General features: G+C 34.3%; 60 protein-coding genes, 1 tRNA gene and 1 riboswitch (1 of these 62 running past the window's edge). Of the genes, 56 read left to right on the forward strand and 5 right to left on the reverse strand.

Annotated features, from left to right (window positions below; genetic code table 11):
- Positions 1-177, reverse strand: a 177-nt coding sequence (locus BHF71_RS12540) for a helix-turn-helix domain-containing protein (RefSeq protein ID WP_141705384.1), incomplete at its 3' end; no start/stop codon positions are given.
- A 153-nt stretch (positions 178-330) separates the two neighbouring features.
- Between BHF71_RS12540 and BHF71_RS09710 the strand changes: the two genes are divergently transcribed.
- The 29 genes from BHF71_RS09710 (at position 331) to BHF71_RS09850 (ending at position 26,473) form a co-directional block, all read left to right on the forward strand.
- Entirely contained in the window at positions 331-570 is a 240-nt protein-coding gene (locus BHF71_RS09710; protein ID WP_069657443.1) for a DUF4227 family protein, read from the forward strand.
- A gap of 77 nt (positions 571-647) precedes the next feature.
- The gene (xerD, locus tag BHF71_RS09715) at positions 648-1,535 is read left to right on the forward strand and encodes a site-specific tyrosine recombinase XerD (RefSeq protein WP_069657444.1); all 888 of its coding nucleotides are present in this window, start codon (positions 648-650) and stop codon (positions 1,533-1,535) included.
- Between the two features lie 185 nt (positions 1,536-1,720).
- Positions 1,721-2,896 carry a phosphopentomutase gene (deoB, locus tag BHF71_RS09720; protein ID WP_069657445.1) on the forward strand — a complete coding sequence of 392 codons (1,176 nt, stop codon included), beginning with the start codon at positions 1,721-1,723 and terminating at the stop codon, positions 2,894-2,896.
- 12 nt (positions 2,897-2,908) lie between these two features.
- Positions 2,909-3,724 carry a purine-nucleoside phosphorylase gene (locus tag BHF71_RS09725; protein WP_069657446.1) on the forward strand — a complete coding sequence of 272 codons (816 nt, stop codon included), beginning with the start codon at positions 2,909-2,911 and terminating at the stop codon, positions 3,722-3,724.
- A 13-nt stretch (positions 3,725-3,737) separates the two neighbouring features.
- Positions 3,738-4,565 carry a purine-nucleoside phosphorylase gene (locus BHF71_RS09730; RefSeq protein ID WP_069657447.1) on the forward strand — a complete coding sequence of 276 codons (828 nt, stop codon included), beginning with the start codon at positions 3,738-3,740 and terminating at the stop codon, positions 4,563-4,565.
- Positions 4,565-5,890 (forward strand): pyrimidine-nucleoside phosphorylase, encoded by a 1,326-nt coding sequence (locus tag BHF71_RS09735; RefSeq protein ID WP_069657448.1) that lies wholly within the window; start codon positions 4,565-4,567, stop codon positions 5,888-5,890. Before BHF71_RS09730 ends, BHF71_RS09735 begins: the two co-directional genes overlap by 1 nt.
- 124 nt (positions 5,891-6,014) lie before the next feature.
- The gene (locus BHF71_RS09740) at positions 6,015-7,190 is read left to right on the forward strand and encodes a D-alanyl-D-alanine carboxypeptidase family protein (protein WP_069657449.1); all 1,176 of its coding nucleotides are present in this window, start codon (positions 6,015-6,017) and stop codon (positions 7,188-7,190) included.
- Positions 7,191-7,364: 174 nt separating this feature from the next.
- Positions 7,365-7,715, forward strand: coding sequence for an anti-sigma F factor antagonist (spoIIAA, locus tag BHF71_RS09745; RefSeq protein WP_069657450.1), 351 nt, complete (start codon positions 7,365-7,367; stop codon positions 7,713-7,715).
- Between the two features lie 15 nt (positions 7,716-7,730).
- A complete protein-coding gene (gene spoIIAB / locus BHF71_RS09750) occupies positions 7,731-8,156 on the forward strand; it encodes an anti-sigma F factor (RefSeq protein ID WP_069657514.1) in 426 nt (141 codons plus the stop codon).
- Positions 8,157-8,166: 10 nt separating this feature from the next.
- Positions 8,167-8,919, forward strand: coding sequence for an RNA polymerase sporulation sigma factor SigF (gene sigF / locus BHF71_RS09755; RefSeq protein ID WP_069657451.1), 753 nt, complete (start codon positions 8,167-8,169; stop codon positions 8,917-8,919).
- An 89-nt stretch (positions 8,920-9,008) separates the two neighbouring features.
- Entirely contained in the window at positions 9,009-9,626 is a 618-nt protein-coding gene (locus BHF71_RS09760) for a stage V sporulation protein AA (RefSeq protein WP_069657452.1), read from the forward strand.
- Positions 9,626-10,051 (forward strand): stage V sporulation protein AB, encoded by a 426-nt coding sequence (locus BHF71_RS09765; RefSeq protein ID WP_069657453.1) that lies wholly within the window; start codon positions 9,626-9,628, stop codon positions 10,049-10,051. The genes BHF71_RS09760 and BHF71_RS09765 overlap by 1 nt, the downstream gene beginning before the upstream one ends.
- Positions 10,052-10,065: 14 nt before the next feature.
- On the forward strand, positions 10,066-10,542 hold the full coding sequence (spoVAC, locus tag BHF71_RS09770) for a stage V sporulation protein AC (RefSeq protein WP_069657454.1): 477 nt from the start codon (positions 10,066-10,068) through the stop codon (positions 10,540-10,542).
- Positions 10,543-10,590: 48 nt separating this feature from the next.
- Positions 10,591-11,601, forward strand: a complete 1,011-nt coding sequence (gene spoVAD, locus BHF71_RS09775) for a stage V sporulation protein AD (RefSeq protein WP_245683855.1) — start codon at positions 10,591-10,593, stop codon at positions 11,599-11,601.
- 2 nt (positions 11,602-11,603) lie between these two features.
- Entirely contained in the window at positions 11,604-11,957 is a 354-nt protein-coding gene (gene spoVAE, locus BHF71_RS09780; RefSeq protein ID WP_069657456.1) for a stage V sporulation protein AE, read from the forward strand.
- Positions 11,958-11,971: 14 nt separating this feature from the next.
- Positions 11,972-12,568 carry a stage V sporulation protein SpoVABEA gene (gene spoVAEA / locus BHF71_RS09785; RefSeq protein WP_069657457.1) on the forward strand — a complete coding sequence of 199 codons (597 nt, stop codon included), beginning with the start codon at positions 11,972-11,974 and terminating at the stop codon, positions 12,566-12,568.
- Complete coding sequence (locus BHF71_RS09790; protein WP_245683857.1) at positions 12,534-14,060, forward strand: spore germination protein; 1,527 nt, start codon at positions 12,534-12,536, stop codon at positions 14,058-14,060. Before spoVAEA ends, BHF71_RS09790 begins: the two co-directional genes overlap by 35 nt.
- 94 nt (positions 14,061-14,154) lie before the next feature.
- Positions 14,155-14,330, forward strand: a riboswitch (Lysine riboswitch).
- A gap of 44 nt (positions 14,331-14,374) precedes the next feature.
- Positions 14,375-15,709, forward strand: coding sequence for a diaminopimelate decarboxylase (gene lysA / locus BHF71_RS09795; protein WP_069657458.1), 1,335 nt, complete (start codon positions 14,375-14,377; stop codon positions 15,707-15,709).
- A 45-nt stretch (positions 15,710-15,754) separates the two neighbouring features.
- Positions 15,755-16,525 carry a segregation and condensation protein A gene (locus tag BHF71_RS09800; protein ID WP_069657459.1) on the forward strand — a complete coding sequence of 257 codons (771 nt, stop codon included), beginning with the start codon at positions 15,755-15,757 and terminating at the stop codon, positions 16,523-16,525.
- The gene (gene scpB, locus BHF71_RS09805) at positions 16,515-17,072 is read left to right on the forward strand and encodes an SMC-Scp complex subunit ScpB (protein ID WP_069657460.1); all 558 of its coding nucleotides are present in this window, start codon (positions 16,515-16,517) and stop codon (positions 17,070-17,072) included. The genes BHF71_RS09800 and scpB overlap by 11 nt, the downstream gene beginning before the upstream one ends.
- A gap of 80 nt (positions 17,073-17,152) precedes the next feature.
- Positions 17,153-17,824 (forward strand): DUF2953 domain-containing protein, encoded by a 672-nt coding sequence (locus BHF71_RS09810; protein ID WP_069657461.1) that lies wholly within the window; start codon positions 17,153-17,155, stop codon positions 17,822-17,824.
- Complete coding sequence (gene ytfJ / locus BHF71_RS09815; protein WP_069657462.1) at positions 17,794-18,234, forward strand: GerW family sporulation protein; 441 nt, start codon at positions 17,794-17,796, stop codon at positions 18,232-18,234. The genes BHF71_RS09810 and ytfJ overlap by 31 nt, the downstream gene beginning before the upstream one ends.
- A gap of 131 nt (positions 18,235-18,365) precedes the next feature.
- Complete coding sequence (locus tag BHF71_RS09820; protein WP_069657463.1) at positions 18,366-19,466, forward strand: D-alanyl-D-alanine carboxypeptidase family protein; 1,101 nt, start codon at positions 18,366-18,368, stop codon at positions 19,464-19,466.
- Positions 19,467-19,509: 43 nt separating this feature from the next.
- Positions 19,510-20,097, forward strand: coding sequence for a nucleoside recognition domain-containing protein (locus BHF71_RS09825; protein ID WP_069657464.1), 588 nt, complete (start codon positions 19,510-19,512; stop codon positions 20,095-20,097).
- Between the two features lie 79 nt (positions 20,098-20,176).
- Positions 20,177-20,719, forward strand: a complete 543-nt coding sequence (locus tag BHF71_RS09830; RefSeq protein WP_069657465.1) for a spore maturation protein — start codon at positions 20,177-20,179, stop codon at positions 20,717-20,719.
- A gap of 90 nt (positions 20,720-20,809) precedes the next feature.
- Positions 20,810-21,532 carry a pseudouridine synthase gene (locus BHF71_RS09835; protein WP_069657466.1) on the forward strand — a complete coding sequence of 241 codons (723 nt, stop codon included), beginning with the start codon at positions 20,810-20,812 and terminating at the stop codon, positions 21,530-21,532.
- Positions 21,533-21,616: 84 nt separating this feature from the next.
- Positions 21,617-22,339 carry a response regulator transcription factor gene (locus BHF71_RS09840; protein ID WP_069657467.1) on the forward strand — a complete coding sequence of 241 codons (723 nt, stop codon included), beginning with the start codon at positions 21,617-21,619 and terminating at the stop codon, positions 22,337-22,339.
- Complete coding sequence (locus tag BHF71_RS09845; RefSeq protein ID WP_084024492.1) at positions 22,340-24,079, forward strand: ATP-binding protein; 1,740 nt, start codon at positions 22,340-22,342, stop codon at positions 24,077-24,079. It abuts the gene before it with no gap.
- A gap of 345 nt (positions 24,080-24,424) precedes the next feature.
- Positions 24,425-26,473 carry a sodium-translocating pyrophosphatase gene (locus BHF71_RS09850; RefSeq protein ID WP_069657468.1) on the forward strand — a complete coding sequence of 683 codons (2,049 nt, stop codon included), beginning with the start codon at positions 24,425-24,427 and terminating at the stop codon, positions 26,471-26,473.
- A gap of 137 nt (positions 26,474-26,610) precedes the next feature.
- Here BHF71_RS09850 and BHF71_RS09855 read toward each other — a convergent pair whose 3' ends face one another.
- Positions 26,611-26,820 (reverse strand): ferredoxin, encoded by a 210-nt coding sequence (locus tag BHF71_RS09855; RefSeq protein ID WP_069657469.1) that lies wholly within the window; start codon positions 26,818-26,820, stop codon positions 26,611-26,613.
- Positions 26,821-26,979: 159 nt separating this feature from the next.
- On the reverse strand, positions 26,980-27,798 hold the full coding sequence (locus tag BHF71_RS09860) for a hypothetical protein (RefSeq protein WP_069657470.1): 819 nt from the start codon (positions 27,796-27,798) through the stop codon (positions 26,980-26,982).
- 120 nt (positions 27,799-27,918) lie between these two features.
- On the opposite strand from BHF71_RS09860, the gene BHF71_RS09865 reads away from it, so the two are divergent.
- The 13 genes from BHF71_RS09865 (at position 27,919) to BHF71_RS09925 (ending at position 43,293) form a co-directional block, all read left to right on the forward strand.
- Entirely contained in the window at positions 27,919-28,509 is a 591-nt protein-coding gene (locus BHF71_RS09865) for a CPBP family intramembrane glutamic endopeptidase (protein ID WP_069657471.1), read from the forward strand.
- 83 nt (positions 28,510-28,592) lie between these two features.
- Entirely contained in the window at positions 28,593-29,201 is a 609-nt protein-coding gene (locus BHF71_RS09870; RefSeq protein WP_069657472.1) for a LysM peptidoglycan-binding domain-containing protein, read from the forward strand.
- A gap of 180 nt (positions 29,202-29,381) precedes the next feature.
- Positions 29,382-30,761, forward strand: a complete 1,380-nt coding sequence (locus BHF71_RS09875; protein WP_069657517.1) for a sigma-54 interaction domain-containing protein — start codon at positions 29,382-29,384, stop codon at positions 30,759-30,761.
- 210 nt (positions 30,762-30,971) lie between these two features.
- Entirely contained in the window at positions 30,972-32,015 is a 1,044-nt protein-coding gene (gene kdd / locus BHF71_RS09880) for an L-erythro-3,5-diaminohexanoate dehydrogenase (protein ID WP_069657473.1), read from the forward strand.
- Positions 32,016-32,070: 55 nt separating this feature from the next.
- A complete protein-coding gene (gene kamA, locus BHF71_RS09885; RefSeq protein ID WP_084024494.1) occupies positions 32,071-33,351 on the forward strand; it encodes a lysine 2,3-aminomutase in 1,281 nt (426 codons plus the stop codon).
- 13 nt (positions 33,352-33,364) lie between these two features.
- Positions 33,365-34,369, forward strand: coding sequence for a lysine 5,6-aminomutase reactivase subunit KamB (gene kamB / locus BHF71_RS09890; protein WP_069657475.1), 1,005 nt, complete (start codon positions 33,365-33,367; stop codon positions 34,367-34,369).
- A 28-nt stretch (positions 34,370-34,397) separates the two neighbouring features.
- Entirely contained in the window at positions 34,398-34,793 is a 396-nt protein-coding gene (gene kal, locus BHF71_RS09895) for a 3-aminobutyryl-CoA ammonia lyase (RefSeq protein ID WP_069657476.1), read from the forward strand.
- Between the two features lie 32 nt (positions 34,794-34,825).
- Positions 34,826-35,644 (forward strand): 3-keto-5-aminohexanoate cleavage enzyme, encoded by an 819-nt coding sequence (kce, locus tag BHF71_RS09900; RefSeq protein ID WP_069657477.1) that lies wholly within the window; start codon positions 34,826-34,828, stop codon positions 35,642-35,644.
- A gap of 35 nt (positions 35,645-35,679) precedes the next feature.
- Positions 35,680-37,302 (forward strand): lysine 5,6-aminomutase reactivase ATPase KamC, encoded by a 1,623-nt coding sequence (gene kamC / locus BHF71_RS09905; protein WP_069657478.1) that lies wholly within the window; start codon positions 35,680-35,682, stop codon positions 37,300-37,302.
- A gap of 1 nt (position 37,303) precedes the next feature.
- Positions 37,304-38,881 carry a lysine 5,6-aminomutase subunit alpha gene (kamD, locus tag BHF71_RS09910; protein ID WP_069657479.1) on the forward strand — a complete coding sequence of 526 codons (1,578 nt, stop codon included), beginning with the start codon at positions 37,304-37,306 and terminating at the stop codon, positions 38,879-38,881.
- Entirely contained in the window at positions 38,871-39,617 is a 747-nt protein-coding gene (kamE, locus tag BHF71_RS09915) for a lysine 5,6-aminomutase subunit beta (protein WP_069657480.1), read from the forward strand. The genes kamD and kamE overlap by 11 nt, the downstream gene beginning before the upstream one ends.
- A 393-nt stretch (positions 39,618-40,010) precedes the next feature.
- Positions 40,011-41,006 carry a 2-oxoacid:acceptor oxidoreductase family protein gene (locus tag BHF71_RS09920; protein WP_069657481.1) on the forward strand — a complete coding sequence of 332 codons (996 nt, stop codon included), beginning with the start codon at positions 40,011-40,013 and terminating at the stop codon, positions 41,004-41,006.
- A 13-nt stretch (positions 41,007-41,019) separates the two neighbouring features.
- A complete protein-coding gene (locus BHF71_RS09925; protein WP_069657482.1) occupies positions 41,020-43,293 on the forward strand; it encodes a thiamine pyrophosphate-dependent enzyme in 2,274 nt (757 codons plus the stop codon).
- A 116-nt stretch (positions 43,294-43,409) separates the two neighbouring features.
- On the opposite strand, the gene BHF71_RS09930 is transcribed toward BHF71_RS09925, so the two are convergent.
- A complete protein-coding gene (locus BHF71_RS09930; protein WP_069657483.1) occupies positions 43,410-44,294 on the reverse strand; it encodes a polysaccharide deacetylase family protein in 885 nt (294 codons plus the stop codon).
- Positions 44,295-44,406: 112 nt separating this feature from the next.
- On the opposite strand from BHF71_RS09930, the gene BHF71_RS09935 reads away from it, so the two are divergent.
- The 5 genes from BHF71_RS09935 to BHF71_RS09955 all read left to right on the forward strand — a co-directional run bounded on the left by BHF71_RS09935 (position 44,407) and on the right by BHF71_RS09955 (position 48,027).
- Positions 44,407-44,482: transfer RNA gene (locus BHF71_RS09935), tRNA-Asn, on the forward strand.
- A gap of 113 nt (positions 44,483-44,595) precedes the next feature.
- A complete protein-coding gene (locus BHF71_RS09940; RefSeq protein ID WP_069657484.1) occupies positions 44,596-44,823 on the forward strand; it encodes a hypothetical protein in 228 nt (75 codons plus the stop codon).
- Between the two features lie 168 nt (positions 44,824-44,991).
- Entirely contained in the window at positions 44,992-45,582 is a 591-nt protein-coding gene (locus BHF71_RS09945; RefSeq protein ID WP_069657485.1) for a genetic competence negative regulator, read from the forward strand.
- Positions 45,583-45,632: 50 nt separating this feature from the next.
- Complete coding sequence (locus BHF71_RS09950; protein ID WP_342668093.1) at positions 45,633-46,577, forward strand: D-alanine--D-alanine ligase family protein; 945 nt, start codon at positions 45,633-45,635, stop codon at positions 46,575-46,577.
- A gap of 166 nt (positions 46,578-46,743) precedes the next feature.
- Positions 46,744-48,027 carry a Glu/Leu/Phe/Val family dehydrogenase gene (locus BHF71_RS09955; protein ID WP_069657486.1) on the forward strand — a complete coding sequence of 428 codons (1,284 nt, stop codon included), beginning with the start codon at positions 46,744-46,746 and terminating at the stop codon, positions 48,025-48,027.
- A 119-nt stretch (positions 48,028-48,146) separates the two neighbouring features.
- Here the strand turns inward: BHF71_RS09955 and BHF71_RS09960 are convergent, their stop codons facing one another.
- Entirely contained in the window at positions 48,147-49,118 is a 972-nt protein-coding gene (locus tag BHF71_RS09960) for an asparaginase (protein ID WP_069657487.1), read from the reverse strand.
- 77 nt (positions 49,119-49,195) lie between these two features.
- Between BHF71_RS09960 and prsW the strand changes: the two genes are divergently transcribed.
- The 9 genes from prsW to fni form a co-directional block, all read left to right on the forward strand.
- Positions 49,196-49,870 carry a glutamic-type intramembrane protease PrsW gene (prsW, locus tag BHF71_RS09965; RefSeq protein WP_069657488.1) on the forward strand — a complete coding sequence of 225 codons (675 nt, stop codon included), beginning with the start codon at positions 49,196-49,198 and terminating at the stop codon, positions 49,868-49,870.
- 113 nt (positions 49,871-49,983) lie between these two features.
- Positions 49,984-51,306 (forward strand): germination protein YpeB, encoded by a 1,323-nt coding sequence (gene ypeB / locus BHF71_RS09970; protein WP_176717353.1) that lies wholly within the window; start codon positions 49,984-49,986, stop codon positions 51,304-51,306.
- A gap of 92 nt (positions 51,307-51,398) precedes the next feature.
- Positions 51,399-52,667: a BaiN/RdsA family NAD(P)/FAD-dependent oxidoreductase gene (locus BHF71_RS09975; RefSeq protein ID WP_069657490.1), complete on the forward strand. Its 1,269-nt coding sequence runs from the start codon at positions 51,399-51,401 to the stop codon at positions 52,665-52,667.
- Positions 52,668-52,699: 32 nt separating this feature from the next.
- Complete coding sequence (locus BHF71_RS09980; protein ID WP_069657491.1) at positions 52,700-53,365, forward strand: flagellar brake protein; 666 nt, start codon at positions 52,700-52,702, stop codon at positions 53,363-53,365.
- 47 nt (positions 53,366-53,412) lie between these two features.
- A complete protein-coding gene (locus BHF71_RS09985) occupies positions 53,413-53,622 on the forward strand; it encodes a DUF5359 family protein (protein WP_069657492.1) in 210 nt (69 codons plus the stop codon).
- Positions 53,623-53,825: 203 nt separating this feature from the next.
- Entirely contained in the window at positions 53,826-54,506 is a 681-nt protein-coding gene (gene cmk, locus BHF71_RS09990) for a (d)CMP kinase (RefSeq protein ID WP_069657493.1), read from the forward strand.
- Between the two features lies 1 nt (position 54,507).
- On the forward strand, positions 54,508-55,110 hold the full coding sequence (locus BHF71_RS09995) for a lysophospholipid acyltransferase family protein (RefSeq protein ID WP_069657494.1): 603 nt from the start codon (positions 54,508-54,510) through the stop codon (positions 55,108-55,110).
- A gap of 388 nt (positions 55,111-55,498) precedes the next feature.
- Positions 55,499-56,650: a 30S ribosomal protein S1 gene (gene rpsA, locus BHF71_RS10005; RefSeq protein ID WP_069657496.1), complete on the forward strand. Its 1,152-nt coding sequence runs from the start codon at positions 55,499-55,501 to the stop codon at positions 56,648-56,650.
- A gap of 21 nt (positions 56,651-56,671) precedes the next feature.
- A protein-coding gene (gene fni / locus BHF71_RS10010; RefSeq protein ID WP_069657497.1) for a type 2 isopentenyl-diphosphate Delta-isomerase crosses the window boundary here: on the forward strand, positions 56,672-57,671 show its 5' portion. The gene runs 50 nt beyond the window's last position; only the first 1,000 of its 1,050 coding nucleotides appear in the window; its start codon is at positions 56,672-56,674; its stop codon lies beyond the right edge, outside the window.

Here is a 57,671-nt window from a genome sequence, read left to right on the forward strand (position 1 = left end):
TTTTTCTTCAAGTCCCTTCATTCCTTCGTTTTCATAATGATGAACCCATCGACGAACCATAGAATGATCAATACCCAACTTTTTAGCCACAGTTTTGTATCCCATTCCTTCATTCTTATACATATCCACTGCTTTCTTTTTGAATGCTACATCATATGTGTTTCGAATTTTACCCATAGAAAAATCCCCTCCATAATAGACAGACTAATGGTTTTTCTTTTTTCTGTCTACTATAAGGGGATCATATCACAAAGGGTAGCCTTTTTGTATATTTACTAAATATATTTCATAGAAATAGTAGGAAAAAAGGAGTGTGGTAGGTGGTCTATAATGATAATTACTTTAAAAAGGTTGCTTGAATGGATTATATTGTTTATCTTTTTTTTTCTTTTAGTTGTGCTCTTTTATAAAATGATATTTTTCTTTAATAATTGGCTAACTCCGTTTGATAAATATAAAGAACCAAAAGGAAGGGCAATTAAAGTAATTGATATGAGTAATGAATATGGGATGGTAAGTAGTCAAGATTTTATTCAACGTTTAAAAATTTACTACCTATTGGGTGAATAATTTTTGTTTTTAGAAGGAATTGTAAAACTCAATGTTGAAGTATAAAAAAACCTATAATCTTTTAAGGAGTCTTTAGGATGGAAAAATTAATCGACCAATTTATCCATTACCTAATGGTAGAAAAAGGGTTAGCTCAAAACACGATAGAATCTTATCGTCGTGACTTAATTTCTTACCGTTTATTCTTGAAGAAAATTGGTAATATTCCTATCCAAGAAACAAATCGTTCCCATATCATTGCCTATTTATTAGAATTAAAGAATAAGGGTAGAGCAACCTCAACCGTATCAAGAAACCTAGCAGCTATTAGGGCATTTTATCAATATTTATTAAGGGATCGTTATATTATAAAGGATCCATCACAAAATTTAGAATCACCTAAGATTGATAAACGCTTACCAAAAGTTTTGTCGATCGAACAGGTTGACAACTTGTTAAAGATGCCTGATACTAACACCATTGCGGGATTAAGGGATAAGGCAATGTTAGAATTGTTATATGCCACTGGAATTCGAGTTTCAGAATTAGTATCATTAAATATTGAAGATGTGAATTTAAATATGGGCTTCATTAAGTGTATAGGTAAAGGGTCAAAAGAAAGAATCGTCCCTTTAGGCGAATTGGCGATAAGTAGTATCGGCAGATATCTAGATTATGGAAGGGTTAAATTGGTGTCGAATCGAACCGACAGTGCTCTTTTCTTAAATCAGCATGGGAAACGCTTGACTAGGCAAGGTTTTTGGAAGATACTGAAGAAGTACGTTAAAATGGCATCTATAGATGTGGATATTACACCTCATACATTGCGGCATTCATTTGCAACACATCTTTTAGAAAATGGAGCAGATCTAAGATCCGTACAGGAAATGTTAGGCCATGCCGATATATCCACTACACAAATATATACTCACCTAACTAAAGCAAGATTAAAAGAAGTATACTCTAAAACCCATCCTAGAGCATAAAATTTTATATGATAGAAAAATTAAATACATAGACAAAAAAATTTCTTTTTTTTTCAAAAAGATGTCTGACATCAGTCAACAGATAAGTTATAATACTATTATGATGATTGTCCAACATAATATAAAATAGATATCTAATATTTAAGGAATAATAAAAAAATAAAATATCCTAGGAGGTACATATTATGAAATTCAACAAAATAGCGTTAATCGTATTAGATAGTCTAGGGATAGGCGCTTTACCTGACGCTAATGAATATGGCGACCAGGGTACAAATACTTTCGCTCATATAGCAGAGAAAATGAATGGGCTTAACATCCCTAATATGGGAAAATTAGGTGTTGGGAATATTCATCCAATAGCTGGGGTTACAAAGCAAGAAACTCCGATTGGTGCTTTTGGAAAAATGGGCGAGTTATCTGTTGGTAAAGATACAATGACAGGACATTGGGAAATGATGGGCTTAAAAATTGATACTCCATTTAAAACGTATCCAGATGGTTTTCCTGAGTCATTGATTAAAAATTTTGAAGAAAGAATTGGCAGAAAAGTTATTGGGAACAAACCTGCTTCAGGTACTGAAATAATAAATGAATTAGGAGAAGAACATGTGAAAACAGGTGCTGTTATTGTTTACACATCTGCTGATAGTGTGTTTCAAATTGCAGCACATGAGGAAATTGTACCTTTAGAAGAACTATATAAAATTTGTGAAGTTGCTAGAGAATTAACATTGAGTGATGAATATTTAGTTGGACGCGTTATTGCAAGACCATTTATTGGTGAACCAGGTTCTTTCCAAAGAACACCAAATAGAAAAGACTATTCCGTAAAACCTCCTTCAAGAACCGTAATGAACAATTTAGTAGATAAGGGATTCGATTCTATCTCAGTTGGTAAAATAGCAGATATCTATGCTAATGAAGGAATTACTAAGGCGGTAAAATCAAAATCCAATATGGATGGAGTAGATAAGCTAATTGCGGAATTAAAGACGGATTTTAAAGGTTTAATTTTTACCAATTTAGTTGATTTTGATATGTTGTATGGACACCGTCGTGATCCAATTGGCTATGGTAAGGCAATTGAAGAGTTTGACACTCGTCTTCCTGAGATCATGGATGCTCTAGGTGAGGATGGTCTATTGATTATCACTGCTGACCATGGTAACGATCCTACCCATGGAGGTACCGATCATACTAGGGAATATGTGCCTTTATTGGTTTACAGTAAATCACTTACTGGTGGAGTAGACCTTGGTATTAGGAAATCTTTTGCAGATATAGGAGCTACTATTTCAGATAACTTTGGAATTCAACTACCAGAATACGGTGAAAGCTTTTTAGAGCAATTAAAATAAGGGGGATAAAATATGTTAAGAGACAAAATCAATGAAACAGCAGAATATATCAAAGCAAAAATCAATATTACTCCTGAAATCGGTTTAATTCTTGGTTCAGGATTAGGCGTATTAGCAGATGAAATTGAGGATGCTATAAAAATTTCTTATCATGATATACCACATTTCCCTGTTTCAACAGTTGAAGGACATAAGGGTCAATTGGTAATTGGCCGTCTATCCGGGAAAAATGTTATTGCGATGCAAGGAAGATTTCATTATTACGAAGGATATTCATTAAAAGAAGTTACTTTCCCAGTAAGAGTTATGAAGGCTTTAGGTGTAGAAAAGCTAATTGTAACTAATGCTGCAGGTGGAGTTAATACTTCCTTTGAGCCTGGTGACTTAATGATAATCACTGACCATATTAACTTCATGTTTGATAATCCATTAATGGGACCAAATGATAATGAATTAGGCGTTAGATTCCCAGATATGTCTGAAGTATATTCTCAAAAATTAATTGAAATTGCTAAGAACTCTGCAAAAGATTTAGATATCGAGATTAAGGAAGGAGTTTATACTGCATTTACTGGTCCATCTTATGAAACTCCTGCTGAAATCAAAATGATTAGAACAATTGGTGGAGATGCTGTTGGTATGTCAACGGTTCCAGAAGCTATGGTTGCTAGACATTCCTCTATGGATGTTTTAGGTATTTCTTGTATTACTAATATGGCGGCTGGAATTTTACCACAACCTCTTTCTCATGATGAGGTAATTGAAACAACTAACCTTGTTCAAGCTAAATTTTTATCATTAGTTAGAGAGATAGTAAGTAATTTATAAGGGGGAAACACAAATGGAAAATAAAATGCAAAAGATTAATGAAGCTAAGGATTACATATTATCAAAGATAACTGAAATTCCTGAAATCGGTTTGATCTTAGGTTCAGGTTTAGGAGAAATGGCTGAATTAATAGAAAATCCTGTAATTATTGAATACAAGGATATCCCTAATTTTCCTGTTTCAACAGTTGAAGGACATAAGGGACAACTGGTTATTGGAACATTAGAGGGTAAAAAGGTAATGGCTATGCAAGGTCGTTTCCACTATTATGAAGGCTATTCCATGAGTGAAGTAACATTTCCAGTTTATGTTATGAAGGCTATTGGTATAAAAATGCTACTAGTAACCAATGCTTGTGGAGGTATGAATAAAGCATTTTCAGCTGGAGACTTAATGATTATTACAGATCATATTAATTTTATGGGTACAAATCCTTTGATTGGACCAAATCTACCAGAGTTTGGACCACGTTTCCCAGATATGTCCCAAGCATACGATCAAGAATTTATCAGTCTTGCTGAAAAGGTGGCTAATGACCAAGGGTTAAAAATTCAAAAAGGTGTTTATGCAGCAATAAGTGGACCAAATTATCAAACACCTTCAGAATTAAAAATGTTAGCAAAAATTGGTGGCGATACTGTTGGTATGTCAACCGTTCCAGAAGTTATTATAGCTAGACATGCAGGAATGAGAGTATTAGGTATTTCTCTAATAACTGACATGGCGATTGGTGAAGAGTTAGAACCATTAACCCACGAACAAGTTGTAGCTGTAGCTGAACAAAGTAAACCAAAATTCATTAAATTAGTAAGAGGTGTACTAAAAGAGGTGATCCTATAATGAGAATGGTAGATCTAATTCACAAGAAACGTGAAGGTCAAGAATTAACTACTGAAGAGATTAATTTTATTATTGACGGATACAGTCGTGGTGCGATACCTGACTATCAATTATCTGCATTTACAATGGCTGTTTTTTATCAGGGAATGACCGAAAGAGAAACTGCTGATTTAACTCTTGCTATGGTTGAGTCCGGAGAGCAAATTGATCTTTCTAAGATCGAAGGTATTAAAGTAGATAAGCATAGTACTGGTGGAGTAGGAGACACTACGACATTAGTGTTAGGTCCATTGGTGGCAACCGCTGGAGTACCAGTTGCAAAGATGTCTGGACGTGGTTTAGGTCATACTGGTGGAACAATTGACAAACTAGAATCAATTGAAGGTTTTCACGTTGAACTAAATAATCAAGAGTTTATCGATCAGGTGAATAAAGTTAAGCTTTCTGTTATCGGTCAAACAGCAAACTTGACTCCAGCAGATAAAAAGTTATACGCACTTAGAGATGTTACCGCGACAGTTGATTCTATCCCATTGATCGCTAGTTCAATTATGAGTAAAAAGATCGCAGCTGGTGCTGATGCTATTGTTTTAGACGTAAAGACTGGCGACGGAGCTTTTATGAAGACCACCGAAAAGTCCTTTGAACTAGCTAAAGCAATGGTTGATATCGGCACCTTAACTAAGAGAAACACTGTTGCTGTTGTAAGTGACATGGACCAACCACTAGGATTTGCTGTTGGTAATGCACTAGAAGTAAAAGAAGCAATTGAAACTTTAAAAGGTAATGGACCAAAAGACCTAGAGGAATTATGCTTAGTCTTAGGTTCTCATATGCTTGTATTAGGAGAAAAAGCTAAGACTGTTGAAGAGGCTTATCAAATTCTTGAAGATATTATCCATTCTGGTAAAGCCATTGAAACTTTAAAAGAGTTTGTTAAGGCTCAAGGTGGTAACCCAGACGTAATCGATAATCCAGATTTATTACCTCAAGCTGAAGCATTAATTGATGTTATTGCTGAAGAAGAAGGATTCGTTCATAAAATCCATGCGGAAGAAATTGGAATCAGCGCTATGATGCTTGGTGCCGGAAGGGAAACTAAGGAATCAGAAATAGATTTAGCAGTTGGAATAAAGTTAAACAAAAAAGTGGGAGACCGTGTGGATAAAGGTGATGTTATTGCAACACTATATGTAAATAACCCTAAAAATGTTGAAGAAGTTAAGCGAAAAGTATTAGCTGCTTACACAATTGGTTCAGAAAAACTAGCTGAACGACCATTAATTTTTGGTATCGTGACTAAAGATGGAATTCAAAAAAATTAATAATCAAGACCTAAAAGATGGCATTTTAGCCATCTTTTATTTTTTTGGAATATTTCACCTTAATTTGAGAACAATAAGAACTAACGAAGATATGTACAAATAAGCAAAGGAAGGGAATTTGCCTATGTTGAGAAAAAGGATAATATATTTATTTATTGGTATATTTATATCTTATATGGTTGTTCTTCCTAGTGTTTATGCTGAGGAAGTAGATCTGGCGACTAATGCCAAATCGGCAATTTTGATTGACCAAGATACAGGTACGATACTATTTGAAAAAAATAGTCATCAACCTCTCCCTCCTGCAAGTCTCACTAAAATTATGACTATGTTATTAGTAATGGAAGCTATCGATAGTGGTAAGATTACCCTTGATGATAAAGTGAGAGTAAGTGAGTACGCTGCTTCAATGGGTGGTTCTCAAATCTTTTTGGAAGCGGGCGAAGAGATGTCGGTAAGGGACTTGTTAAAAGGAGTAGCTGTGGCTTCTGGAAATGATGCTTCTGTTGCTTTGGCCGAATATATAGCTGGATCTGAGGAAGCCTTTGTTGCTAAAATGAATGAGAAAGCAAAAGAATTAGGATTGAAAAACACTCATTTTATGAATTCTAATGGTTTACCTGTTAAAAATCACTATACTTCTGCTTATGATATTGCTGTGATATCAAGAGAATTATTGAAGTATGAGCAAATCACAAGATATACGGGTATCTATCAGGATTATTTGAGAAAAAATACTAAAAATCCTTTTTGGTTAGTCAATACAAATCGTTTAGTTAGATTTTATAAGGGAGTTGATGGATTAAAGACAGGTTATACTACAGAAGCAAAATTTTGTTTAGCCGCAACGGCAAAAAGGGGTAAATTTAGGGTTATCGCTGTAGTTATGGGTGCCCCTAGTACAAAGATTAGAAATAAAGAAGTTTCAAGATTATTAGATTATGCATTTAGTCAGTACAAGAATGAAGTTATCTACGAAAAAAATCAGCCTGTAATTAATGCAAAGGTTAGTAAAGGTAAAAAAGATTATGTATCTCTGATAACACCATATCAAATTAGTGTACTTATGAAAAAAGAGGAAAAATTAACCAATTATGAAAAAGTAATAATTGTCGATGAAAATATTATAGCGCCAATTGAGAAGGGAGAAGTATTAGGTAAATTACAGACGATAAAAGATGGAAAAGTAGTTCAAACTTTCCCATTAATTGCTGAAGAAAATATTAATAAAGCCAGTCTGTGGGATATGATCAAGAAAACTACAAAAAGCCAACTTCTGCTTAGTAAAAATAGTGAATAAGTGACATTTTTCGACATCGAGATTCCGCAAAACAGTTCGGATTCTCGATTTTTTTGTTCTTTTGTCGACTAGCAGGAACTAGAAATCAAAAAGAAGAAATAGAATAAAAACATCTGATTGCTCAAAATCAAGATTTTTTTTAACTGATTATTATGGGAAGAAGGAGTGAATCAAATGAATTTTAATATTACTTTAGAAATGGTAAGAAATACCTTAATCGTAAGGTTAGAAGGGGAATTGGACCACCATACTTCAGAAATGGTTCGTGAAAAGATTGATAAGGAATTAGCAAAAGGGATCGTAAAAAATTTATTATTTAACTTAGAGCATTTAACTTTTATGGATAGTTCAGGTCTTGGGATGTTGTTGGGGCGATATAAGAAAATCCGTCAATCTGAAGGTAAAATGTCAATCTGTTGTCTACAACCTAGCGTATACAAGATATTTGAACTTTCTGGTATCTTTAAGATTTTAAGTGTATTTGAAAATGAGTCAGAAGCCATCGAAGCATTGGAGGTGGCTTAATTGGGTGCTAATTTTATGAAATTACAATTTGCTGCAAAATCCGAAAATGAATCTTTTGCAAGGGTAGCTGTAGCATCGTTCATCTCTCAACTGGACCCAACTCTAGAAGAAATTAATGATATAAAAACTGTTGTATCAGAAGCAGTTACTAATTCGATAATTCATGGATATGAAGAAGATGAAAAGGGTATTGTTACAATTTACGTATCATATGATGGTGAGATGGTTGAATTAACGATTGAAGATAATGGAAAGGGGATTGAAGATGTAGAGTCTGCTCTTCAGCCTTTATACACTACTAAACCGGAGCTTGAGAGGTCTGGAATGGGCTTCACGATCATGGAAAATCTAATGGATGACATGGAAGTTGAATCAAAAATTGGAGAGGGTACGAAAGTAGTACTTAGAAAAAGATTTGCTATAAATAACACTGTAAATTAGGGGTGATAAAATGGAATTTGATATCAATAATAACCATCATCCCTATTTAAGTGATCGGGAGATTAAAGAACTCATCATTAAGAGTCAAAATGGTGATGAACAAGCCAGAGAAAAAATCGTTAATAGCAATATACGGTTGATTTGGTCGGTGGTACAACGCTTCTTAAATCGGGGTTATGAAGCTGACGATTTATTTCAAATAGGTGCTATTGGACTATTGAAAGCAGTTGATAAGTTTGACATGTCCTTTGACGTTCGATTTTCCACTTACGCAGTTCCAATGATTATTGGGGAAATTCAACGTTTTATTAGAGATGATGGAACAGTGAAGGTTAGTCGTTCCTTAAAAGAAACAGCAAATAAAGTTCGAAAAGCAAAGGATGAAATATCAAAAACTTTAGGCAGAATGCCAACTGTGAAGGAAATTGCCGATAAATTGGAAATTTCACCCGAGGAAGTTATCTTTGCCCAAGAAGCAAGTAGAGCTCCAGCATCTATTCATGAAACGGTCTTTGAAAATGATGGTGATCCGATTACCCTAATGGATCAAATATCAGATGAATCTCAAAATAAGTGGTTTGATAATATTGCCTTACGGGAGGCGATCTCTAAACTAAATGAAAGGGAAAGATTAATTGTATATTTAAGATATTTCAAAGATCAAACTCAATCTGAGGTAGCCAAGAGATTGGGAATATCACAAGTGCAGGTATCGAGATTAGAAAAAAAAATTCTATCAAATATCAAAAGCCAATTGGAGTGAACCCATTGGTTTTTTTTTGACAACAATTTGAATGGCCTTCTTAATGTTGACTCATAATAAGTTAAGAAACAACATGGAGGGGATTTTTTGTGGGTAATTCTGTATACCTTCGTTTACGGAATCGACATTATGTAAGGTTTAATGAACAGATAACTTTAAGTAATATAGCTCAAATCATCGCCCCTGAAAGTTACGAAACAAGAATAAAAAATTTAGTCGTTTATCAAGTAACAGAAGAAGATCAACATTTAATCGTTATTGATTTGATGCGAATTATAAACATCATTAAAAAAGAATTTCCTGAATTGGAGGTAAGAGGTTTAGGTAAACCAGAAATCATCGTTGAAATATTGACTTCGAGTATGACTAAAAAGCCGAATATTTATGCAGTAGTTTTTGTCTGGATTTTACTTTTTATTGGCTCAGGATTGGCAATATTAAATTTTCATCATGACGTTAGTATGGTAGAAGTTCATAGGAGAATCTATTACTTAATTACAGGAGTAGAAAAAGCTAAACCGTTAATCCTACAAATTCCATACTCCATCGGGATAGGAATTGGGATGATTTTATTCTTCAATCATGTATTTAAGAAAAAGATAAATGAAGAGCCGAGCCCTTTAGAAGTAGAGATGTTTTTATATCAACAAAATTTAGACCAATATGTTGTCTTAAATGAAAATAAAGAAAATAGGAAGCGACAATAATTATGATATGGCAAAGTATATTGTTAGTAATCGTCGGACTAGCTGGGGGGTTTGTCGTTGGAAGTGGTTTCGTTGCCTTCATAACTGTTTTAGATATTGTTCCCCGCTTAACTCAACTAATTAAAGGGTTTAAGTATATAAGTTGGTTTCAAAGGGCTCTTATATATGGAGCTGTTACGTTTACATGGTTAGACTTTAGAGGAATAGTACTTAATTTACCATCTCTTTTCAGTTTAATATTCGGAGCTTTTGCTGGTATGTTTGTAGGTATGTTGGCTGCAGCATTGACTGAGGTTTTGAATGTTTTACCAATATTCGCAAAACGCTTAAATATGGCTAATGCCATATTATTTCTTTTAATGGCAATGGTACTGGGGAAGGTCACAGGTTCACTTTTTCATTTATTAGTTTATATCGATAAGTAGTTTGGAGGAATATTATGCAACAGTCTACCGGTGAAACAAGAAAACAAAATGAGAAAAGAAGACAATATCAACAAATGGCAATGAAAATGAGGCCAAAGCCACCCGTATTGATAAATAGCTTTAAGGCATTCGTCGTTGGAGGTTTAATAAGCGTACTAGGTCAAGCTATTCAAAATATATATATTCGTTTTTTTGATTTTTCTAAAGAACACGCTGGAAACCCTACTGTCGCTACTTTAATTTTTATTTCAGTATTGTTAACGGGATTAGGGGTTTATGATAAGATTGGTCAGTTTGCAGGAGCTGGATCTGCCGTCCCCGTTACAGGTTTTGCAAATTCCATAGCTTCTGCTGCAATTGAACATCGTTCAGAGGGACTAGTTTTAGGAGTAGGCGGAAATATGTTTAAGTTGGCAGGTTCTGTTATCGTTTTTGGTGTTGTAGCCGCCTTCATTATCGCTTTGATCAAGACATTGATTAAAATGGTCTAAGCCCAATTACAAATAGATTGATCACCTTTTTTTGAGGGAGGTAACGTGGTGAAAACGCAATTAGGCAGAAGTACTTGGGAATTTTCTAAAGTTAGAATTTTGTCTAGTGCAGTGGCAGTTGGACCGCTAGAAGGACAAGGACCATTAGCCAATGATTTTGATATTATTCATGAAGATTTATATATAGGACAAGATACTTGGGAGAAAGCCGAACGAAAATTATTTGAAGAAGCTTTGGATTTAAGCATCAAAAAAGCAGGGTTAACTAAAGACCAAATTAACTTAATGATTGCTGGTGATTTGTTAAATCAAATAATTTCAGCTTCGTTTACTGCAACATATTCCCAAATACCATATTTAGGTGTATATGGTGCTTGTTCTACATCAATGGAGGCATTGGCATTGTCGGCTGCGCTTATTGAAGGAGATTTTGCTGATTATATCGTTTCTGGTTGTAGTAGTCATAATTCTACTGCTGAAAAACAGTATCGTTACCCAACAGAGTACGGAGGTCAAAAACCACCCTATGCACAATGGACAGTTACCGGCTCAGGAGTGGCAATCGTGGGTAAAGGATTGGTAGGCCCCAGGGTTAAATATGCTACGATCGGAAAGATAGTTGATATGGGATTAAAAGATCCATTTGATATGGGATCGGCGATGGCTCCTGCAGCTGTAGATACTATTGTACAACATTTTAAAGATACCGGAAGAAACCCGGAAGATTATGATTTGATTGTTACTGGCGATCTAGCTAGTGTAGGATATCCCATTGCTAAAAAGCTGTTACTTGAACAAGGATATGATATGTCAACAGTTTATAATGATTGCGGCTTAATGATCTATAGTCCCAATCAAGAAGTATTTGCTGGTGGTAGTGGTTGTGCAAGTAGTGCAGTGGTTACTTACGGACACATTATGAAAAAACTAAATCAAAAAGAATTTAATAAAGTATTGGTGGTAGCTACTGGAGCATTACTAAGTCCAATTTCTTACCAGCAAGGAGAATCAATTCCATGTATAGCTCACGCTGTGGCTATTGAAAATGAGGAGGATTAATGATGGGTTCATATTGGGCAGCTTTTTTAATTGGTGGTTTAATTAGTTTAATTGGTCAACTACTTTTGGATCTTACCAAGATGACTCCAGCTCATGTGATGAGTACTTTGGTTGTTTCGGGAGCAATTTTGGGTGGTATCGGCTTGTATGAACCGCTTATAAAATTTGCTGGTGCTGGAGCTACGGTACCAATCACCAGTTTTGGAAATGCAATAGTGCATGGTGCACTATCAGAAGCAGAACGACATGGATTGATTGGAATTATAACTGGAATATTTGAAGTTACAAGTGCTGGTATATCAGCCGCAATTATCTTTGGTTTTTTTGCGGCTGTTATCTTTAAGCCTAAAGGCTGATCAGGTGATTATTAATGGGAAGAAAAAGAAAAGTTATTTTAATAACTGATGGTGATGTGATTGCAAAAACTGTAATTGAAGAGACTGCGAAAAAAATTGGAGGAAGATGTATTTCTCTTTCAGCGGGGAACCCTACTCCTTTTAGCGGTGAAGAGATTTTGGAAATGATCAAGCAAACTCCTAAGGATCCAGTGTTAGTAATGTTTGATGATAATGGACATCGTTATAAAGGAGATGGTGAGAAAGCTTTAGAATATATTGCCAATCATCCTGACATAACCGTTTTAGGCGTATTAGCTGTAGCCTCAAATACTACTAATGTAAACGGTGTTAAAGTTGATTTTTCTATTGATCGAAATGGACGTATCACAAGAAGTGGAGTTAATAAAGATGGTGATAAGGTAGGTGGACCACTTAGAATTTACGGAGATACAGTAGATGTATTGAATCGCCTTGAAATCCCTCTGGTAATAGGTATTGGGGATATTGGTAAGATGGGTGGCAAGGATTCTATTAAAAAAGGATCGCCCATTACTTACAAAGCAATTAAATTGATTATGGAATGGGGTGAACAGCATGAAGAAAAAAATGAAGTTACAAGGAAGAAATAAAGGAGATAACAAAGATAAAGATGATGATCAGAAAAATTTTGAGCGGATAAAAATATCAAAACATTTAAAAGAGAATAAAGAGATATTGGATCCTAACCTTGGAATAAACGAAAGTTTTGATATCGTTTGTAGGGATATGAAATTTGCTAACAAAAACTTTGCATTGTACTTTGTCAATGGGTTTGCAGATTCAAATATAATGACGGAAATACTTAAAGAATTGGCAAAACTAGCAAGGGAAGAACTTGTTCCAAATACTTTAAAACAGATTTTCGAAACATATTTATCGCATATTCAAGTCGAGAAGATTTTAACCATTAATAAGGCGAAGGAAGCTATTCTCTCAGGGCAATTGGTGATGTTCATCGATTTAGAACAAGAAGCATTGGTAATTGATGTGAGAAAATATCCTAGTAGATCTCCTGAAGAACCTGATACCGAAAGGGTTGTTAGAGGCTCAAGGGATGGCTTTACAGAAACATTATTATTTAATACTGCTTTAACAAGAAGGAGAATCAGAGACGAACGCTTAAGGATGGAAATACTGCACGTTGGAGATCGTTCTAAAACGGATATTTGTATCGCCTATTTGAAAGATGTTGCCGATCCCGGTTTAGTCAAATTAATCAAGCAAAAAATAGAGCAGATAAATATTGACGGTCTGCCTATGGGTGAAAAAACTCTTGAGGAATTTCTTGTTGGAAAGTCATGGAGTCCATTTCCTTTAGTTCGATATACCGAACGACCTGACGTGGCATCGGCACATCTGCTAGAAGGACATGTGATCATATATGTGGATACGTCACCGAGTGTAATTATTACTCCTACCACTTATTTTCATCATTTACAACATGCAGAGGAATATCGTCAAACTCCTATTATTGGTACATATTTGAGATGGATGAGATTTATTGGGATTATTTCTTCGATTTTTCTTTTACCGCTTTGGCTAATTTATGTATTAGAGCCGGATTTATTACCAAAAACATTTGATTTTATTGGTCCCAAAAAAACTTCTGAGATTCCGATTTTTTATCAATTTATTATTGGGGAGTTAGGTTTAGATGTAATGAGAATGGCGGCCATACATACTCCGTCACCTTTAGCGACTGCAATGGGCTTAATTGCTGCAGTACTGATTGGAGAAATAGCAATTGAAGTTGGTTGGTTTGTTCCAGAGGTTATCTTATATTTATCAGTTGCAGTATTGGGTATGTATGCGACACCAAGTTATGAATTGGGACTTGCCAATAAGATTGCAAGAATGTTTTTGCTTTTTGCTACCTATTTCTTTAAAATACCAGGTTTTGTGTTTGGAGTAACGATTTTGTTGATTTTACTTACTTCTACTCGTTCTTTGAATACGCCTTATTTGTGGCCATTTATTCCCTTTAATTTCCATGCTTTCATGGCTATCTTATTGAGAAAACCTGTACCTTTTATGAATAAACGTCCTAGTATTGTCCATCCCCAAAATCAAGAAAGACAATAATTAGGTGTTAAAGCGAAAATAGTTGAAAAAAATTGCTTTATATGTTATATTCGCATAATAATTTAATCTAATAAATATACCTCATCATTTTTATTGGTGAGGTAGAGGCGCAAAAGTCATTAGTATCATTTTTGAGAATGGCAACAATGAAAAAATGAGAAAGGGGCTTTTGCCGAAGTAGGGGTTATTGCCAAAGTATCCTCTGCTGGGCCGATATTGAATAAGTATCGGACTGTCACTAGTGAAGACTAGTGGAGCGCTATCTCAAGAGAGTGATTACTCACTGTCTTGTCCAATAAAAAGGAGGTAATGATGTGTATTTATCTGGAACAAAACGAATTAATGAAAAAAATCATTTGGAAATTGGAGGGGTAGACACAACCGATTTGGTAAAGCATTTTGGTACCCCTCTATATGTTTTAGATGAGTTTGAGATTAGAAATAAAATGAGAGAATTCATTAATACTTTTAAATCATTTGGTATTCCCTTTCAGGTTGCTTATGCAAGCAAAGCTTTATGTACTATGGCAATTTGCTATTTAGTTGAAGATGAAGGTCTTTCACTAGATGTTGTTTCCGGAGGAGAACTATTTACGGCTATTGAAGCTGGTTTTCCTACTAATAGAATTCATTTCCATGGAAACAACAAATCTGTTGCTGAGATTACAATGGCAATCGAGGCGGAAATTGGTGCATTTATTGTTGATAATTTATATGAAATAGAACTGATAGAATCTATTGCAGAGAATAAACAAAAAAGGGTTAATGCTTTAATTAGGGTTACACCGGGGATTGAAGCTCATACCCATGAATATATACAAACAGGTCAAGAAGATTCAAAGTTTGGTTTCAACTTAGTGGACGCAGCATATAACGCTGCTAAATTGGTCCATCAATCTAAATGGATCAACCTTTTAGGATTTCATTTCCATATTGGTTCTCAAATCTTTGATATGAAAGGTTTTGAAAAAGCGATCGAGAGAATGGCTGGGTTTTACAGATTTATCCATGATGAATTAGATGTGGAACTTCCAATAATTAATGCAGGTGGAGGATTTGGAATTCACTATGTTGAGGAAGACGAACCATTATCTATAAGGGAGTACGTGGTTTCTTTGGTTGAGTCTTTTAAATATCATTTTTACAAACAAGGGTTGAAACTTCCAGAAATTTGGATTGAACCTGGACGTAGTATAATTGGTGAAGCTGGAACTACATTGTATACTATCGGTTCGAGCAAAAATATCCCTAATATTAGGAAATACATTGCCGTTGATGGCGGGATGATGGATAATCCTAGAACAGCCTTATACCAAGCGAAATATGATGCTGCAATCGCTAATCGGATGATTTATGACCAAAGTGAAGTAGTTTCCGTTGCAGGTAAGGCTTGTGAAAGCGGTGATATGCTAATTTGGGACATCGAACTAAATAGTCCAGTAGCAGGTGATATATTAGCGGTTTTTTCCACCGGTGCTTATAATTATTCTATGGCTAGTAATTATAATCGAATTCCACGTCCAGCAATGGTTTTAGTTAACGAGGGGGAAGCTGAACTTATTGTTAGGAGAGAAACTTATTCTGACATAATCCAGTTCGATGTTGTTCCAGAACGTCTGAAGAAAAATAAAGTAAAAATACTAGGCTGAAAATCTGAAACTATAAAGTAATATAGATTAAGGTAGGTAATAACTGTGTCTTATGAGATTAAGCTTGATTTTTTTGAAGGTCCATTGGATTTATTGTTGCATTTAATTGATAAAGAAGAAATGGATATTTACGATATTCAAATAGCCAAAATTACTGATCAATATCTTCAATATATTAGAACAATGCAAACACTTAAACTTGATGTAACAAGTGACTTCTTGGTAATGGCAGCTACTTTATTGGCTATTAAAAGTAAAATGTTACTACCAAATTACCCAAAAGATATGGAACCTATGCTAGAGATGGATGATTATTATGAGGAAGACCCAAGAGAAGAATTGGTTAAAAGGCTGATTGAATACAAGAAATTCAAGCAACTTTCTTCAGAACTTAGGGAAAGGGAAATTGAGCGAAGTAAAATATTTACTCGTTCACCTCAAGATTTGACCCCATATATTGTTCATGAGGAAGAAAATCCTGTTCAAGGAATTAGTTTGTATCATCTTGTTGATGCATATGAAAAAGTATTGTCTAACTATTCTTATAATGAACCGTTGACTACTCTTGAGCGTGAAGAGATATCTGTTAAGGACAAAATTGATAGTATAGTTCAAATTTTAAAAGAAAAAAGAGGGATAGTTCGTTTTTCAGAACTTCTCCATCATCAAAATAGTAAATCAGAAATTGTTGCGACATTTTTAAGTATTTTGGAACTTATGAAACAAAAATTGATAATCTGTATCCAAAATCAACTCTTTGATGAAATAGTAATTTACTATTCCACAAACGAAGGAGTGGAAAAAGATGGATTATGAAAAGATAAAATCGATTATTGAAGGATTACTTTTTGTTGTGGGAGATGAAGGAATCGATAAAAAACAATTGGCATCGATAGTCGGCATTGATACTGAGACGGTTGAAGATGTCATTTACGATATGATCGAAGATTATAAAAGGGAACATCGGGGGATTCAAATAGTTCAAATTGTTGATACCTACCAATTAACTACCTTACCAGAACATGCTGAATATTTTGAACGACTAGCAACTTCACCTACTCATTCAAGTTTATCACAAGCTGCCTTAGAAACATTGGCGATAATTGCCTACAAACAACCTATTACAAAGGCTGAGATCGACGACATCAGAGGGGTAAAATCTGATAGGGCAATCAAAACTCTAATTAATAAAAGATTAATAAAAGAAGTGGGAAGAATGGATGCAATTGGCAGGCCAATACTATTTGGGACTACAAAAGAATTTTTAGATTACTTTGGGCTAAAGAATTTGGAAGAGTTACCGCCTCCAACTGAACAGATCGAATTAGAAGAAGATGATGAGGATTTATATTTATTCTCATAATCTTCTTTTTTTTTATAATACATTTTCTTGAATTCAATTTTTATTCTTAGAGAATACTACCATCTAGTGGAGTGATGATGATGGGTTTATTAGGGTATATTTTAATATTCATCTTATTGTTAATTATTTTATTGATCTTTTCTGAGGTTAAAATTCATATCTTATATAAAAAAGATCAAAATAATGACTTTATGGAGGTAAATCTTTGGTTTTTATATCGACTAATTCATATCAAGAAGAAAATATCATTAATTGACGCTGATGCAAAAGACCGTGGGATAAAGTATAAGAGTAGTACAAATGTTAATTCGGTTCCAAAACCAGAGACAAAAAAAGAACGGATCACAGTTGAGAAAATAATCGATTGGAATAAAAAATTTAAGCATTTATTAAAACGAGTTCATAATTTAAAAAAAGAAGTCAATGCGTTTTTAAAACATGTAAAGATCGATTTATTTATCTGGGAATCAAAGATCGGAACAGGAGATGCGATGGAAACAGGGATTGTTACTGGAGTTGTTTGGGGATTAAAAGGGTATATATTAGGGTTGGTTTCAAAGTACACTGTTGTAAAAAGTCTCCCCTTTTTGGATGTTAAACCCATTTTTACTAACAAGATATATCATAGCAGATTTGAGTGCATATTACGTTTTAGAATAGGGTATCTTATAGTAACAGGAATACGTCTAATCTTTAAGTTTTATAAAGGGGGCAGAAAAGTATGGCAGGAGAACATCCTATCCAAGGCCTGATGAAGACTGCCATGGAGAATATAAAAGAGATGGTTGATGTGAATACCATCGTTGGAGAACCTGTGGAAACTCCCGACGGTAGTGTTATCCTACCGATTTCAAAAGTTGGATTTGGTTTTGCGGCTGGTGGAAGTGAATTGAATTTTGAATCATCTGAAGAAAAAGGTAATGGTGGACCCCAAGATAAACCATTTGGAGGGGGAAGTGGTGGAGGAATATCGATAACTCCAGTTGCTTTTCTTGTTGTAAGTCGGACTAATGGAGTACAATTACTTCCATTAGATTCAGAAACTCACATTTATGAACGTTTGATCAATTTGGCACCACAGTTAATGGAAAAATTGCAGAACTCCCTAAAAAATAAAAAACAAGATGCTAGCGAGAATAATCAACAAGATTATTTATCGTAGCTAATTCTGTGTATATGGTCTTTTTCTAAGCGCAATTAGTTGCGCTTTTTCCATTAATATCAGGTTAAGCAGATGTTCATACCCAAATTTAAAATGCATATATATTAACTAGACAGGTTAGGAGGACAACTATGATTACATTTAAGTTTCAAAAGAAAATATTGACATTAATACTATTATTATTATCTTTTTCAATCATTACAGACGAAGTATATTCTCAATCAACCTTCGAACCAGAAGTTAGTGCCGAAGGTGCAGTACTAATTGATGTAGATAGTGGTCGAGTGCTCTTTGAAAAAAATCCTGATAAAAAAATGCGGATTGCCAGTCTGACTAAAATAATGACGGCGATTATTGCCATTGAAAATGGTAACTTAAATGACTTGGTTACTACAAGCAGCAACGCACATGGGGTTGAAGGTTCTTCGATATATTTGAAGAAAGGCGAAAAGTTAACACTTGAAGATATGTTGTATGGATTAATCCTAAGATCGGGAAATGATGCTGCTGTAGCAATTGCTGAACATATTGGAGGTTCTATCGAAGGTTTTGCATACTTAATGAACGAGAAAGCAGCATATCTAGGAATGACTAATACTCACTTTGTTAATCCCCATGGATTAGATAATAAAGACCATTATTCTACTCCTAGAGATATGGCAATTCTTACAGCTTATGCTTTAAAAAATCCTGTATTTCGGAAGATTGTCAGTACTAAGGTTAAAATTGCTCCTTCTGAAGGAGAGTCTTGGAATAGAAGGTGGATTAATAAAAATAAATTATTGTATAGGTATAAATGGGCTGATGGTGTAAAAACAGGATATACTAAATTGGCTAGAAGGTGCCTAGCATCTTCTGCAACAAAAGATGGTGTTCAATTAGCAAGTATTACCTTAAATGCTCCAGATGATTGGAATGATCACATTAAGTTGTTTGAATACGGTTTTAATATATATGAACATAAAAAGATAGTTAATAAAGGGGAAAAAATCGGTAAAATTCGCGTTGGAAAAAAATATTATGAGCTAATGGCAGTTGAAGATTTTTCTTATCCTATAAAAGCAGAGGAAAAAGAATTAATAACCAAAAAAGTTGCTTTGATAAAAAATATCCAAGAATTAAATATTAATGAAATTAGTTCAAATCAAATTCTTGGACGGATAAAATTTTATTTAAATAACAAGTATATTGGCAGTATACCGATTCAATTAAAGAAAGAAAAGCAAAATTAAAAGTGATTAACATTTTATAAGAATCTGGAGAGGAGAATAGTTATTGGTCAATTGGATTTGGTTTTTATTAATCTTATTTGGCATTATAACAGCTGGAGTTACAGGGAATATTGAAGTTGTTAATAAGGCAATTTTTGAGGGGGCTAAGTCTGGTGTAACTATTAGTTTCGGATTAATTAGCATTTTAACCCTCTGGTTAGGAATAATGAAGATTGCTGAAGAAGCGGGTATGCTAAGACAAATCGGACGTCTTCTCCGTCCTTTAGTTGGGTTTTTATTCCCAGATATTCCTAAGGATCATGTGGCAATAGGGTATATTATCTCAAATATGACTGCAAATATTTTTGGTTTAGGTAATGCAGCTACCCCAATGGGAATAAAAGCGATGAAAGAATTACAAAAATTAAATCCCCACAAAGATCGTGCAACAGCTTCAATGTCCACCCTTCTTGCTATAAATACTTCAAGTATTACTCTAGTTCCTACTATAGTGATATCAATAAGAATTACGTATAATTCTGCAAACCCTACAGAAATCGTTGGTACAACAATGATAGCTACAATATTTTCGACTGCAGCAGCTATATTATTGGACAGATGGTATCGATTTAAAAACATAAAAAATAAATAGCTTCACATAAATGTCATTAAACAGAAGAAATTTATTTATTTGTTAGATAGAAAAGATGTTTTATAGTTTAGGAGAGGAGATGGACTTCTTGACCCAAATAATTACAGGAATCTCATCATGGATCATTCCTGGATTAATTAGTTTGATTATTGTTGTTGCTATTTGGAAGAGAATTCCTGTCTATGAGGCTTTTGTTGAAGGGGCTAAGGATGGATTCCAAACAGCAGTTCAGATCATTCCATACTTAGTAGGAATGATGGTTGCTATCACAATCTTTAGAGAATCAGGTGCTTTACAGTTAATAACCCAGAGTCTTAATCCTTTTTTTAATTTTTTTAATTTTCCTTCAGAAGTTTTCCCATTAGCAATTCTCCGTCCTATTAGTGGGACAGGCGCTTTGGCATTAACTAGTAATTTAATTGCTACTTATGGACCTGACTCGTTTATTGGAAGATTAGCCTCAACGATGCAAGGAAGTACTGATACAACATTTTATATCATTACCGTATATTTTGGGGCGATAGGTGTTAAGAAGACGGGGTATGCAATTAAAGTTGGTTTGATTGCAGATTTAGTGGGAATCATAGCTTCATTTATTGTTGTAACACTATATTTCAAATAAAATTAACGCAAAAATTGCAATTAGGAATATGCACTATTATTATATTTATGGTACACTTGTCACAGCAGAAAGTAGAAGTAGGTGAATGATGTGGAAAGGCTTCAAAAGGTTATTGCACATGCTGGTATCGCATCAAGACGTAAAGCTGAGCAACTAATTACTGATGGAAAAGTATCTGTAAATGGAAAAATCATAAGAGAATTAGGAACAAAGGTTGATCCTAATAAAGATGATATTCGAGTAAATGGAGAGCAAATTTTTATTGATGATGAGAAGATCGTTATCTTATTTAATAAACCAGAAAGAGTAATTACGAGTATGGATGACCCCCATGGTAGAAGAAAAGTCATTGATTTTATTGATATTACAGAACGCGTTTATCCTGTAGGAAGATTGGATTATGATACTGAAGGTTTATTATTATTGACAAATGATGGAGAACTAGCCCATCGCTTAATGCATCCTAAATATGAGATAGATAAAACATATGAAGTAACAGTTGAAGGGATTCCTAATGAGAAGGCTCTAAGTGAACTTAGGCATGGAATAAAGCTAGAAGATGGAATTACCTCTCCTGCTCAAGTAAAGTTAATAAAAAAACTTGGTAGACAAGCAAAAATTATTATTACAATACATGAAGGGAAGAAACGTCAAATAAGAAGGATGTTTGAAGCGATTAACCATCCTGTAGTAAAGTTGAAAAGAATTAAATATGGATTTTTAACTTTAGATGGTGTTCAAAGAGGAAAATATCGGATTTTATCGAATACTGAAGTATGTAAATTAAAAGAAATTGTTAAGCTCAAATGCTAATTTTTTTCTTAGTTTAATTTAAAAAATTATGCGATACTATTTATAAAATTTTGATTTAGAAATGGTAATTGGAAGGGTGAAACAATGGACTCAAGAAATAATTATCACGTATTAATAGTTGATGATGAGGGCAGAATCCGCAGACTACTGAAGATGTATTTAGAAAGGGAAGGTTTTGTCATCGATGAAGCAGGTGATGGAATATCAGCTTTAGAAAAGGCATTAGCAAATAATTACGATCTAATCCTGTTAGACATTATGTTACCAGAAATGGACGGCACCGTGGTATGTAGAAAGATCAGAGAGGTTAAGTCCACTCCTATCATAATGCTAACTGCTAAAGGTGAAGAAGTTAACAGAGTTCAGGGATTTGAAGTTGGAGCTGATGATTATGTTGTTAAGCCTTTTAGTCCAAGGGAAGTTGTTTATCGGGTTAAGGCTATCTTAAGGAGAGCCTCAGCAACGGCATATCTTTCAACAGAAAATACAAAGACCAATAATATTATCGTTTTTGATCAATTAGTTATAGATAATGATGCTCATCGTGTCACTATTGATGGACAAGAAGTGAGCCTTACCCCAAAAGAATATGAATTATTACATTTCTTGGCGAGTAAACCAGATAAGGTATTCAGTCGGGAAGAGTTATTAAAAAATGTATGGCATTATGAATTTTTTGGAGATTTGAGGACCGTTGACACTCATATAAAACGACTAAGGGAAAAAATCAATAAGATCTCCCCGGATATTGCTAAAATGATATCGACTGTTTGGGGAGTTGGATATAAGTTTGAGGTGCAAAAATAGGTGATATTTCGTAGTATAACTCGTAGTGTAGTAGGTAAATTATGGATAACGATTATTGCTATTGTTGCTGTATTATTCCTTTTATTAAGTACGATAGTATTTAAATATTTTGATAATCATTATTATACCCAACAGTCTAATTCTCTTTCAGCTCTAGGCGAAGAAATTTCCTTAATAATAGAAAAGAATCCAAATAGAGAAAAAGCAATAGAGATAATAGACGATATTTTACGAGCATATGAAACAAATATGGTGATAATCAAAAAGGATGCAACGGGTAAATATCCTCAAATTGAAAAATTATTTTCTCCTGAAGATATCAAACTAATATTGGAAAATCAAAAAAATGTTGTTAGGATAAGCGATGTTTCTTATAAATATTATTTAACATTTGATAAAGTAGATGATTTTCTAGCCATAGCATATCCTTTATCAGAAAATGGTAAAGACATCGGGGTAATTATCTTGTATCAATCTCTTGAGAGGTTGTACGAGGTAACAAATAATTTGAAGAAAATTCTATTGTTATTTGTTGGGATTGCTAGTGTAATAACCACTTTTTTTTCCTTCTTTTTGTCATATAAAATCACAGCTCCGATTAGACAGATGAAAAAAGCAGCTGTACAAATGGCAAGGGGAAATTTTAAACATAAAATCAGTATTCGTACAACAGACGAGATAGGTGAACTGGCGGATAGTTTTAACAAAATGGCAAGTCAATTGGCAGAAACCGTACAAGCATTATCTGATGAAAAGGAAAAACTAACAAATATTTTAAAAAGTATGGCCGATGGAGTAATTACGGTCAATCGACGGGGAGATATAATAGTAACAAATCCACCTGCAGATAAATTGCTTTTATGGGAAAAGGAACTTCCGGATTCAATCAAAGAAATGCTGGAAACCGTAATAAAACAAGAGGTAAATGTAAAGAAGGATATAAATTTACATGGAAGGATATTATCTGTTGTAATGGCACCTTTATTCTCAGATAAGGTTGTTAATGGTGCTGTAATGCTATTGAGGGATGTAACCTATGAAAGAAAATTAAATAAGCTTCGTCAGGACTTTCTTGCCAATGTTTCTCATGAATTGAGGACACCAATTTCGATGATCCAAGGTTATAGTGAAGCAATCATCGATGATATGGTTTTATCACCAGAAGAGACAAAGGAATTAACTCATATCATTTACGAAGAATCTTTGCGAATGGGTAGATTGGTTAATGATTTATTGGATTTAGCTCGAATGGAATCGGGGATGTATCAAATCCAATATAGTAAAACTGATATCAAACTATTAATCGATAAGATGATCAGGAAGTTTTCATCGTTAGCACAAGAGCATAAAATTGAACTGATAAGTGATTATGATCCGAAACTACCTGAAGTATATGTTGATGGTGATCGTATTGAGCAGGTTTTAACAAACTTAGTAGATAATGCTATTAGGCACACCAAAAATGGAGGTAAAATTACTATCAGAGCCAAATTGAAGTCTTCAGATAACTTTTTATTAGAAGTTAGTGATACTGGAGAAGGAATACCTGAACAGGATATCCCCTATGTATTTGAGCGGTTTTATAAGGCTGATAAAGCTAGGACAAGGGGCAACTCTGGTACTGGACTTGGATTATCAATTGTAAAAAATATCGTTAATTCTCACGGAGGAACAATATCGGTTGATAGTAAGATTGGACAAGGTACAACATTTTCGATAATTATTCCCACAAACATATAAGAACTTGAGGAAACTACACGATAAAGTAGTTTCCTTTTTTTTATCTATGATTTGCAAAAAAGCAGATCAATGACTTATTTTGGTATGAATTCAGAGAAATATGGCCAAAATGGTAAATCAAAAGAGTAGTTTAAGAAATAAATTACTAAAATATTGTAAATATTTATACACTATGCTACATTTAAAAAAGGTATAGAATAATATTTATTTATACCTAAAGGATATTTGCACAAAGAAATAGGAGTTAAAGCTTGAGGGAGTTTACAAAAATGAAGGGATTTTTCTAGCAGAAAGAGAAGATGGTAGAGAGAGCAAGTTAATTACGAAAAGGAGGAAATTTAGCAAATGGAAACTATGACATTAACATGGATAGCCTTTTTTGCAGGAGTAATTTCAATCGTGTCTGCAGGAATATTCTTGGCTATCGTTCTTAGAGAGAGTATGGGTACTTCACGGATGAAAGAATTGTCTGATGCAATTTTTGAGGGAGCAATGGCTTTCTTAAACAGACAATATAGAACATTACTACCTATAGTTGCAGTTATTACAATAGTATTGTTTTTCGTAGATCCTTCCCTTTTTGCTCACGGTGCTGAAGGAGCAGAATCTCTACCTAAAACAGCTCTACCTATCTCATTTTTAGTTGGTGCTATCTCATCAGCACTAGCTGGATATGCTGGTATGATTAGCACAACTAAGTCAAATGCTCGTACAACAAATGCTGCTAGAACAAGTCTTGGCAAAGCTTTAACTGTATCATTCCGTGGCGGTGCTGTAATGGGACTTTCCGTTGCCGGTTTAGCATTAGCTGGAGTGTCAGGGTTATTTCTTGTGTATGGAAATCCTGTGGTAATCAATAGTTTTGCTTTTGGAGCTAGTGCTGTTGCTCTATTTGCAAGGGTTGGTGGCGGAATTTATACTAAGGCTGCTGACGTTGGTGCTGACCTTGTAGGTAAGGTAGAAGCAGGTATCCCAGAAGATGACCCACGAAATCCAGCGGTTATTGCGGATAACGTTGGAGATAATGTAGGAGATACAGCAGGAATGGGGGCAGACTTATTTGAGTCTTATGCAGCAACTAGTATCGCAGCTATGATTATCGGTAATTCAATTTTAGGTATTGAAGGAGTTATTTTTCCATTATTGGTTGGTGCCCTTGGTATCTTTGCAGCAATAATAAGTACTTTCTTTGTAAAACTTAATGATGATGAAGGTAATCCACAAACTGCTTTAAACATTGGTTTATGGTCAACTAATGCCATTATTGGTGTGGGTACATATTTTGTTGCAAGCTATCTTTTTGGTGATAATAGCTTAGGAATATGGTTGGCGCTATTATTTGGATTGATCACTAATATTGCAATTGGTTACTTAACTGAGGTTTATACTTCTTATCATAAGAAGTCGGTAAAGTTGATTGCGGAAGCATCATTAACCGGTCCTGCTACTAATATCATCAAAGGTCTTGCAGTTGGCTTAAGAAGTACTGCGGCACCAATGCTTGTGATCGTATTAGCAATTGGTGGTTCGTACTATGTGGCACAAGAATTGGCAAATGGTTTTGGTATTTATGGAATAGCAATGGCGGCAATGGGAATGTTATCAGCTGCAGGAATGGTTGTTGCCATAGACTCTTTTGGACCTGTGGCAGATAATGCTGGTGGTATAGCAGAAATGGCTGAATTAGGTCCAGAAGTACGTAAAAATACTGATAAGTTGGATGCCGTGGGTAATACAACCGCAGCAGTCGCTAAAGGATTTGCGATCGGTTCTGCGGCACTAACTGCAATGGCTCTATTCACAGCATATGCAAAATCTGCAGATTTATCAGCTATAAACTTACTAGATCCAATGGTAGTTGTAGGATTATTTATTGGTGCTACAGTACCGTTTGTTGTAGCATCCCAGGCGATGGATGCGGTAGGTAGAGCGGCTTTTGAAATGATTGAAGAAGTGAGAAGACAGTTCAGAGAAATTCCAGGTATAATGGAAGGTAAAGCTAAGCCTGATTATGCAAGATGTGTAGACATCAGTACAAAGGCTGCGATCAAGGAAATGGTGGCTCCGGGTGCATTAGCTATTGGAACTCCTATCGTAGTTGGTTTCTTACTTGGACCACTAGCTTTAGGAGCGACTTTGGCAGGAGCTACAGCATCAGGGGTACTGATTGCTATCTTCATGTCAAATGCTGGTGGTGCTTGGGATAACGCAAAGAAATATATTGAAACTGGTGTTCATGGTGGAAAAGGTACAGATGCTCATGCAGCAGCAGTTATTGGTGATACAGTAGGAGATCCATTCAAGGATACAGCTGGTCCTGCGATGAACCCACTTATTAAGGTTATGGGTACCATTTCTTTAATAATCGCTCCAATTATCGCTGCCTTATTTTAGTCTACAATAACAAAATAAAATAATACTTTAAAAGAGCTGACTCAGAGAGAAGGTAAAGTTTCCTTTTGATGTCAGCTCTTTTTGGTTGTTAAAAAAACCACCTAGAATATCTAGGTGGTTCTATGTACCCGATTGACTTACTCTTCAATCTTAATGGAATCAGTTGGGCAACCGTCTGCTGCATCACGAACATCATCTTGTAAATCCTCTGGGATATCAGCAGTACCTTGGTTGTCATCCATTACGTTATATGCAATACCATCATCATCAAAATCAAATACATCAGGAGCAGTTGCACCACAAGCACCACATGCAATACAGGTTTCTTTATCTACATATGTTTTCATAGTTTTCACCTCCCATATTTAATAAAAGGCTATAAGATAAGTTAATTATTAACTTACCTTATTTATTTTAGAGTGTCTTTACTCATAATGCAAGTCTATTTAAGAACTTTTGTGGATTTTTGGATTGTTTTGGTTAATTTTAAAGGTTATTGGTTCGTATTAATAAAAATTAGGAATTTCGGGTAGAATTTCATCAGAATACCAGTTTGAATACTTTAAGAAATCCTTATCATGTACCGATTCGGAAGAGATCAGTAAGTCCACAACATCAATTAAATCTGTCGTATTTTTGTTGCCGTTTGTCCTTAAGATTGCGTCGATATGTACAGTAATATCTTCAGGACGATAAAATGTATTGATGGCTTGTTCCGCAATTATCTTAGCTATTATAAAATTTTTTTTATGAAGATTCGCTTTACTCCAAACATTCCAGTCAATTTTGGTATCCTCAACAACTTGGTCATTACCATCGTGTAATATTTGTTCCCAGATCCAAATACTACGATAAAATTCCCGTTGACTACTTAGGTATTGTGCTATTGCTTGATTGATTTCTTGTTTTTTGCCATTTGATAAAACTTTAATCACCAAATTAATATTATCTTTTAATTGATCAACAGCTTCTTTTAATTGAGGAGATTCAAATGTATAAATTTCTATATCAGACAGAAGACTATTTCCTACGCTAATCATAGAGGTTTTTATTTCCTCGTTTATTGGTTCTTCTTTGTTTATCAGTTGATAAATATCTTGATTATATGCTCGGATTGGTGCAAATATTTGATAATAAAACTTGGTAATTTCGTTTTTTGTATAAATGGGTTTTTCATTTGTTGTTACGTTGAGGGCATCACTATTTTTAATTTTATTCTCCATTACCTTAGCTCCGATAAAAAAACCCGCGATAAAGGAAGCTAATAAAAAGATAATAAAGTAAACAATAATATAATCTTTTAAAGTTAGTTTATCAGTGCTCATCTTTTATCCTCCAAAGATAATTGTTCTCTTACATTAAGTATAAGAAAAAAAACGAGAAACTTAAATGAAAAATATGCTAATATGTAAATATTACAGTACTAAATGCATGAAGGAGAAGCCATGAAGTTAAATCGGAAGATAAATATTACTGAAATAGATCATAAATTGCTAATCTTTAATTTGTACTTAACTCAGTTTTTAATTTTAACAATTGCTTTATTGCTTTATTATATATTTTTTGATCTTAATCCACTAGAGGTTGTTAATTACTTATTTCCTGAAAAAATAACTGATAAATTTTATTTAGGTTTAGTTTTTGGTATTTTAGTAGTAGCTATTGATTTATTAATGTCTAAGTTGTTACCAAAAACATGGATAGATGATGGAGGAATTAATGAAAAATTATTTAGTAATTTATCGATTTGGCACATTGCTGTAATGACGACTATAGTTGGATTTAGCGAAGAATTACTTTTTAGAGGAGTCCTTCAATCGTTATTAGGGATATTGGGTACGAGTGTTATTTTTACGATTATTCATGTTAGATATCTAAATAAAGTGGTTTTAGTCACATCTACTTTTTTGATAAGTATCGGATTAGGAATATTGGTTATGAATGTAGGTTGGTTTGCAGGGGTGGTTGCGCATGTTACTATAGATTTCTTGTTGGGTGTCACCATCAAAAAAAGGTGGTTAATATATAAGAATTAAGTGACAAATTATAACGTTTCTGCAGGAAAAAAAAGAAAAATGTCGAATTCTTGGCATGAAGTATAAAGAAAGGTGGGATTGTCGTGGTAGAAGACTTTGAACGAGAACACGAAGAAATGGAGATAGCTATGAAGACAGATCATCATTCTTTACCACCAAGAAGTACAATTCATGGTTCTAATGAATATGGCAATTCTATCAAAATAAACTGGAATTCCGCATATTTATTTATTAGTTCTTTTGTTTTTATAGTCGTTATTGCTTCTCTCATATTTTTTCAATTATCCGGACATAAAAGTGAAGAGGTAGATATAGGTTTGCAGGAGAATAATGAAATATCATATTCTTCAGGAGACTCATTAGTGGTTGATGGACAAGAAAATATTGAAAATAATGAGAGTACAATAGAAGAAGATGAAGATCTAGGTGTTACCTCTTCAAGTGAAACTGACTCACAAATTCTAGATGGGGTAGAACAAACCACAGTTGAAGTAAACAATGATGATCAAGATGCAACCATTCATGTCGTAGCACCTGGAGAGAATCTGTTTAGGATCAGCCTAAAATATTTTGGTTCAGGTGAATATGTGGAAGCTTTAGCTAAATATAATGGTTTAGCTGACGTAAACGATATTTATGCTGGTTTTGAATTAAAAATTCCTAGCAAAGAAATTTTAGACAATATTGATTAGATCAAGCAATAGTCCTCGAGTAAATAAATTGAATGGGGACTATTTTTTTGTTAGCAATCTATTTCAAATTGTGCCGAATTTTAGATACTTAGTGACGAAAATTTGGCATTTAGTTTGTTTTAGGTGGGAGGGATCTTTATTAATTATAAAAATTCGAAGATAAAGACCGTTGAAAAAGAGATGTTAGAAGCGATTTTAGGGACGATTGATGAGGGAATACACGTTGTAAATCAAGAAGGAATAACAATATTCTATAATCATGTGGCTGCTAAACATGATGGTTTGCAAGTTGAGGAAGTATTAAATCGTCATTTATTTGACGTATTTCCATCTTTAAACAGAGAAAGTAGTACGTTATTAAAAGTGATTGAAACCGGAAGGCCAATTATTAATCAACATCAACAATATACGAATAAGAATGGATTACAGGTTGTTACTGTTAATACCACTTTACCTATAATAGTAAATGGCAAACTAGTTGGAGCTGTTGAGATTGCCAAAGATATAAGTAAGATAAAGCATCTTTCAGAAAAGTTAATTGATTTACAATCCCAGGTCAAAGCTCCAGTCATCAACAAAAGCTCTAAAGTGGTCCAAGCAAAATTCCAATTTAACGATATTATTACCCAAGATCCTAAAATGAAAAAGTTGATAGAATTAGCTAAAAAGGCTTCTTTTACGGACTCTCCGATACTAATTGAAGGTGAGACAGGAACGGGGAAGGAATTATTTGTTCAATCTATTCATAATCATTCTCCACGAAGAGATCAGCCGTTTATCGCCCAAAATTGTGCGGCTATACCAGTACCCTTATTAGAGGGGATACTCTTTGGAACTGTAAAAGGTAGTTTTACAGGAGCAGAAAATCGTCCAGGTTTGTTTGAATTAGCTCATAATGGAACCTTATTTCTTGATGAGATAAATTCGATGCCGATTGAACTTCAGGCCAAATTGTTGCGAGTTTTACAAGATGGAATAGTGCGTAGAGTTGGGGATACATTTGATCGTCGTGTTAATGTTAGGGTGATAGTAGCTACCAATGTGAATCCAATCGAAGCAGTAAAAAATGGCGCAATTCGCTCCGATTTATATTATCGAATTAATGTTGTACATCTTAAAATTCCACCCCTTAGAGAAAGATTGGAAGATATTCCTCTGTTATCAAAATATTTTATTCAAAAATATAATTATCGTTTTCAAAAACTAATAATTGGGGTATCTCCCCAAGTTGAAAAGATATTTCAAAAATACTTTTGGCCTGGGAATGTTCGAGAATTAGAGCACGTCATCGAATATGCTATGAATATCATAGAGGGAGATACCATTGAACTCTTAAATCTTCCGGAGCATTTGCAATCATTAGAGAAAGAAAAAGATTATTTATTTTGTAATGATATTGATATCGAAGATAAAAGCCTTAGAGATATTTTGGACAATATTGAAAAAGAGTTGATAACAAAGGCATTAAAGGTAGAAAATAATAATATCAAGAAAGCAGCGAAACGCTTGAAGATTCCTAGACAGACATTGCAATATAAGATTATGAAGTACTTTAAATAATTTGTTTACTGAGAGATATAGTGCCTGATTTTCGGCATTAAAGAGCTATTTTTTAAAAATCGTAAATACGCTACTTAACAAAAACCACTAAGAGAAGTGGTTTTTTATTTTTTGGCACAAAATTTGCAATATTAACAATAATAGAAAAATAATCATTTTGATTTTACAAGGAAATGTATCTCGATTATAGCGAGGAAGAGGGGAAAAAGTTTGAAAAAAGGACATTTTTACGGTATTCATCGGGTAATAGAGCCTAAGGGGAGTTTACCACAGCCTGCATGGAAAATAGATAACACAATGACCCTATATGACAACGAAATTTTAATTGATGTAAAGATATTAAATATTGACTCAGCTTCCTTTAATCAAATGAAAGAAGCAGCAAATGGTGATTTAGAAAAGGTAAAAGGGTTTATTTTGGATACTGTTGCTAAGAGGGGTAAACAACATAATCCAGTAACAGGCTCTGGTGGTATGTTAATTGGAATTGTTGAAGATATTGGTGTTAACAGCCCAGCCTTAACTAAAGGATTAAAGAAAGGGGATGAGATAGCAACTTTAGTATCTTTATCCTTAACACCTTTGTTTATCGAGGAGATTATCAAGATAGAGGAAAAAACAGCTCAGGTCTTTATTAAGGGAAAAGCTATCCTTTTTGCTAGTGGTGTATATGCGAAATTACCAGATGATATACCTAGAAAGTTAGCCTTGGCAGTACTAGATGTAGCTGGTGCACCAGCACAGACGGCAAAAATGACACGAAAAGGAGAAACAGTTGTTGTTTTAGGGGCCGGTGGCAAATCAGGACTCTTGTCCTTGTATCAAGCAAAAACAAAAGCGGGAGCAACAGGTAAGGTGATAGCTTTAGAATACGATTCTAGTGCGGTTAAGATGATCGAGGAATTACAAATTGCTGACGAAGTATATCAAGTTGATGCCCGGGATTCACTTGAGGTTTTAAAAATAGTTGAAGAGGCAACTAATGGAGAGTTGGCGGATCTTACTATTAATTGCGTAAATGTCCCCGATACTGAAATGTCATCAATTTTAGCGACTAAGGATGAGGGTAGGGTGTATTTCTTTAGCATGGCAACCAGTTTTACAAAGGCGGCACTAGGTGCAGAAGGTGTTGGAAAAGATATAGAAATGATTATTGGTAACGGATACACCAAAGCTCATGCCCAAATTGCTTTTGATACGATTCGTTCAGCAACTTTATTAAGGTCGTACTTTGAAGAAAAATATGGGAAATAAAAGAAATGTTTTGATAAAAAGGAACCTTTTATAAATTTATAAGGAGGAGAATAAAGTGAGGGATTGGCGGGAAGTTGAATTATGGAAAGATGTTTCGAAGGAGCAGTGGAGTGATTGGTTGTGGCAATTGACACATACAATTAGGACCATTGATGAGTTGAAAAAGGTTGTTACTTTGACTCCCGAGGAGGAAGAGGGGATTAAAGTAGCTAATGCAACTATCCCATTAAATATCACACCATATTATGCAATGTTGATGGATCCGGATAGCCCTAATGATCCAATCAGACGTCAAGCAATACCATTATCATATGAAAGTTTAAGGACTAGATATGATTTAGAAGATCCATTACACGAGGATACAGATTCCCCTGCTCCTGGATTAACACATCGTTATCCCGATCGGGTGCTATTTCTTGTTACTAATCAGTGTGCAATGTATTGTCGTCATTGTACTAGACGACGTTTTTCAGGGCATATTGGTCAAGGGGTACCAAAAAAGCAAATTGATTCTGCTATCAATTATATTCGCAATCATCAAGAAATTAGAGACGTTTTATTGTCAGGTGGAGATGCCTTACTAATCAATGATCGTACCTTAGAGTATATCTTAAAGGAACTGCGAAGCATTCCCCACATAGAGATTATCCGCATTGGTACTCGTGCTCCAGTAGTATTTCCACAGAGAATCACTGATAGCTTAGTAAAGATAATAAAAAAATACCATCCAATTTGGATTAATACCCATTTCAATCATCCAAAGGAGATAACTAAAGAAGCAAAAGTTGCTGTCGAGAAACTAGCTGATGCCGGTGTACCATTAGGAAATCAATCAGTACTATTAGCCGGAATTAATGATTGTCCTAACACAATGAAAAAGCTAGTTCATGAACTGGTAAAAATCCGTATTCGTCCATACTATATCTATCAATGTGATTTATCCCAAGGAATAGGTCATTTTCGTACAACTGTTTCTAAAGGAATTGAGATTATAGAAGCTCTTCGTGGTCATACATCAGGTTATGCAGTACCTACATTTGTTGTTGATGCACCTGGTGGCGGTGGAAAAATACCTGTTATGCCAAATTATGTTGTATCTCAGAGTGCCGATAAAATAATTTTACGCAACTATGAAGGGGTAATTACCTCATATCCTGAACCTGAAAATTATCGTCCACATGATAAGGAAAACTGTGAATATTGTAAAAATCAGAAAGGAAAGAGTGAAGGAGTATTTGCAATTATGCAAGATGAGTTGACGACAATAGAACCTAGTAAATTAAGAAGATTAAATAGACGATCTGAAAAAAATGATCATATTAAAAAAATAAATTGAAAAGGCGATAAAGATGGGCTATCAAACGATTAGTATTATCGGGCTATCCAAAAATGCTGGGAAAACCACATTACTTAATCATCTAATTAAGAAATATCAGCGAGAAATGATTAAAATCGGGATCACTACAATCGGTGTCGATGGAGAACAGGAAGATGGATGGACCGGAAATAAAAAACCAGCAATTTTAGTTCCTGAAGGTACGATTATTGCCACCGTATCGGATGGCCTGAAGATAGGAACAGCAAGATGGCGAATTCTAGAAAAATTAAATTTACATTCATCAATAGGAGATATTTATTTAGCGGAAGCCATTCAAGAAGGGACTGTTAAATTATTGGGGATTCCTTCAACAGAAGATATTTCCCATTTATCTAGCAGATTTGAGGATTTTGGGACAAAAAGATTATTAGTTGATGGAGCCTATGACCGTTTATCAAGTGCCAATCCTCTAATTACGGATTCAACATATTTAGTAATTGGAGCTAGTTTACATCGTCAGGAGTTAATTTTTTGGAAAAAGGTTGAGGAAAAAATACGTCCCTTCTTTTATGACAAGGTTAAGGATGAAAAAATTTTAACTTTAATACAATCTTGGGAAAAGGAACAAAAAATAATTATCATGCAAGGTGATAAAATAAAAACCTTTCCTGCAGCATATCTTTTTACTAATGACATTATTGAGGAATTAGAATGGATGTTATTGCCAGGGGTATTGACCGATAGATTATTGATGAAAATGATTCAGGAAAAAAAGATATTTAATATCGTTTTACAAAATGGATTAAAGAGTTTTGTTTCTTCAACATTAGAAGAAAAATGGCAGAGGCTAGGTGGATCAATCCAAGTAGTAAACTCGATAAAAATCAACGGAATAGCCTATAATCCTTATTCGCCAGAAGGTTATTCTTTTTCCTCAAAATTAATGGAAGAGAAGATAGAACAAATCGTACAAAAATACACAAAAGAAACTATCCCTATTTTTGATGTTTGGCGAGATAAATTAAAAGTTCATTGAGACTGAAATACGTTAAGGAGAGATTTGGATGAATGATGATGTAGTTATACGGGTGAGAATGAGTCAAGCGGATGCCCATTATGGCGGCGATTTGGTTGATGGTGCTAGAATGTTAGCCCTATTTGGTGACGTGGCTACTGAATTATTAATACGACTAGATGGTGATGAAGGCTTGTTTGTGGCCTACGATATGGTTGAGTTTAAGGCGCCGGTGTATTCAGGAGATTACATTGAAGCAAGAGGACGGATTACTAAAATAGGTAACACATCAAGGAAGATGTCCTTTGAAGCGTATAAAGTTATAGAAGCTAATATTGATCCTAAGGTGCCATCTAGGGCTAGAGTCTTAGATAAGCCTCTTTTAGTAACCAGAGCGACTGGAACCTGTATGGTGCCTAAAGAATTGCAAAATAAGAGGGATTGAATAAACTAATTTTATCAGTTTGAGGTGGGATGATGGAAAAAGTTATTATTACAGCTGCGGTTGTTGGTGCAGAAATAACAAAAGAGGATACTCCATATTTACCTACTACCCCTGATGAAATCGCCATTGATGTAGAAAAAGCAGCTAAAGCTGGAGCAGCTATTGTTCACTTACATGTGAGGGATAAAGAAGGAAGACCGACCCAAGACAAAAAGATTTTTGAAGAAACGATCAAGAAAATAAGAGAGAGAGTAGACATCATAATCCAAGTTTCTACAGGTGGGGCCGTTGGGATGACACCCGAAGAAAGAATTCAACCGGTAACCTTAAATCCTGAAATGGCAACTTTGACCACAGGTACTGTTAATTTTGGTGATGAGGTTTTCTTAAATAAACCTGAAGATATCAGGAGTTTTGCCAAGGAACTTAAAAAATATGGAGTAAGAGCAGAATTTGAGATTTTTGATGTAGGAATGATTTTTAATGCAATGAGATTAGTTAACGAGGGATTGGTAGAAGGGCATCTGCATTTTGATTTTGTGATGGGTGTTCCTGGAGGCATTCCGGCAACTGCTAAACATTTATTACATTTGATTGATCATCTTCCAAAAGGAGCAACTTGGTCAGTAGCTGGAATTGGGCGTCATCAATTACCTATGGCGATGCTTGCCCTTCCTTTAGGAGGACACGTAAGAGTTGGGTTAGAGGATAATATCTATTACAAAAAAGGTGTTTTAGCAAAGAGTAACAGCGAGTTAGTTGCTAGAGTGGTACGACTTGCTGAAGAACTTGGCCGAGAGGTTGCAACTCCAAAGGAGGCTAGGAAAATTCTTGGACTAACTTCAGATTAACTAAATTTTTCCATGAAGATAAAGGAGAATGGAAAATGTCATGGTTTATCGAGGATACGAAACAACAAATATATTTTGAGGAAGTTATCAATCCCTATGTTCCACAAAGTAAATTAGCTAGGAAGCTATGGAATAATATGCAACCTTATCAAATTGGTGAAGAAGAAAAATGGAATGAGGAAATGGAACAGTTAACAATCCTCATTCAAATGTTAAAGAGAAATAAATTTTTGTTACAGGAGCTAGATCAACTCTATTCTAAATTTAATGATATTCAATTATTGCTAGACTGGATAATTTATCAGGATTATTCCAGAATCGATCCATTGATAGATGGCTTTCATATTAAACAATTTTTGTGGTTTAGTCATTCTCTTAGTGAAATTATAAATCAAAATTTAAACGATAATGAAAAAGCTCTTTTAGTAAATACCAATTGGTATAAGATGCTTCAACATGATTGGGGAAAATGGTTACAACGGCTACAACCAAGTAGTACTGCAAGAAGTTATTATCCAGATTTTGCTTTACAGGATATTGATGATCAAAGATTAAAGGAATTAAGAAGAAGAAAGCGGGAGTTGCTGAAAAAAATATATCACCTTGAAAAATCACACAAAGAACAAGTGGAAAATAAGTATAAGGTGACACTCAACTCTGAAGGCTATTTACTGTTACAAACGACAGATGATAGATTGCCAAGAATCTTAGAAGATCATCTATTTAAGCTTCTTCGTCAACAGGGAGAAGAAATGGTTTTTCGACTTGTTCCTTTAGAGCTAGAAAGGAAAATAGCTAAAGATTTAACAGATTTAGAACAAATGATAGAAAAGGAAGAAGAACGAAGATTTAAAGAATTTTTAGCTCAATTTTCCGTTGAAGCCAAAGAATTGATAAATGCTCATCATCAATGGACGAAGATAGAAGTATTGTATAAAAAAGCGCAAATGGCTATCGAATTAAATGGTGTAAAACCGATAATTAAGAATTCCACTACCAAGGAAGATGTAAGATGTAACATTCTATTAAAAAATGGGATTCACCCCTTTATTAGAGAAGTTTGGCTTCAAAAACAACATGATATGAAACCGATCACTATAGAGTTGGAGGATAAGGTTTCTGTACTATTTGGCGCAAATATGAGTGGTAAAACCATAATATTACGTACTGTTGGATTGATGGTAGCATTAGCCCAATATGGATTTTACGTTCCAGCTGAGGAGTTTCGTTTTTCCTTCATTTCCCATTTATCTTTAATTACTGGTGATTTTCAGGATATTAACATGGGATTAAGTTCCTTTGGTGCTGAAATAGTACGTATTAGCAAGAATCTTTCCTTTGGTGGTAAAGTTTTTTACTTGATTGATGAAGTGGGGAGAGGTACTAATCCCATTGAAGGAGAAGCTATTGCAATTGCTATTCTTAGATATTTAAGAAAAAAAGCAGGAAGTTATTCGCTATTTGTTTCTCATTTCCCCAATCTTATCCAAGAAAAAGGGATAACCCTATATGAGGTAAAAAATTATCAACCAACCAAAATGGATGGTGGAAAGATGGTTTTTGAAGCTATCACTGTGGCAGAAAATTTAGGATTACCAAGTGAAGTAGTTGAAGATGCTAAAAACTATCTTCATCAGTTACGTAGTAGGGAGGATTAGAATGGGTAAGTTATATTTAAACCAAGATTTAATAGAAAAAGCAAGACATTCTGCTAGTGTTATTGCTGATCAAATAAATGAATTTGTTGACAAAAGAAGTACTGATACCATTGAAAGAACTTTATTGAGATTGATGGGGATAGATGGAGCAAATTCCGAAGGAATACCTTATGTTAACCTTTTAGTAGATCATTTAAAAGAACAAGGAAATCTTGATGAAGGTGCGGTGAAATGGGTTTGTAGAGCAATGATAACCTATGGAATTTCGGCCCAAGAAGTTGCTAATGCCGTTGATCAAAATAAAATTGATTGGGTAGCGTGTAAAGGGGTTTCAGAGGAGGAAGTTAAAGAACTTGGGTATAAACTAGCGAAATCTGGTTTAGAGCAGATAAAACGACAAAGGGAAGAAAGAAATAAATATCTAGAAAGATTAGGTGAAGGAAACCAACCTTATCTATATGTGATTGTAGCAACTGGGGATATTTATGAAGATGTGATCCAAGCTCAAGCTGCAGCAAGACAAGGTGCGGATATTATTGCTGTTATTCGTACTACCGGTCAAAGTTTACTTGACTATGTTCCATATGGTGCTACTAGGGAAGGATTTGGAGGAACATATGCTACTCAAGAAAATTTTAAAATCATGCGAAAAGCTTTAGATGAAGTTGGGGAAGAGGTTGGTAGATATATTCGCTTATGTAACTATAGTTCTGGTTTATGTATGCCAGAAATTGCAGCGATGGGAGCAGTAGAGCGATTAGATGTTATGTTAAATGATGCCTTATACGGAATATTATTTAGGGATATAAATATGCAAAGAACACTAATTGACCAAGCTTTTTCAAGAATGATCATTGCCTATGCTGGGATTATCATTAATACAGGAGAAGACAATTATTTAACCACTGCAGATGCAGTAGAAGCTGCACATACAGTGTTAGCTTCCCAATTTATTAACGAACAATTGGCAAAACGTGCTGGATTAAAAGAAGAACAGATGGGATTAGGACACGCTTTTGAAATTAACCCTGATTTTGAAGACGGTTTCTTACTAGAATTAGCACAAGCTCAAATGGTAAGGCAAATTTTCCCTAACGCACCGATTAAATATATGCCTCCCACTAAATATATGACAGGAAACATCTTTAAAGGTCATATCCAAGATGCAATGTTTAATTTTGTTGGAATGTTGACTGGACAAGGGATTCAACTATTAGGGATGATGACGGAAGCGATGCATACTCCATATATGCAAGATCGACAACTATCTATAGAAAATGCTAAGTATGTGATGAATAATATTCGTCACTTAAGCGAAGAGATCCAATTCCTTCGAGGTGGCAGATTAGAGAAGAGGGCAAATGAGGTACTAGAAAAAGCCGCAAAAATGCTAGATGATGTTGAGCAATTAGGATTATTTAAAGCTATTGAACAAGGTATGTTTGCCGATGTGAAACGTTCTTTTGTTGGTGGCAAAGGTTTAGACGGTGTCTTTGATAAAAGGGATGATTATTTTAATCCATTTGAAGAATTGCTAAAGAGAGAATTAGGAGTGGGAGGTAAGGTAAATGAGCATTGATTTTACAAAAATTAAACCTTACGGCGACACTGTAAATGATGGTGCAGTTCAATTAAGTTTTACCTTACCTGTTCCCTATGGAGATGAAGCTAAAGAAGCGGCAAAGTTGATAGCAAAAAAAATGGGATTAGAAGAAATTCAAGTGTATCATATGAAGGATTTAGGCGAGAATTTCACCTTTTTCATCCTTTACGGAAAACTGATTCACTCAATTGATTTTACCAAGATTAAAGTTTCGAAGTTAGAAAATAAACGCATGGATTTTTATGAAATTAATCGCAAAATAGAAGAAGAAATAAAAAGAAAAATAAAAGTAGTAGGTGCTTGTACTGGAACAGATGCCCATACTGTTGGGATAGATGCGATTATGAATATGAAAGGTTATCATGGTGAATATGGTTTAGAACGTTATCAGATGATAGAAGCCTATAACTTAGGTGCACAGGTAAGTAATGAGGATTTACTGGCAAAAGCGATTGAAGTTGATGCTGATGTCATTTTAGTTTCTCAAGTTGTTACACAAAAAGGAATTCATTTATCTAACTTAACGGAATTGGTTGAATTAGTTGAAGCGGCAGGACTTCGAAAGAAAGTACTACTAATATGTGGTGGACCTCGAATTAATCATGAATTGGCCTTGGAACTAGGCTATGATGCTGGATTTGGTTCGGGAACTGTTGCTGCTGATGTGGCTTCCTTTATAGTTGATCAAATGATAAAACGGAATATAACATAGAATTAATGTTCTATTAATACCAATTTAATATGCTCTAAAATTAAAGCAGGAGGGAAATCAACCCTCCTGTTTTATTACAAACATAGAATTTAATACTGTTATATAATAATTTTCTCTTCTGTTACAACACAGATTCTTTATCATTTTAAAAAAAAGATCACAATTTTAGTTGATATTAACATATTTGTGACATGTAATTTAAAATTTTATTAAATAATAAAAATCCTGTTGCTCGACTTCTTTTATACTGTTATAATCGGAGTGTGGGGATGTGACATGCATTATTTTCATGCAATGTAAACGGTGTACATCAAATTAAAAATTAAGTTGTTTCATTCTTTACTCAAAAGTCTGTTACAGGCTTTTATTATATGGTGAGGGGGTATTTTTTTAATGTCTAAATTACCGATAAAAAATGACCTTGGCTTTTTTGAAATTCGACTTGAGTCGATTGGAGGACTAGGTGCTCATTTAGCTGGTAAAATGTTAGCTGAAGCAGGGGTGCTTGGTCTTGGCTTAAACGGTGCTCACTTCTCTTCCTATGGTTCAGAGAAGAAAGGTACTCCAGTTAAGTCTTTTGTTCGTTTTAGTGAAGGTGAACTACGTATTAGTAGTCCAATAGAACGTCCACACATTATCGGTGTATTCCATGAAGCATTATTCAAAACAGTTGATGTTGCAAATGGTTTATTGCCGGACGGAGTTATTATTGTAAATACCAGTAAGTCAGTTGATGAAATTCGTGAGGAATTAAATCTTAAATCAGGAACTGTAGCTGTTGTAGATGCGCTAAATATTGCAGTTGAAGAGAAAACACGTGTTAATACAGCTATGTTAGGCGCAATCTTTAGAGTAGCTGAATTCTTAAATCCTGAAGCAATTAAAAATGTTATTCGTGCAACATTTGAAGAAAAGTATCCTCATTTAGTTGATTCTAACATTAAAACATTTGATCGTGGATATAACGAAGTAGTATTTAAAACATTTGAAGCAGACCAAAATGCAGTATCAGAATTTGTTCGTCAAAAATCAGCGGTTGGATACGAAACCCAACCTATCGGTGGTGTTATCACAAATCCTGGGAATACAATCCTAAAAGATTTAAGTGGTTCTCGTCAAGGATTCTTACCTGAGTACAATGCTGATAAGTGTATCAACTGTGCTAACTGTGATATCGCGTGCCCTGATTTATGCTTTGTTTGGGAAGAAAAAGAGGATAAAAAAGGTCGTCCTCAAATGTTCTTAAAAGGTATTGATTATCAATACTGTAAAGGATGTCTAAAATGTGTAGATGTATGTCCAACTGGTGCGTTAACAACTATTCGTGAAACTGATGGATATGCTGACGAACATCGCGTACCTCACAAATTTAAATTAGCTTCTAATTAAGGGAGGAGTTATAATGGCGAACGAAGAAAAAGTAAAACAAAAAATAGATTTTAAAACTGGTAATGAAATGGCTGCATTATCAGTTGCACAAATCAATTTCCATTTGATGGGTTACTTTCCAATCACTCCATCTACTGAGATTGCTGAATTTCTAGATGAAATGAAAGCTCGTGGAGAGCATGATATTGTGATGGTTCCTGCTGATGGTGAGCATGGATCAGCTGGTATTAACTACGGTGCTTCAACAGGTGGAGGACGAGTATTCAACGCAACTAGTGCGAATGGTTTCCTATATATGTTAGAGCAATTACCTGTTCAATCAGGTACACGTTTTCCAATGGTTTTAGATTTAGTTACTCGTTCAGTTAGTGGTCCTTTAGATATTCGTGGTGACCATTCTGATCTTTACTATGCATTAAATACTGGTTGGCCAATTCTTGTAGCAAGAGATCCTCAAGCAGTATATGACTTCAACATCATTGCTACCCGTCTTGCAGAACATAAGGACGTCCGTTTACCAGTTATCGTAGCTTATGATGGATTCGTTACATCACACCAAAAGCGTAAAGTTAACTATTTTGAAGACCGTAAAATTGTTCAGGATTTCGTAGGGGATATGCCAGAAGGATTTATTAACTCTTTAGATCCAAAGAATCCTGTTACAATCGGTCCTTACATGAATGACCCTGACTATATCAACAACAAATATCAACAAGCTCTAGCTATGTATAATGCTAAAGAAGTGTTTGAACAATTAGCTGAAGAGTATAAAGAAATTTCTGGTCGTGAATATAAAGTATTAGACGAATACATGATGGAAGATGCTGAAGTAGCATTATTCTTATTAGCATCTGCTGCTGAAACTGCAAAAGACGTTGTAGATAAGCTTCGTGCTAAAGGAATTAAGGCTGGTGTTATTTCTCCAAATGTGATCCGTCCTTTCCCAGCTGAGGAAATCAGAAAATCCTTAAAGAACGTTAAGGCATTATTAATTGGTGAAAGAGCAGATTCCTATGGTGCAAATGGTGGTAACTTAACTCAAGAAGTTAAGGCTGCATTACAAGAAGATAAAGACAACAATACTATTGTATTAAGTCGTATCTTCTCTCTTGGTGGTAAAGACTTCTATGCTGATGAAGCTGAAGAATTCTTTAACTTAGCAATTGAAGCTGCTGAGAAAGGTTATGCAGAAGTTCCATTTGATTATTTTGGTGTACATCCAGGGGATCCTGATAAAGCACCAAAGCGTGTTTTAGAACCTGTTACAACTGAAGAATGGACTACTGGTTTAATTAAAGTTGAAAAAGATGAAACTACAGATAAGCTAAACGTTAAAATCCCTCCACTAAGAGCGTTAACTAAGAAACCGAAGCGTTTGGCACCAGGACATGGGGCTTGTCCAGGATGCGGTATTTATTCTGGATTAGAAACATTCTTCAAGGGTATTGAAGGAGATATTGTTGTATTATTCCATACTGGTTGTGGTATGGTTGTTACTACTGGATATCCTTATAGTGCTCATAAGGGTACTTATATCCATAACCTATTCCAAAACGGTGCAGCTACATTATCCGGTCTTGTAGAGATGTTCTGGGAGAAAAAACGCCGTGGAGAAATAGAAGTTAGTGATGACTTTACATTCATCATGGTTACTGGCGATGGTGGTATGGATATCGGAATGGGACCATCTATCGGTGCAGCATTACGTAACCACAAGATGATCATCGTTGAATATGATAACGAAGGTTATATGAACACTGGAAGTCAATTATCTTACTCTACACCAATTGGTCATATGACTTCTACATCTAATGTAGGTGAAAAACAAGGTGGTAAAGCATTCCATCATAAGGATACACCACAAATTATGGCAGCTACAAATATTCCTTATGTATTTACTGGATCTGAGGCGTTCCCTCAAGATTTAATCAAGAAAGCAGCTAAGGCGCAATGGTATGCTAAGAATGAAGGTTTAGCATATGGTAAAATCTTGATTAACTGTCCTCTAAACTGGAAGACAAAGGATCATCAAGGAAACGCAATTGTAGGTACAGCAGTTAATTCTTGCTTCTTCCCTCTTTATGAGGTTGAAAAAGGAATTACAAAAATCACCTATAATCCAGAAGAAAAAGGAAAGAGAGTTCCTGTCAGCGATTGGTTAGGTATGTTAGGAAAAACTAAACACCTATTAAAACCAGAATACGAAGCAACTCTTAAGTCCTTTGAAGAAGAAGTTGAACGTCGTTGGGCACGACTAAAAGCAAAACACGAAAATCCAATATTATAGTTTTTTAATAAAAAAACTCTCCATATACTCCAAAAAAAATAGACTGTCGGCAATTATTGCCAGCAGTCTATTTTTTTCTTTAGAATTAGATGAAGTAATAGAGTATAAATTGGTAGTTAATTCTCGATGATTACTTCTGTTGGTAGAACGAAGGTATAACCTTCTTCTACTAGAAAAGCGAGAATCTTATCTAAGGCATTAGCTGTTATTTCAATGTCGTGCATTAAGATATTTGAACCTGATATAACATTGTTTTTGATCTCTTCAACTACCTTTTCAGCTAATTCAGGTTTGACAATTTCCCAATCCCTTGATCCTAAAGACCAATTCATTCTTTGCATTTGTTCATTAGCTAAAATTTCTTTCGCATAGGGGTTCTTGGCCAAAGCACCATTTGGAGGTCGGAAATATTTTGGTCTTTCTCCAGTAATCTCTTCGACCAGATCACTAACTTTAATAATTTCATTTTTTGTATCCTCTTCATTGAGGTAATTTAAGTTTTCATGCCACCATGCATGATTTCCTATGATATGTCCTCGATTATAGATTTCTTTAACTAACTCTTTGTTTTTTACAGCATAGTGTCCGTTAATAAAAAAGATTGCTTTTGCTTGATATTTATCTAATATGTTAAGAATTCTAACAGTGTTTTCTCCACGTGGTGTATCATCAAAAGTTAAAAGAACTACCTTATTAGGATCGTCAGGATTAACTGGTTTTATAAAATAATTACGATTAACATAATATTTAATTTTTTGATTAGTAGTTCCGGATTGTTCTGTGTTGGACTGTTCTACTTTTGAACTATCTAAATGTTCGTCGACTGCATCAGTATTCTCTGTTTCATTAAGGTAAGTATTAGCGGGCTTTTCTTGAAGTTTTTCCGAACTCTCTTTTGGAATTGCTGTCGTAAGGTCTTCATTTACTTGATTGCTACTGCATCCCAATAATAAAGCTGAAATAAAGAAAACTAATATAAACGTGCGAATTAATTGTGCCATCGAGAATTCTCCCTTACCGTTTATTTATATTTTTAATATTAGCTTAAAAAAATATATTTTAAAACTATTGACTTATTGTTAAACTGTGGTTTATAATTTCATACAATGATGTTCCTCGTTAGCTCAGTCGGTAGAGCACTCGGCTGTTAACCGAGTTGTCGCAGGTTCGAGTCCTGCACGAGGAGCCATTTTTTTGCCTTGTAATACGTTCCATTTTTGGTGCGTTTTTTTTTGTATATAGACTTATTCGAATGCAAACATTATAGGTGATAAAGAACCTGTAAAATAGGAGCTGAAAAAAATGTTTCGAAACAGGCGAAGGAAAATGGGTAACATCTTTTTTTTAGGTGTTTTTTCTGGTATGGTTGGAACAACTTACTTGCTAAAATGGTTATTACAAAGCCAAAATTCTGGTGATCAACGTCGTCGAGAGTCAAGTCCAATTGAAAAGATGGACCAGGTTGAGAAGGAAGAGCTTTTCAACACATTTTTAAGTGAAAATGAAAGTGAAGAATTACACACTCAATAATAAATATTGGGTGTGTTTTTTTTAAGGCCAAAATATATAATTTCTAGATATTTTCAAATATATGATTTGTTGTTATAATAAAATTTAATCTTTTGTTACTTAGATAAATTGAACTTAGATAAGCATTTATTCATATTCTATAATATATTGGTGAAAGGAGGGCCTATCATGCGCGTTGAAAGATTAGGTCAAGATAAAATAAAAATATTTTTGACCTTTGACGATTTAAAAGATCGCGGGATAAACAAGGAAGATTTTTGGAAAGATGTACCTAAAGTGCATGATTTATTTAACGAAATTATGGAGCAAGCTTATGAGGAGTTAGGATTTGAACTTACAGGGCCCATCGCAGTTGAGATATTTGCTCTCCCAGCTCAAGGTATGGTTGTAATAGTTTCACGAGGTAAAAGCAATCTATTATTTGGCGAGGAATTAGAGGATGAATTATACGCTCTTGAAGTAACTTTAGAGGAGAGTGATTTCATCGTTTTCGCTTTTAATGACTTTGAGAATCTAGTTACAGCATCTAAGTTAGTAAATAAATATCTAGTTAATGGAGGGAAATTATACTTTTATAAAGAACACTATGTATTAGTGTTAGAACAATCTGATGTTAAAGATGGAGAAGTTGACAACTTAATTGCCCAACTATCCGAATTTGGGGAAGTATCCCCGATAACTGCAGCTGTATTAGAGGAGTACGGAAAATTAATTATTCCAAAAGATGCTACGAAAGAAATTGTGGTTCATTTTTCATAAAATTAAATTATCATAGCTATTCAATCAAATATTTATAGGGAGTGAATTTGTTGATTAATGTTGCAGTGATTTATGGAGGCAGGTCTAGAGAGAGGGAAGTTTCTCTTAAAAGTGGAAAAGGAATAGCAAAAGCATTACGGACTAAGGGATGTAATGTTAAAGAGATAGATTTTACATCAAAAGACTTCATCTCTGAATTAAATGGAATAGACGTTGTATATTTAGCTCTCCATGGTAGGTATGGTGAAGATGGTAGGATTCAAGGCGTTTTAGATATTTTAGATATACCTTATGTTGGTTCTGGTGTCTTAGCAAGCGCATTAGCGATGGATAAGGCTAAGGCAAAAATCATTTTTAAAAATGCTGGAATTAGGGTAGCAAAGGACAAATTAGTGTACAAAAAAGATAAAAGTGAAATAGATATAGAAAAATTAACCGCGGAATTTGAATTTCCGTTGGTTGTAAAACCGAATCAAGAAGGCTCAACTATTGGTCTTTCGATTGTAAAAACAAAAGGTGAATTAAATAAGGCAATTGATGATGCATTTTCTTATGATGATCAAATACTTATAGAAGAATTTATTGCTGGTAAAGAAGTAACTGTCGCTGTTTTAGAGACTGAGACTGAAATTAAAGCTTTGCCCATAATTGAAATCATTCCTAATAAGAATCAATACTATGATTATGAGTCTAAGTATGCCCCAGGTGGTAGTGAGCATATTATTCCTGCTCGAATAGATGATAAAACAACAGATTTACTTAAAGAATGGGCTATCAAAGCTCATCAAGCATTAGGTTGTGAAACTCTATCTCGTGTAGATTTCATCATTCCTAATGATAATTCTCTACCTGTAATTTTGGAAGTGAATACACTACCGGGAATGACTGAAACAAGCCTTTATCCTGATGCTGCTAGAGCGATTGGTCTAAGCTATGAAGATATCGTATACAAGCTTATCAAAATCACCCAAAACAAATATAAAAATAAACAATAATTATACTGCCATAATGGCAGTATAAATTTTTTGAAATCATTATAATTATTTAAAAAATTAGAAAATACAGATTAATAAAAAAGACCTTCTCACTCAATATAAACGGTGTTATACTAAACGTGAAAATATTATGAATTTTAAATTCACTTATTAGAGGTGGTAAATAATGGGACAAAACAAGGTGGTAACCGGTAAAAAAGATGAAATAGAAGAAAATCTTAACCCTTTACATGCAACTCAAATAGTTATTAAGGAAGCTTTAGAGAAATTGGGCTATCCTGAAGTTATGTTTGAGTTACTTAAGGAACCTTTAAGAATGTTAACGGTTCGTATACCTGTTAGGATGGATGATGGATCTGTGAAGGTGTTTACCGGTTATCGTGCCCAGCATAATGATGCTGTTGGACCTACGAAGGGCGGGGTTCGTTTTCATCCAGATGTCACAGAAGACGAAGTGAAAGCGCTTTCTATATGGATGAGTTTAAAATCTGGAATTGTAGATCTTCCGTATGGTGGAGGTAAAGGCGGAATTATTTGTGATCCGCGAGAAATGTCATTTAGAGAATTAGAGAGATTAAGTAGAGGATATGTTAGAGCAATAAGCCAAATAGTGGGACCTACAAAGGATATTCCGGCTCCCGACGTTTTTACCAATTCCCAAGTGATGGCATGGATGATGGATGAGTATAGTCGGATTCGTGAATTTGATTCTCCTGGATTCATTACGGGTAAACCCTTAGTTTTAGGTGGTTCTCATGGTAGAGAATCGGCTACTGCAAAAGGAGTTGCTCTAATGATTCGTGAAGCAGCTAAGAAAAAGGGTATCAATTTAGAAGGTGCCAAAGTTGTTGTTCAAGGTTTTGGTAATGCAGGAAGTTTTTTATCTAAATTCATGTATGACCTAGGTGCAAAAGTAATTGGAATTTCAGATGCTTATGGTGCATTATATGATGAAAATGGTTTAGATATTGACTATCTTCTAGATAGAAGAGACTCATTTGGAACAGTAACGAAACTTTTTAAAGATACCATTACAAATAAGGAACTTTTGGAATTAGAAACAGATATTTTAGTTCCTGCAGCGATAGAAAATCAGATTACTGCAGCAAATGCTCATAATATTAAAGCTAAAATAGTTGTTGAGGCAGCAAACGGCCCTACAACAATTGAGGCTACTAAGATATTAACTGAAAGAGGTATTTTAATCGTTCCTGACGTTTTAGCGAGTGCCGGTGGAGTTACTGTATCTTATTTTGAGTGGGTTCAAAACAATCAAGGATATTATTGGTCCGAAGACGAAGTCGAAAAGAAATTAGAAGAGGTAATGGTTAAAGCTTTTGAGAATGTTTATAATATCTCAAAAATTAGAAATGTTGACATGCGTTTAGCTGCTTACATGGTTGGAATCAGAAAGATGGCGGAGGCATCAAGGTTCCGAGGTTGGGTATAATCTATCATTATTTTATTATAATGTTACCCCTAATCAAAATTTGATTAGGGGTTTTTTGATACCCAAATACAATCTTTAACTAACGGTGAGTTAGGGTTTTTACTATGTTATTTATAATATTAAATATCGAATAATTGTTGAATTTTTTCACTATCTTTGACTAGATTTAGCGTGAGCATAAGTTTTATTCTTGCCTTTTGACCATTTAACCCATTGGAAAAGATTACCCCTAATTCTTTTAGTTGTTTTCCTCCACCTTCATAATCATAAATTCCATCTACAAACCCATTAAAACAGCGGGAAACTAATACTATAGCTACTCCTAATTCAATTCCTTTTTTTATACCATTAACCATTGCTGGAGGAAGATTCCCTTGACCAAGGGCTTCAATAACAATTCCCTTATATCCATTCTCAAGATATGTGTTGATGAGTAAATCATCCATCCCAGCAGCAGCTTTAATAAGGCCCACCTTATTTACCGGTGGAGTGAGAGGATAATTATCTCTGATTAATGGGGCATGAGAAAAACGAATCCCTCTCTTAGTAACAGTACCTATTGGTCCATTTTCAGGAGATTGGAAGGTGGCGATGTTACTTGTATGGGTTTTGGTTACATATCTTGCTGCGTGGATCTCATCATTAAATACAACCAAGACTCCTTTTCCTCTTGAACTATCATCTGCTGCAACTCTTACAGCATTAACTAAATTTAAAGGACCATCAGCTCCAAGCTCATTACTACTTCTCATAGCACCGGTTACTACAATTGGCTTATCATTGGAAATTAATAGATCTAAAAAATAAGCTGTTTCTTCTAAAGTGTCAGTACCATGTGTAATAACTATTCCTTTTACTTCATTATTTTCAAGATGTTTTTTAGTATGTAAAGCAAGGTCATACATTATCTCGGGAGTCATATGGGGGCTAGGAATATTTATAAAATGATCCATTTCCACATCGGCATGTTTATCTAAGTATGGAAGCATCCTATCGATAGTATCTTGATCAATTGGTTTAACGGATTTTGTTTTTAAATCTTCACTCATAGCTATTGTTCCACCAGTGGTAATGACTATTATTTTATCCATAATTACCTCCAATTTAGTTGATGTTATCCTTAATAACATGATACGATATTTAAATAATAGGTAAAAGGAGTAATTTTATGATTACTGTGATTAGTGGTGCTCTAGCCCCTAGTATAGCATTGCTAAGTTTTATTTATTTGAAAGATAAATATGAATTTGAGCCGTTAAAATTAATATTTAAGATGTTTATTATAGGTGCTATCTTAGTTTTTCCTGCGTATGTGTTAGAACGGATGTTTCAAGAGAGGTTTATTGAATATCAATGGTATGCATCTATTCTAAGTATAGCTATAATTGAAGAATTTTTGAAATGGTTTATATTATATTTTATGATGTACAAACACGTAGAATTTAATGAACCTTATGATGGAGTAGTCTATTCTGTTTCTGTAGCAATTGGCTTTGCTACTCTTGAAAATATTGGGTATTTAATCTTTAATAATGCTGCACCTACATTTATTTTATTAAGGGCGTTACTACCTGTATCTGGACATGCATTATTTGGAATAATCATGGGATATTTTTTGGGGTTGGCCAAGTTTAAGAATATAAAGCAGGAAAGACTATTTTTAATAATCTCGCTGATCCTTCCCGCGTTATTACATGGAGTGTATAATTTGATTTTATCGCAAAGATTTACCGAATGGTTTTATTTAATGTTGCCTTTTTTAGTTATCTTATGGTGGTATGGATTAAAGAAAATTAAATTAGCAAGTACACTCTCACCTTTTAGGGAAGATAAAATATCATAGGAAATTATCTGCTTGGCTATGACCAAGCTTTTTTTTTTGCATAATAAGGAAGGATTGAACTCAAACTAAATTTATCAATAGTTACACATTGCTGGTGTTAAGGAGTGATTGTGATGTTTAAATTCAGCTCTAGTGTGTTGATCACTATACTTGTCATAGCCCTGATCGGGACAGGCTATTTTGGATATCAAGAAAACCAAGAAAAGAATGCGATCTTAATAAAGGCAGAGAATCAATATCAAAGAGCGTTTCATAATCTAAATTTCCATCTAAATAAATTACAAGAAGAATTGGGGAAAGCTTTAGCTGTAAACTCTAGTAAGCAAATTTCAGCATCATTAGCGAATGTATGGCGATTAGCCTATTCAGCTCAGTCTGATCTGGGACAATTGCCGCTAGTTTTATTACCATTTAGTAAAACTGAAGAATTTCTATCTAAAATTGCCGATTTTTCCTATCGAATCTTAATTAGAGATATGAATAATGAACCTATAACTGAAAAGGAATATAAAACATTAAAGTTTTTGTATCAAAGTTCTAAGGAAATCAAGAGTGAATTACAGAATGTGCAGGAAAAGGTAATAGACAATCAATTGAGGTGGATGGATGTTGAACTAGCATTAGCACAAGAAGATAAGAAAATGGATAACACTATTATTGATGGCTTTAAGACCATTGATAAAAGGGTAGAAGAGTTTCCAGAAACTGATTGGGGACCAGGCCTTAATTTAACTAAAAATAGTGAGGATAAGGGAAGTAGGTTAAAAGGAAAAACTATTACAAAAGATGAGGCTAAGAAAATAGCAATTGCTTTTTTGAAGATTAAACCTGATGTTAAGATAGATGTCGAAACTAATGGAAAAGGTGCGGATTTCCCAAAATTCAGCGTTCAAGTACAAGGGAAAACATCGGCATATTTGGAGATAACCAAAGTTGGTGGAAATGTTGTTTGGATGATAAAGAATAGGGAGATAAAGAAAAAGGTTTTATCAGCAGATCAGGGTGTGGAAAAAGCAGAGATCTTTTTAAAGAATCATCAGTATAAAGATATGATTCCTGTTACAATCGATGAGTATGATAATTCATTAATAATCAATTATGTTTGCCAAGATAATAATGTCGTAATCTATCCCGATAAGGTAAGTATTAAAGTCGCTTTGGATAATGGTGAAGTTGTTGGTTTTCAATCGACTGATTATATCTTTAATCATAAAAAAAGAGAAATACCATCTCCAAAAATTTCTAAGGATGAGGTGCTTGATTACGTAAATCCCAATTTAAAAGTTACATCGATCAGACTTGCAGTTATTAACAATATTGACGATATTGAGGTTCTTACATACGAGGTAATGGGTGAGTTGGATGAAAATGTTTATCGAATTTATATAAATGCTGAAAATGGAAATGAAGAAGGAGTTCAAATGTCTACTAGTTAATAGCTAACTTTGATAAAATCATCCGAAAGGATGATTTTATTGCTATAATAATACCTGGTAATCGAATTTGACTGGTGAAAGGGATTAAGACAATGAAATATGATGTTATAGTAGTAGGTGGCGGTCCAGCGGGAATTCTAGCTGCTATTGGAGCAAAAAGAGATAATGTTAATGTCTTATTGATTGAAAAAAATAAAAAATTAGGTAAGAAAATTTTAATTTCCGGTGGAGGACGTTGTAACTTTTCCAATATCTCTAATGTCGATAAAATCATATCCAATATACCGGGAAATGGCAAATTCCTTTATAGTATTTTTAATCAATTTTCTAATTTTGATTTAATAAACTTTTTTGAAGAAGAGTTAGGAATTAGAGCTAAAGTGGAGGATTATGGTAGAGTTTTTCCGGATTCAGACGATGCAAGAACTATTGTAGAAGCTTTAAAAAAATATTTAATGAATATAGGCGTACAAATAATGTATGAAAGTACAGTAAAAGAGGTTTTAACAGAAAAAAATAAGATTATCGGTGTCCAATTAAATGATAATAGGATCATTGAAGCTAAAGCTGTTGTATTAGCGGTTGGTGGTATCTCGTATCCAGGAACGGGTTCAACCGGTGATGGCTATATAATAGCAGAGAAGTTAGGACATAAAATTAATGATCTTTTTCCAAGCTCAGTACCATTAAACAGTGATGAAAAAATTATAAGGGAAAAATTATTACAAGGAATATCGTTAAGAGATGTAGAATTATCCTTATATGACCTTAAAGGCAAACGGATTATAACAGAGGTAGGAGATATGATTTTTACTCATTTTGGTATTTCAGGGCCTGTCGTGTTCAGAATTAGTCGCTACGTTTCACTTACTCAAAGAAAATTAGGAAACGTACCGTTAAAAGTAGTAATCGATTTATTTCCTTCTAAAAATGATCAACAACTTTTCAATATTATTGCTGAATTAATTAATGAAAATCCTAATAAGATCATAGCCAACGGTTTAAATAGATTGTTACCGGAAAAATTGATAAAAGTAATTTTACAAAAACTAAATATAAACCAAAAGAAGATGAAAGAGTTACATAAGAAAGATATTAATAAATTGACTTACATTCTTAAAAACTTCTCAATACAAGTAACAGGGACAAGGTCATTAAGTGAAGCAATCGTAACTGGAGGGGGAGTCAATATAAAAGAGGTTAATCCAAAAACCCTGGAATCAAAACTAGTTGAAGGATTGTATTTTGCTGGGGAGTTATTGGATATAGACGGCTATACAGGGGGTTACAATATTCAAGCAGCATTTTCATCAGGATATGTTGCTGGGAAATCAGTAGGATTCTATAGCCTTAAACAATAGTATATTAAATATACATGGAAAGGGTGAGGGGATTGTTACCTAATATTAATCAGCTGATAGAGATTAGTTTGGGTGATGGAGAAAAATTTTTATATAAATCTAGAGTAGCGGACGTTTTGCAAGAAGAGATTAACATTGAATTACCAATAAATAAAGAGACAGGAAAGATTAAACTTGTTCCTCCTGGAGAAGAAATAGAGGTAATATATTTTTCTAATGATCAAGGACAGATTTTATTTAATACAAAGGTGATCGGGATCAAAAGGGAGCAGATCCCGTTGTTATCAATTGAGCTCCCAAAAGATTATAAAAGAATCCAAAGAAGGAACTTTTTACGTGTACCCGCTTCAATAGAAACATCATATAAAATAATTGGAGAAGGACAGCGGGAGTGGAATATTGTAAGAACAATAGACATTAGCGGAGGCGGTTTGCAATTTGTTGCACCAGATTCAAAAAAAATTAATTTAGAACAAGAAATAATAGGGTGGTTAGTAGTTCCCTTCAACAATGGGTTGATAGAACATATTAAATATCAAGGAAAAATAGTAAGAATTCATCGTCCAAATGAAGAGGTTAATGTTAATTGGGTTTCTATAAAATTTACTCAAATTCAAGAAAACATGAGAGCTAAATTAATAAGATTTTGTTATGAAAAACAAGTAGAATTAAAGAAAAAGGGTGTAATAGATAGTTAGTATACATAGTCTATAAATGGTAAAACATAGATAACGGGAGGGATATTATGGAATATCGCAAACGTTATTTACCATTTGAAGATCGTTTTGTAAAGTTTTCAACTTTTATAGAAAGAATTATTTGGAGGTTATTATTACTATTTCTTATTCTGTTAATAGTATCCCAAATAATATTATCTTTTGATGAGATAAGGAGATTTTTGGTGCCTGTAGAACGGATCGAAGGAACAATGGAATATTTAAGGGTTTTAAATTGATTCTAATGATAGGTTATGTTAGAATTTCTATATACTATAAATTTTTATACTCTTGAAAATTTTATCTATTGGTATGTTGTCTGTGGAATAATTTTTTGGTATATGAAAGTAAATATTAAAAAATACATTAAATAGAGCAGGCATCTGCCTGCTTTTTTAAATAGATAGATATTTAGTTGATACAGATTTTTGGAGGAAGAAGGATGAAGACAATAAAAATAGCTATTGATGGTCCTGCAGGGGCGGGAAAAAGCACAGTCGCAAAACTTGTGGCTAGAGAATTAGGGTATCTTTACATAGACACTGGAGCCATGTATCGTGCTCTAACATATATGGCATTAAAAGAAGGAATAGATTTAAATGATGAACAAGAACTAAATAAATATTTAATGAATCACTCGATTCAATTGATAAATGATGGAGTGATTCAAAAGGTTGAGATTGATGGAGAAGATGTAACTGATTTGATTAGAACGCCAGAGGTGAACAAGAATGTTTCTTTAGTTGCGTCACATCCAGAGGTCAGAAAAACGATGGTAAAAATTCAACAAGACCTATCCAAAGACCAAAGCGTTGTGATGGACGGTAGAGATATCGGTACTTATGTGTTACCAAATGCCGAATTGAAAATATATTTAACGGCTTCAATCAATGAAAGGGCGAAAAGAAGATATGAAGAGTTAATAAAAAAGGGTTTTCAAGCTAATCTAGAAGAGATTATTGAAGATATTTCTTTACGTGATAAAAGAGATAAAGAGAGGGCTACTGCCCCATTAAAACAGGCAGATGATGCTATATTAATCGACACGTCTTCCCTTTCAATTGAAGAAGTTGTTGAGAAGATAATGAAATTAGTCCATGAGAGAACGGGAGGAGAGACCTAGAGTGAACCTGTATTTTTTTGCTAGAAAAATTGTAAGGGGTTACTTCAAATTATTTTTTAAGTGGGAAGTAAATGGGGCAGGGAATGTTCCCAATGATGGCTCTGTAATCTTGGTTGCCAATCATATAAGTAATTATGATCCTTTAGCATTAGGATGTGCAGTGGAAAGACAGGTACATTTTATGGCTAAAGAGGAACTATTTAAAATTCCGTTAGTCGGCAAAATTATTTATAAATTTGGGGCATTTCCCATTAAAAGAGGTAAAAGTGATCGAAAAGCGATAAAGAAAGGATTAGAGATTCTAAATCAGGGTAAAATATTAGGTATTTTTCCTGAAGGTACACGAAGTAAGACTGGAGAATTAGGAAAGGGTTTACCTGGAGCCACTCTATTCGCCCTAAAGTCAGAGGCTGTGGTAGTTCCGGTTGGTATTGTTTCTAGTTATAGAATGTTTGCCCCGATAAAAATCAATATCGGTCGACCAATTTCTTTGGATAATTATAAAAAAGATAAGATAAGTTCTGATGATTTGGCAAATGCAACGGAGTTTATCATGGAGCAAATAAACGTCCAGATAAAAGAGTTAAAGGAAATGAAGAATTGAGAGAAAGATGGAAATTATTGCTTATATTTTTAGTTATTTTACCATTGTGATTTTGTTATTACATTTTACCCGATTAGTAGCTTTAAGAGCGCTTAAAAAAAATTACACTCTTAAAGAAATTAAATTAATCGTATGGAATTATTTAATAGGTTTTATAATAACGTTAACGATATTTACCATTTTTATCTTTCTTTATCATTTTGGTGTAATTTTTTCTGCTACATTACTTTATTTATCATTAATTTTTGGAACGCTTTGGTTACTTGGTATATTTTATTTGATCATTAAATTGTTTTAAGGATCTGGCTTTTTTACTCAAACCTATCATGGTGTGGGTATCATATATTTTTATTCTTAAACAACTTTTGGATTATAAGGAGGAATGGTTATGGCTGAGGAAATGAATGCGGGAATGGCTGATATCGAACCACTAAAGAAGGGTGATATCGTTAAGGGGAAAATAACAAAAATCGAAGAGAATCAGGCTTTAGTTGATGTAGGATATAAATTCGATGGAATTATTCCAATTGGGGAAGTTTCCAACCTACATATTGAGACAGTTGGAGATGCCTTAAAAGTTGGAGATGAAGTAGAACTGAAAGTGTTACGAATTAATGATGAGGAAGAAAAACTCATCCTTTCCAAAAGAGCTGTAGATAGTGAGAAAGCCTGGGATGTTTTACAACAACGTTTAGAGTCTGGAGAAGTATTTGAAGTAACTGTTGCTGAAGTAGTTAAAGGTGGCTTAGTAGTTGATGTGGGTGTACGTGGCTTCATCCCCGCTTCACTAGTTGAAAGACATTATGTCGAAGATTTTTCAGATTATAAAGGTAAGACATTACGAGTAAAAGTTATTGAGTTAGATAAAGACAAGAATAAAGTGATTTTGTCCCAGAAGGTAGTTCTTGATGAGGAAGAAGAAAAACGTAAACAGGATGTTTTAACAAAACTTGCTCCCGGGGATGTAAAAGAAGGCACTGTTCAAAGACTAACAGATTTTGGTGCATTTGTTGATATTGGAGGAATTGATGGTTTAGTTCATATTTCCGAAATTTCATGGGAAAGGGTAGAAAAACCTTCTGATGTATTAAAAGAAGGAGATAAAGTTAAGGTAAAAGTGTTAAGAGTTGATCCAGTAAATCAGAGAGTTAGTCTAAGTATTAAAGATACATTACCTGGTCCATGGGATAAAGCAAGGGAAATGTTTGAAGTTGGAAAAATTTATACAGGAGTCGTTAGAAGACTTGTTAGTTTTGGTGCTTTTGTTGAATTAATTCCAAATGTGGAGGGATTAGTACATATATCCCAAATCTCTCACAAACATGTAGGTCAGCCAAGTGAAGTGCTTGAAGTTGGACAAGAGGTTAAAGTAAAAGTTTTAGATATTGATGTGGATTCTGAACGAATCAGTTTAAGTATCCGTGATGCTGAAGAAAAAGAAGAAATCGACGAAGTAAGTGAACAATATATTGATTCTACACAAGGCTTAAATATAACTTTAGGCGATGTTTTCGGAGATAAATTAAAGAAGTTAAAATAAATAATTATAGTGAGGACAATTATGAGCAGAGCTTCAAGAAAACTAGAACATATGAAATTAGCTCTTGAAATTGGTCAATCTGATACCCACGATTTTCAAAATGTTCATTTTGTTCACCAAGCTTTACCAGAAGTTTCTTTTGATGAAACCTCTATTAATTCAACTATCGGCGAGCTACACCTGGGTTCGCCGATTATTATTAATGCGATGACCGGTGGAGCACATGAGACAACAAAGATAAATGAACAACTAGCTATAGTTGCTAGGGATACAGGGGTAGCTTTGGCTGTTGGGTCGCAAATGTCTGCTATTAAAAATAAAGAATTTATCCCATCTTACCAAGTGGTAAGAAAAATCAATCCTGATGGTGTTATTTTTGCTAATATAGGTGCTGAAGCTGATATTGAACAAGCAAAAATAGCGGTTGAAATGATCGAGGCTAACGCTTTACAAATACATTTGAATGTAATTCAAGAGCTGATTATGCCTGAAGGCGACCGAGACTTTAGAGGAACGATAGAGCGACTTCAAGCAATAAATGATGCGATTGATGTTCCGATAATCGTTAAGGAAGTTGGTTTTGGTATTTCAAGAGAGACTGCAAAGACATTAAAAGAGATTGGGATAACAATAATTGATGTTGGTGGTAAAGGTGGAACAAGTTTTGCTAGGATAGAAAACGAAAGAAGAATTAAACCCCTTTCTTTATTTGATGACTGGGGCATTTCTACCGCAGCAAGCATTCTTGAAGTTAGTAAATATGAAAATATTGAGATCATTGCAACGGGAGGTATCAAGGATAGCCTTAATATCGCTAAAGCTATAGCTTTAGGTGCTAAAGCAATTGGATTGGCAGGCGTTGTGTTAAATAAATTAGTCACAAATGGTCTAGATGACACCATAGAATATATTGAGGAAATAAATCAAGAATTGCGGCTTATTATGACCGGCTTAGGTGTTTCAAATATTATGGACCTACAAAGAGTTCCGATGGTAATTTTAAGAGATTTAAAGGATTGGT

It is taken from the genome of Vulcanibacillus modesticaldus (genome assembly GCF_001730235.1).
Classification (GTDB): Bacteria; Bacillota; Bacilli; order Tepidibacillales; family Tepidibacillaceae; genus Vulcanibacillus; species Vulcanibacillus modesticaldus.

Bases quoted from the DNA above. Each gene is read 5' to 3' on its own strand.
- BHF71_RS09730 (WP_069657447.1), top strand. From the start codon at position 3,738: ATGGAAAATAAAATGCAAAAGATTAATGAAGCTAAGGATTACATATTA.
- BHF71_RS09740 (WP_069657449.1), top strand. From the start codon at position 6,015: ATGTTGAGAAAAAGGATAATATATTTATTTATTGGTATATTTATATCT.
- BHF71_RS09735 (WP_069657448.1), top strand. From the start codon at position 4,565: ATGAGAATGGTAGATCTAATTCACAAGAAACGTGAAGGTCAAGAATTA.
- BHF71_RS09930 (WP_069657483.1), bottom strand. From the start codon at position 44,294: ATGGCACAATTAATTCGCACGTTTATATTAGTTTTCTTTATTTCAGCT.
- BHF71_RS09875 (WP_069657517.1), top strand. From the start codon at position 29,382: ATGTTAGAAGCGATTTTAGGGACGATTGATGAGGGAATACACGTTGTA.
- xerD (WP_069657444.1), top strand. From the start codon at position 648: ATGGAAAAATTAATCGACCAATTTATCCATTACCTAATGGTAGAAAAA.
- BHF71_RS09725 (WP_069657446.1), top strand. From the start codon at position 2,909: ATGTTAAGAGACAAAATCAATGAAACAGCAGAATATATCAAAGCAAAA.
- BHF71_RS09790 (WP_245683857.1), top strand. From the start codon at position 12,534: ATGAAGAAAAAAATGAAGTTACAAGGAAGAAATAAAGGAGATAACAAA.
- spoVAE (WP_069657456.1), top strand. From the start codon at position 11,604: ATGGGTTCATATTGGGCAGCTTTTTTAATTGGTGGTTTAATTAGTTTA.
- kce (WP_069657477.1), top strand. From the start codon at position 34,826: ATGGAAAAAGTTATTATTACAGCTGCGGTTGTTGGTGCAGAAATAACA.
- BHF71_RS09855 (WP_069657469.1), bottom strand. From the start codon at position 26,820: ATGAAAACATATGTAGATAAAGAAACCTGTATTGCATGTGGTGCTTGT.
- scpB (WP_069657460.1), top strand. From the start codon at position 16,515: ATGGATTATGAAAAGATAAAATCGATTATTGAAGGATTACTTTTTGTT.
- deoB (WP_069657445.1), top strand. From the start codon at position 1,721: ATGAAATTCAACAAAATAGCGTTAATCGTATTAGATAGTCTAGGGATA.
- kamC (WP_069657478.1), top strand. From the start codon at position 35,680: ATGTCATGGTTTATCGAGGATACGAAACAACAAATATATTTTGAGGAA.
- kamD (WP_069657479.1), top strand. From the start codon at position 37,304: ATGGGTAAGTTATATTTAAACCAAGATTTAATAGAAAAAGCAAGACAT.
- BHF71_RS09955 (WP_069657486.1), top strand. From the start codon at position 46,744: ATGGGACAAAACAAGGTGGTAACCGGTAAAAAAGATGAAATAGAAGAA.
- cmk (WP_069657493.1), top strand. From the start codon at position 53,826: ATGAAGACAATAAAAATAGCTATTGATGGTCCTGCAGGGGCGGGAAAA.
- BHF71_RS09710 (WP_069657443.1), top strand. From the start codon at position 331: ATGATAATTACTTTAAAAAGGTTGCTTGAATGGATTATATTGTTTATC.
- spoIIAA (WP_069657450.1), top strand. From the start codon at position 7,365: ATGAATTTTAATATTACTTTAGAAATGGTAAGAAATACCTTAATCGTA.
- BHF71_RS09940 (WP_069657484.1), top strand. From the start codon at position 44,596: ATGTTTCGAAACAGGCGAAGGAAAATGGGTAACATCTTTTTTTTAGGT.
- kamE (WP_069657480.1), top strand. From the start codon at position 38,871: ATGAGCATTGATTTTACAAAAATTAAACCTTACGGCGACACTGTAAAT.
- BHF71_RS09960 (WP_069657487.1), bottom strand. From the start codon at position 49,118: ATGGATAAAATAATAGTCATTACCACTGGTGGAACAATAGCTATGAGT.
- ytfJ (WP_069657462.1), top strand. From the start codon at position 17,794: ATGGCAGGAGAACATCCTATCCAAGGCCTGATGAAGACTGCCATGGAG.
- ypeB (WP_176717353.1), top strand. From the start codon at position 49,984: ATGTTTAAATTCAGCTCTAGTGTGTTGATCACTATACTTGTCATAGCC.
- BHF71_RS09985 (WP_069657492.1), top strand. From the start codon at position 53,413: ATGGAATATCGCAAACGTTATTTACCATTTGAAGATCGTTTTGTAAAG.
- BHF71_RS09975 (WP_069657490.1), top strand. From the start codon at position 51,399: ATGAAATATGATGTTATAGTAGTAGGTGGCGGTCCAGCGGGAATTCTA.
- BHF71_RS09920 (WP_069657481.1), top strand. From the start codon at position 40,011: ATGTCTAAATTACCGATAAAAAATGACCTTGGCTTTTTTGAAATTCGA.
- BHF71_RS09860 (WP_069657470.1), bottom strand. From the start codon at position 27,798: ATGAGCACTGATAAACTAACTTTAAAAGATTATATTATTGTTTACTTT.
- BHF71_RS09925 (WP_069657482.1), top strand. From the start codon at position 41,020: ATGGCGAACGAAGAAAAAGTAAAACAAAAAATAGATTTTAAAACTGGT.
- spoVAC (WP_069657454.1), top strand. From the start codon at position 10,066: ATGCAACAGTCTACCGGTGAAACAAGAAAACAAAATGAGAAAAGAAGA.
- kal (WP_069657476.1), top strand. From the start codon at position 34,398: ATGAATGATGATGTAGTTATACGGGTGAGAATGAGTCAAGCGGATGCC.
- prsW (WP_069657488.1), top strand. From the start codon at position 49,196: ATGATTACTGTGATTAGTGGTGCTCTAGCCCCTAGTATAGCATTGCTA.
- BHF71_RS09830 (WP_069657465.1), top strand. From the start codon at position 20,177: ATGGACTTCTTGACCCAAATAATTACAGGAATCTCATCATGGATCATT.
- kamB (WP_069657475.1), top strand. From the start codon at position 33,365: ATGGGCTATCAAACGATTAGTATTATCGGGCTATCCAAAAATGCTGGG.
- BHF71_RS09945 (WP_069657485.1), top strand. From the start codon at position 44,992: ATGCGCGTTGAAAGATTAGGTCAAGATAAAATAAAAATATTTTTGACC.
- BHF71_RS09850 (WP_069657468.1), top strand. From the start codon at position 24,425: ATGGAAACTATGACATTAACATGGATAGCCTTTTTTGCAGGAGTAATT.
- spoIIAB (WP_069657514.1), top strand. From the start codon at position 7,731: ATGAAATTACAATTTGCTGCAAAATCCGAAAATGAATCTTTTGCAAGG.
- BHF71_RS09820 (WP_069657463.1), top strand. From the start codon at position 18,366: ATGATTACATTTAAGTTTCAAAAGAAAATATTGACATTAATACTATTA.
- BHF71_RS09865 (WP_069657471.1), top strand. From the start codon at position 27,919: ATGAAGTTAAATCGGAAGATAAATATTACTGAAATAGATCATAAATTG.
- rpsA (WP_069657496.1), top strand. From the start codon at position 55,499: ATGGCTGAGGAAATGAATGCGGGAATGGCTGATATCGAACCACTAAAG.
- spoVAEA (WP_069657457.1), top strand. From the start codon at position 11,972: ATGGGAAGAAAAAGAAAAGTTATTTTAATAACTGATGGTGATGTGATT.
- BHF71_RS09840 (WP_069657467.1), top strand. From the start codon at position 21,617: ATGGACTCAAGAAATAATTATCACGTATTAATAGTTGATGATGAGGGC.
- BHF71_RS09810 (WP_069657461.1), top strand. From the start codon at position 17,153: ATGGGTTTATTAGGGTATATTTTAATATTCATCTTATTGTTAATTATT.
- sigF (WP_069657451.1), top strand. From the start codon at position 8,167: ATGGAATTTGATATCAATAATAACCATCATCCCTATTTAAGTGATCGG.